Source organism: Bosea vaviloviae (assembly GCF_001741865.1).
GTDB lineage: Bacteria > Pseudomonadota > Alphaproteobacteria > Rhizobiales > Beijerinckiaceae > Allobosea > Allobosea vaviloviae.
Genome location: NZ_CP017147.1, coordinates 5,328,990 through 5,386,528, shown reverse-complemented (window position 1 = coordinate 5,386,528; position 57,539 = coordinate 5,328,990). Strand labels below are relative to the sequence as shown.

Genomic DNA, 57,539 nt, shown 5'->3' with positions numbered 1-57,539 from the left:
CTCTCGTCGACAAGACCAAGAACTGATCCAGTTTTCCGCTGCGACGGCCCGACTCACGCCTGGCCTTTGGAATCAAGGCCAAGGCCCTGGTCGACAAGACCAAGAACTGATCCTCTTCTTCCGCGACGGCCCGGCTCGCGCCGGGCCTTTGGGATCAAGGCGAAGGCTCGCGTCGACAGGGCCAAGACCTGATCTGGCGCCTGCCAGTGGCTGAGATGCTGATTCAACTGCTTGTCGGCTTGATTCCGCTTCTCGGTGCAAGGTTTTGGTAAGGTTAAGATAATCCTGATTTTCAAAAGAGGCGGGCGCAGCGATGCGCCCGCCTTTCTCGTTCCAGAGCACGGTTCGCCATATTGGGCGGAACCGAGGCGCGCTTAGTGCGTTTCCATGGCTAGCAGGATCAACCGGGGCACGGGCATGGCACGGGAACGGGATTCCAGCGAACGGGCCGTCCACGAGCGCGACCGGTCGGCGCACGAGACCGAGGCCGATCCTGGCGATGTCCTTCAGCAGGAGGGCGGCCCGAATTGGCCGTTGCTGATCGCGCTTCTGGGCGGCCTCGTGGTGGCGCTGCTCGCCAACACCTTTGTCGGCCTGCTGCCCGATTGATCCGTCCGCGACAATTGCGGCTGGGGAAGGAGGCTCAGATGACGACCCAGACAGAGGAACGCGCCAAGGCGCAATCCGAAGGGCTGCAGCATGGCGACCGAATTCCGCCGATGCGGGCCGACGACCATTCCGATGCCGATCCCGCAATCGAGACGCCCGTCGAGGCGCGTCAGGGTTTCCTCGGCAAGCCTGTCCTGTTGGTGCTCGCCGTTGCGCTGATCCTGACCGCCATAGCGGGCATTCTCGTCGGAGCGTTTCCGAGTTGAGCCACAAGGCTCACGGCCTTCGCGAGGCCAAGAATTTCGACATGCAGGATTTCGACATGCAGGATTTTCGACATCACGGAGGAGGGTGACATGACGGTTCTGAAGCTGCTCGACTCGCAGACCCTCACGCGCATCGTGCTGGGGCTGTGCTTCGGCCTGATGGCGGCGGTCATCGCCGGCTTGATCCGGAGCTGACCGCCTAGCCGGACGCGCGAGCGTTTTTCGGCGAAGTGGATTACCCGTTCGCGTGAAGAAAACGCGTTTAACAAACAGCCAGCTGCTGTTGAAGGATTCTGTTGGATCGGAAATCGCTCTAAAACGGCCCGGCGGTGGTCCGCCGGGCCTCGCTGCGTCTCGCCGTCGAACCGGCGCGGAGGCCGGTTCAGCAGATGACGTTCAGAAGGTGATCTTGTCCTTGATGTCGGCTTCGACATTGGCGGGCAGCACGTTGCGCTTCACCAGATCGGCGAAGTCCTTGAACTTCGTCTTCGCGCGCTCCTCGATGATCTTCTTGGAGCGGGCCTCGCCGATGCCTTTCAGCGTGTCGAGTTCGGTGGCGGTCGCCGTGTTGATGTTGATCTTCTTGGTCTGGGCGGGCTGCGTCGCTATCGGCTTGGCGGGCTGAGCCGCGGGAGCCGCCGGGGTGGTGACCGGAGCGGTCGGCTTTGCAGGCGTCGCGGGCTGCGTCGCTGTCTGCGCGAAACCCTGGCCGGCGGTCAAAGCGAGCGCGGCGAGGGGGATCAGGAAACGGGAGATCGTCATGTCATGGACCTCAGTGTTCGGCCCGGATTGTCGCATCTGACGGAGGCCGGGCCCTTCGCCAGACGACGCTGCCGGCTTGAGGCCGGTCCAGCGTGTCACGGCAGCGTCGAACCGCTTGGTGACGGGCGCCGACGTGACGCCGCCATATCGCGCCGGGCGGCGTGAACCCGCGCTGAATGGCGCATTCAGCCAATTGCAGTGTTTCGGCGGCGGGTTTCCGATCGAGGGAAACCGGCGCCTGCGCTAATGCGTCATCAATTCGGCGAGGCGCCCGGCGCCGTAAAGCAGCGCGAAACCCCAGACGGTCGAGGCGATCCAGTTGGCGATCTGGAAAGGCCAGAAGGGCATCTGCACGATGCCGGCGACGATCGCGATCACGGCGCGCAGCGGCCCGAAGAAATGGCCGATCAGGATGCTGGCGACGCCCCATTTTTCGAAGAAGGCATGGCCGCGCTCGAGCAATTGCGGGTTCTTGTTGAGCGGCCAGTAGTCGCCGACGCGGGGGCCCAGCACGAGGCCCGCCCAATACGAGACCCAGAAGCCGCAGCCCGCTCCGGCCGAGGCGGCGGCGGCGAGCGGGATCAGGTTCAGGCCCGACGCACCGGCCGCGGCTCCAAAGGCGGTGAAGAACACGGTTGCCGGCACGAGCCAGGACAAAACCGCGACGCATTCACAGAAAGCGACCAGGAAGACGATAGGGATCGCCCATTCCTGATGGGCCCGCATGAACTCGACGAGCGCTTGCATCCAGAGTTCGAGTTGGGCCATGGCGAGCGCGATCTTTCCGGCGGGAGGCGCCGGCTTATCGCGTCTACCGCAGGGTTATGCAACCGCTGGCCTTGAGCGAAGGGCAGCCTCCTTCGCCGAAGGACGACTTTGCCTTCGGCGGGGGATCGCATAGTCTTAGCAGCAAAGGTCAAGGTCTTGGCCGCAAAGATCAAGGCATGAGCGGCGAGCGCGGATCGGTGCGCCCGGCCGACGGGGAAACGGATTTCATGGAGTCGCACCACCCCCCGCAGCGCGATGCGGGAGCAGGCGAGATGTCGCCTGCGGTCGCCCTCAGCGGGCTCGACATCACCTTCCACATCGATGGCGGCAAGCGCTACAAGGCGGTCACCGGGATCAACCTCTCGGTTGCGGCCGGCGAGTTCGTCTCGGTCGTCGGGCCGACCGGCTGCGGCAAGTCGACCCTGCTCAACGCGGCGGCGGGCCTGCTCGTGCCTTCGGCCGGCACGGTCGGCATCTTCGGCAAGCCGCTCTCCGGCCTGAACCGCCGGGCCGGCTATCTCTTCCAGGCCGACGCGCTGATGCCGTGGAAGACGGCACTCGAGAACGTCAAGGTCGCGCTGGAGCCGATGGGCGTTTCCGATGCGCAGGCCGACGCCCGGGCGCGCGAATGGCTTGGCCGGGTGGGCTTGCGCGCCTTCGTCGATCGCTATCCGCATATGCTTTCAGGCGGCCAGCGCAAGCGCGTCAGCCTCGCGCAGATGTTGATCCGCGATCCGGAAATCCTGCTGATGGACGAGCCTTTCGGCCCGCTCGACGCGCAGACCCGGCAGATCATGGGCAATCTCCTGCTCGATCTCTGGTCGAAGGACCGCAAGGCGCTGATCTTCGTGACGCATGATCTGGAGGAGGCGATCTCGCTCTCCGACCGCGTCGTTGTGATGTCGGCGGGGCCTGCCGCCGGCATTGTCGCCGATTACCGCGTGCCGCTGCCGCGCCCGCGCGACATCGCCGAGATCCGGCTGGAAAAAGCCTTCCACGAGATCCATCGCGACATCTGGGCCTCGCTCAGGGTCGAGGTTCAGAAGGCCTATGCGATGGGCGATGGCCGGGAACTGGTCGAGGACAAAGAGCTGGTCGAAGGAGCCTCGCCATGAACCGTGCCAAGTTGCTTGGCCTGCAGGCGCTGGTGATGGTCGTCTTCCTGCTGATCTGGCACGTCGTCACCGCCTATCCGCTCTTCGGCGAGGTCAAGACGATCCAGTTCTTCTTCTCGACGCCGGCCGCCGTGCTGGGGCGGACCTTCAACCAGTTGATCGGACCCGACATCTACTGGCATCTCGGCATCACGCTGACCGAGACCGTGCTCGCCTTCGTCATCGGCTCGGCCGCGGGCATTGTCTTCGGCTTCACCTTCGCCCGGCAGGAATTGCTGGCTGCGGTCTTCGACCCCTATATCAAGGCGGCGAACGCCTTGCCGCGTGTCGTGCTGGCGCCGATCTTCGCACTCTGGTTCGGGCTCGGCATCTGGTCGAAGGTGGCGCTCGGCTTCACGCTGGTCTTCTTCATCGTCTTCTTCAACGTCTACCAGGGCGTGCGCGAGGTTTCGCCGACCGTGCTGGCGAACGCCCGCATGCTCGGCATGAACGAGCGTCAGCTCTTTCGCCATGTCTATTGGCCCTCGGCGCTGACCTGGATGTTCTCCTCGCTGCACACGTCGGTGGGCTTTGCGCTGGTGGGAGCGGTGGTCGGCGAATATCTCGGCTCCTCGGCCGGGCTCGGCTACAAGATCCATGAAGCCGAGAGCGTCTTCGACGTCACCGGGGTGTTCTCCGGCATGCTGATCCTGGCGATCTTCGTGATCGCGATCGACGCAGTTGTCACCATGGTGGAGAAGCGCTTGCTGGTCTGGCGGCCGGGGCAGAACTCGACCACGACGACGTAGCGTCATCTCCGCTTGATCGCCGGCGATCGCAGGCTCATGCTCGTCTCCGCGAAGGCGGAGATAGGGCATGGAACTCGACGTCAACGGCTGCATCACCGAGGCGCCGACACCGGCCGACATCGTCGCAGCCATCGAGGTCGCCGGCAGCGACCCCGAAAGCTGCATTACCCTTCTGGACGATGACGGCTATGTCGAAGCCCTCCGGCAGGATGACGGCTCGTTTCGGCTGACCCGCCATGATGGGATCACCAAATTCGACGCGGCCGCTCTGGTCGATGCCCAGGCCCTGAAGACGCTCCTGCTCGCCTGTCTGAGCGGTGACAAGCATTGGCGCGGAAACCATGACTGGGTGCGTGCGCCGTCGCCCTCGAAGACCGCCGAGGCTTCCGGACAGCCGCCGGCCTGGGCGATTGCCGCTGTCGTGGCGTCTGTCGTCCTCGCCGTGGCGGTGTCCAACCTGCCGCGCGACTGGCTGCCCTTTCTCGACACCACGGCTGGCGTCGTCGCGCTGTTCTCGTTGCCCGTGGTCGCCATGGTCGGCGCCATGGTCGCCAATGTCGCGATCAAGATGCATCGGGCTAAAGCCTGGCTGCAGGTACAGGGCCGGATCACGCGGTCGAGCTTGAGCGTGCGGCGACCGCCCGAGGGCAACGAGATCGGGACGGCGGTCAACGTGCCGGACGTGGCCTATGCGTTCTCCGTCGCGGGGCAGAGCTATCAGGGCAACCGGGTCAGCCTCGGCGACATCAGCGGCCGGTTCGCTGAGGAGGCGGTGAGGCGCTACCCGGTCGGGTCCACGGTGACGGTGCATTACGACCCCAACGACCCGACGGACTGCGTGCTGGAGCGTGGCCTCGTGGTCGGTGCGCCGGCGGCGCCCGGCTCCGATCCGGCGCCCCCGGTCGCGTCGGCGCCGACGCCCGCGGCGCAGAAGGCTGCGCTCGCCGGCTGTGCGCCCGGGCTTGCCGTGCTCGCCGTGCTCGGCGCGGGCGGCTACTGGCTGGCGACGGGAGGCGTACAGGAGCTGCAGACCAGCATGCCCCGCGCCGAGGTTCCGGTGATGCTGTGCGCGATCGGCTTCGGCCTCGTGACGCTGCTGTTCTTCGTCGGCTATCGCCGCTATCTGATGCGCGCCAATGCTTGGCCGGTCGTGCCGGGGCGGGTCACGGTGAGCCGCGTCGAGCAGCGCGCGGCCAGCGGCGACGGCCCGAACCGCAGGAGCTATGCCGCGGTCGTCGAGTTCCGCTACGAGGTCGGCGGTCTCCACTTTAGCTCCCGTCAGATCGCGCTCGGCCTGACTACTTCCGGCTCGCGCAGCGCCGCCGACAAGGTCGCCGCGCGCTATCCTGTCGGGGCGACGGTCGAGGTGCATTACGACCCCGCCAACCCGTCGCAGGCTGCGCTGGAAAACCCGACCGGGACGAGCTGGCTGCTGTTTGGTGCGGCGATCGCCTGCTTTGGCGTCGCGCTCTATGCCAGCCATGTCTTCCGCTGAGATCGATTGAGGGCGCGCTGGCTCGCCCTTTGACTCAAGGCGGGGTTGGCGCGAGGCCTGCGACTAATCTAGAACTGCTTCCCAACAAGGCTTTCAAAGCAAAGCATCCTCAGGGAAGGAAACCCGATGAACCGCAGAGATCTGATCATGGCGGCCGGCGTCGCGCTGGCGGCCTGGAGCGTTCCGGGCTTTACCCCGGCCGCACTGGCCCAGAACGCCGAAAAACCCAAGCTGACGCTCGGCGTCGGCGGCAAGCAATTGCTCTATTACCTCCCGCTGACGGTCGCCGAGAAGAAGGGCTTCTTCAAGGAGCAGGGACTCGAGGTCGAGATCAATGATTTCGGCGGCGGTGCGAAATCGCTGCAGGCCTTGGTCGGCGGTTCCGTCGATGTCGTCACCGGCGCCTATGAGCACACCATCCGGATGCAGGCCAAGGGCCAGGATGTGCGCGCCGTGGTCGAGCTCGGGCGCTTCCCGGCGATCACCATCGCCGTGCGCAAGGAGCTCGCCGGCAAGGTAAAATCGGCGGCCGACTTCAAGGGGTTGAAGATCGGCGTCACCGCACCGGGCTCCTCGACGGCGCTGACCGCGCAATACGCCATGGTCAAGGCCGGGCTGAAGGCGACGGATGCGCCGATCATCGGTATCGGTGCTGGCGCGAGCGCGGTCGCCGCGATCAAGCAGGGCCAGGTCGACATCATCTCGCATCTCGATCCCGTGACCTCGAAGCTCGAAGCCGATGGCGACATCGTCACGCTGATCGACACCCGCACCGAGGCCGGCACACGGGCGCTCTTCGGCGGCTCGAATCCAGCGGCCGTGCTCTATCTCAAGGGCGAATTCGCCGAGAAGAACCCGGTGACGACGCAAAAACTCGTCAACGCCTTCGTCAAGGCGCTGAAATGGCTGGAGACGGCCAAGCCCGAGGATGTCGCCGATCTCGTGCCGCCGGAATATCTGCTCGGCGACAAGCCGCTCTATCTGCGCGCGGTCAAGAATTCGCAGGAGAGCTATTCCCGCACCGGCATCTCGCCGCCCGAAGGCCAGCAGAGCGTCTATGACGCGCTGAAGCTGCTCGACCCGGAACTGGCGTCGTCGAATGTCGATTTGAAGAAGACCTTCATCGATAGCTTCGCGAAGAAGGCGGCTTCCGGCTCCTGATCGGTTCCCTAACCACTTTCAATTGGTCTCCTGGAGGGCGCCCGGCCTAGGCTGCGGCGCCCTTTCTCATGCGCGAGGCTGCCATGCTAAAAGCTCATAATCCTCCTGCGATGTTTGCTCCGGTCGGTCCCTATTGTCATGGCCTGGAGGTCGTCCAGCCGACGCGTTTCCTATTCAGCAGCGGCACCATGGGGCTCGACCGGGAGGGCCATGCGCCTGATGGGATCGAGGCACAGCTCGAAACCGCCTGGGATAACCTCAAGGCGATCCTCGCCGAAGCCGGAATGACCGTGGGCAATATCGTCAAGGTGACGACCTTCCTCGCCGACCGTTCCTTGCGCGGACCCGCGACTGCCTATCGACAAGCAGTGCTCGGCGACCATAAACCTGCCGTGACGACGATGGTCGCCGGGCTCCTGCAGGACGACTGGCTCGTCGAGATCGAGATCGTGGCCGCAGCGTGAGATCCGTATGAACATCCTCTCGATCCAGTCGCATGTCGCCTATGGCCATGTCGGCAATGCCTCCGCCGTGTTCCCGATGCAGCGCCTGGGCGTCGAGGTCTGGCCGATCCACACCGTCCAGTTCTCCAATCACACCGGTTATGGCGCCTGGAAGGGCCGCGTCTTCGACGGCGGCATGATCGACGAGGTGATGGAAGGCATTGCCGAGCGTGGCGTGCTGCCGTCCTGCGACGGTGTGCTCTCCGGCTATATGGGCTCGGCCGATGTTGGGCATGCCATCCTCTCTGCAGTGGAGCGCGTGCGCGCGGCCAACCCCAAGGCGCTCTATTGCTGCGACCCCGTTAGCGGCGATGTCGGGCGCGGGATCTTCGTACGGCCGGGCATCCCCGAATTCATGCGCGAGCAGGCGGTGCCGGCGGCCGATATCGTGACGCCCAACCAATTCGAGCTGGAATTGCTGACCGATATCGAGGTCAAGACCATTGCCGATGCGCATCGCGCGATCGAGGCGTTGCGCGACACCGGGCCGAAGGTCGTAATGGTGACGTCGCTCTCAACCAACGAAACCCCCGACGACGCCATCGACATGATGGCCTCCGACGCCAAGGGGGCCTGGCGCGTGCGCACACCGAAGCTCGATGTCAGCCTCAATGGCGCCGGCGACGCCATCGCGGCACTGTTCTTCACCCATTATCTGCGCGAGGGATCGGCAGCGGCGGCGCTCGCCAAGGCCTCGGCCTCGGTCTACGGCCTGCTGAAGCGGACCAAGGAGGCGGGTTCGCGCGAGATCCTGATGGTTGCCGCGCAGGACGAGTTCGTGACGCCGTCGCACCAGTTCGTACCGGAGGCGATCTGAACCGGCATGAAGCTGCGCATCGGCACCTTCAATGTCGAGAACCTGCTGACGCGGCATCGCTTCGGGCCGAGCGGGCGGTTCGAGACCGATGCGGCGATGTCGCTGTTCCATTTTCCGCGCGCGGACGAACGCGACGCGGTCGAGCGCTCGCTGGCGGTCGCGCTGGAGGACGACAAGCGCCAGATGACTGCGCTCGCCATCGCCGAGGCGCAGGCCGATCTGTGGATGCTGCAGGAGGTCGATTCACTCGCCAGCCTGCAAGCCTTCTTCGCCAATTACGTTCATCGCAGCTCCGACCATCGCTATGGCCATTTCGCGCTGATCGACGGCAATGACCGGCGCGATATCGACATCGGTTTCGCGGCGCGACGCAACCTGCTGGCGCCGCAGGCGGTCACGGTGCGCTCCCATAAGGAGCTGACCTTCGCGCAGGCTGGCGTGCATGATCGCGATCTTGCAGCCCTTGGCATCGACCCCGATGGCAAGGTCTTTGCCCGCGATTGCCTGGAGGTCGCGCTGGATTTCGGTGGTCGCAAGCTCAGCCTGTTCGGCTGCCATCTGAAGTCGATGAACAATGGCCGCGACGACGGCCGCCAGGCGACGCTGCCGGTACGCCGCGCCGAGGCGAGGGCGGTCAAGCATCTGGTCAAGACGCGCTTCGGCGGCGGCTGGCGCGAAGCGAACTGGATCGTGCTCGGGGATCTCAACGCCTATCGCTATGGGCTCGGCCCCTTGGCCGAGATCGTCGACGAGGGTGAGAGCGGCATCGAGCCGCTGCTGGAGGATTTTGCCGTCGATCCGATGGAGGCGCTGCCTGCGCATGAGCGCTGGACGCATTTTCGACGCTTCTGGTCGGAAAGCCAGGAGAGGCTGATCGACAGCCACATGCCGCTCGACCATATCCTGCTCTCGCCGGCTGTGGCGGCGGCGAATCCCAAACCCGCGATGCAGATGATCCGGCGGGGGCTGCCTTATCGCGTGCCGCTCGATCCGCGCGCGCCCGACCGCTCGATGGCGAGGCTCGCGACCTGCGCCGACCGTTATCCGCGTGTCGGCTGGGACCGGCCGAAGGCCTCCGATCACTGCCCGCTGACCGTCGATCTCGTCATTCCCGAAGGACCGTCTTCATGAAGCGCCGCTTCGTCACGCTCGACGTCTTCACCACCCGGGCGCATGCCGGCAACCCGCTGGCCGTGGTGCTGGATTCCGACGGGCTCGACACAGAGGCGATGCAGGCAATCACGCGCGAATTCAACCTGTCGGAGACGGTGTTCGTGGCGCCGCCGGCCGAAGCCAGCCATCGCGCCGCGATCCGCATCTTCACGCCCGGCCGGGAGCTGCCCTTCGCGGGACATCCGACCGTCGGCACCGCAGTGCTGCTGGCCTTGCGCGATGCGGCCGAGGGCAAGGGCTCCGATCTCCTGGTGTTGGAGGAGAAGGTCGGGCTCGTCCCTTGTGCGGTCTCGGTCGACGGGCCTCGGTCCGGCCGTGCGGTCTTCACCATGCCGCGCCTGCCGCAGGAGATCGAGGCGGCGTCCTCCAACGCTGCGGTCGCTGCTGTGCTGGGGCTCCAGGAGAGCGAAATCGGGTTCGAGGGGCATCGTGCCGCTGTGTTCTCGGCCGGTGTACCCTTTACCTTCGTGCCGGTGGCCGGCCTCGATGCGATCGGCAGGGTCAAGCTCGACCTGTCCCGCTGGGATGCGGTGATGAAGCCCGCTGAGCATCCCAACGCCTTCGTCTACTGCCGGCAGACCACGGAGACGGGGCATCACTACCACGCGCGCATGTTCTGGCCCGGCGCTGGGATTGCCGAAGATCCCGCGACCGGTGGGGCTGCTGCCGCCTTCGCCGGCGTGGTCATGGCCTTCGACAGACCGGCTGATGGCGAGCATCGCTGCGTCATCGAGCAGGGCTATGAGATGGGCCGGCCCTCGCAGATTACGCTCGAACTGACGGTCGAGAACGGGGCGCTGGTTTCGGCGCGCATCGGCGGCTCGGCGGTACTGGTCAGCGAGGGGGTGCTGCTGTGACGTCGCTCGGACAGCATGGCATCGTCGATGGCGCGATTGTCGAGCTTGCCGGTCTGGAGGCGCTGATCGAGCCCTATGACTGGGTTTTTGCGCGGGAGCGTGCCGACGAGGTCGCGGCGCATTGGGGCCGTATCAGCGCCGGCAAGCCGGCGATGTTCAACGGCAAGGTGATGCTGCAGCACCGCGCGGCGATCGTCGACGGCGTCTTCCGGGCCGGCTATTTCGAGACCGATTATGCCGCTTTCATCAGCTGGCGCGATTTCGGTCATCCGGGTCCGGTGGTGCGCAACGGCTTTGCCATGGCGGCCCTGCGCGCCGCGGATGGCGCGTTCCTGTGCGGTGTGATGGGGCGGCACACCGCCAATCCCGGCAAGGTCTATTTCGCCGCCGGCACGCCCGACCGCGAGGATGCGCGGCCCGACGGCACGCTCGACCTCGCCGGCAGCGTGACGCGCGAGCTCTGCGAAGAGACCGGGCTGACGCTTGACGAGATCACGGTGGAGGAGAGCTGGACGGCGGTGATCCAGCCCGGGCGCATCGCCTTCATGCGGCCCGTTTCGGTCGCCATGCCGGCCGAGGCGGCGCGCGCAATGATGCTCGCGCGCATGGCGACGCAGGACGAGCCGGAGCTTGCCGACATCGCTATCGTCCGCGGCCCCGAGGATGCCGAGTGCCTCGACATGCCACACTTCATGCGGCCTTATCTCGCCCATATCTGGCGGCAAGACTGATCCTTCGAGTCCTGTGCGCCCGAGTTTCGCGCCCTCAATTCAACCGGATGCCCCGATGACGCTTGCCCCCGAAGCCACTCTTTCCCCCGAAGCCTTGCCGCTGCCCGCCAACAATCCGTTTTCGCGTCCCTGGGACACGCCCTTCGGCCTGCCGCCTTTCGCCGCGATCACGCCCGAGCATATCCGCCCGGCTTTTGAAGCGGCGCTCGCCAAGCACAGATTCGAGATCGACGCGCTGACCACTGAGGCCGCCGCGCCGGACTTCGCCAACACCATCGAGGCGCTGGAGCGCGCGGGCAGGGCGCTCAGCCGCGTCGGCGGCGTGTTCTACAATCTCACCGGGGCCGACACCAACGAGGCGCTGCAGGCGATCGAGCGCGAGATGTCGCCGCTCACCTCGCGGCACTGGTCGGCGATCATGATGGATCCCGCGCTGTTTGCCCGCGTCGCTGCGGTGTTCGCCCGGCGCGAGACGCTCGGCCTCGACGCCGAGCAGGCACGGCTCCTGGAGCGGACGCATCGCGGCTTCATCCGTTCGGGCGCGCAGCTCGGCCCGGAGGAGAAGACGCGGCTCGCCGCGATCAACGAACGCCTTGCGGGGCTCGGCACGCAGTTCAGCCAGAACGTGCTGAAGGACGAATCGAGCTATGCGCTGATCATCGAGGACGAGGCGGGGCTCGCCGGCCTGCCGGCCTTCCTGATCGCCGCGATGGCGCGGGCCGCCACTGACCGCGGTCATGACGGCAAGCATGCGGTGACGTTGTCGCGCTCGATCATCGAGCCCTTCCTGACCTTCTCGACGCGGCGCGATCTGCGCGAGGAGGCCTTCATCGCCTGGAGCAAGCGCGGCGAGAATGGCGGCGAAACCGACAACCGCGCCATCGTCGCCGAGATGGTGAAGCTTCGGGCCGAGAAGGCGAAGCTGCTCGGCTTTCCGACCTTCGCGCATTTCAAGCTCGACGATTCCATGGCGAAGACGCCCAGCCATGTCCGCGATCTGCTCGAACTGGTCTGGAAACCGGCCAAGGCGCGCGCCGCGCAGGAGGCCGCCGATCTCGCCGCGCTGGCGCAGAGCGAGGGCGAGAACGGACCGATCCGCCCCTGGGACTGGCGCCATTATGCCGAGAAGGTGCGCCAGCAGACCTATGCGCTCGATGAGGCGGTGCTGAAGCCCTATCTCCAGCTCGACCGAATTATCGCTGCTGCCTTCGATGTCGCCGGCAAGCTGTTCGGGCTTGCCTTCGAGGCGAAGCCCGAGCTCAAGGGCTATCACCGGGATGTGCGGATCTGGGAGGTCAAGGAGGCGGCGAGCGGTCGGCATATCGGCCTGTTCCTCGGCGATTATTTCGCCCGCGCCTCGAAGCGCTCCGGCGCCTGGATGAGCGCCTATCGCGGCCAACGCAATTTCGACGGCGAGGTCCGGCCGATCATCGTCAATGTCTGCAACTTCGCCAAACCCGCGGAGGGCAAGCCGGCGCTGCTCTCGATCGACGATGCGCGCACGCTGTTCCACGAATTCGGCCATGCCTTGCATGGTTTGCTGTCGGATGTGCGCTACGGCTCGCTCGCCGGCACTTCGGTCTCGCGCGATTTCGTCGAACTGCCCTCGCAGCTCTATGAGCACTGGTTCCTGACATCAGAGGTGATGCAGGCCTATTGCCTGCATGCCGAGACCGGCGAACCGATCCCCAAGGCGCTGATCGACAAGATCAAGACGGCGCAGACCTTCAATCAGGGCTTCTCCTCGGTGGAGTATACCTCCTCGGCGCTGGTCGATCTCGCCTTCCATTCGCTGGAGGGCACGGCTGAGATCGATCCGCTTGCTTTCGAGGCGGCGGAGCTTGCGCGGATCGGCATGCCGGCTGAGATCATCATGCGCCATCGCACGCCGCATTTCACCCATGTCTTCTCCGGCGACGGCTATTCGGCCGGCTATTACAGCTATCTCTGGTCCGAGGTGATGGATGCCGACGCCTTCAACGCCTTCATCGAGGCGGGCGACGTCTTCGCGCCCGAGGTCGCGGCCAAGCTGAAGCGCTACATCTATTCGGCCGGCGACACGCGCGACCCGGCCGAAGCCTATACGCTGTTCAGGGGCCGCCTGCCGACGCCGGACGCGCTGCTGGAGAAGCGTGGGCTGGCGGCTTAGGTCTTGTCCTTCTCCCACCCATCTCGGGCTTGCCCGAGATGGGCAACCCAAAGTGTCAAAGTCGGCAATAGCCGACTTTGATGGGGGAGAAGGTGCCTGCGCAGCAGGCGGCTGAGGGAAGGGGCGCGCAAGCGGCCCTTTCTTGTTCTAGGTTGAGGCTCTTCCCTCATCCGTCAGCGCTTCGCGCTGCCACCTTCTCCCCCGAGGGGAGAAGGGCTGGCCCTCACGGATAGCCAAACCTCGTCTTGGTCGCGTGGAGCTGCCCCATCGCCCCGCCTTCATTGCCCGCAGCGCAGCTCGAGCGGGCGGTTGCGATCTCGGCGCTGACGCGGGCGTGGACGCCCTTGGTGGTGTGGCCGGTGGCGAGGTCGTTATCCATCACGGCCTGGAAGCGCTCGACCTCGCCGGAGCAGCCTGAACCGCCCGGCATATGGAAGGTGCTCGGCGTCACGCCGGGATAGGCCCGCTCTGGCGGCGGCGCGGGCGGGGCGACGGGCCGGGTCTGACAGCCGGCGAGGGCGATGCCGAGGGTGGCGAGGAGAGCAAAAGCGCGCATGGCGGCATGTCCGATCGGCGAAAGACTTGCGACGACGCAAGACTTGCGACGACGAAAGACTTGCGACCATGACCGATTCCGGGGCGGCCGCCAACATACGCGGCTGCGTGGCGAGACACACTCTCGACATGGTCGCGCCGGAGGTTGCTGGCGCTGTTGTAAGAGGAGCGCCCATGACGACGGAGGCCACGATCGAACTCGCGATCTTCGCCGATTATTTCCAGTTCTACATCCAGGACGAGACGGCCAATGACGATTTCGGCTCGCTCTGGACGGAGGAGGCCGTCGAGCGGCTGTTTGCGGCCTCAGCGCAATCCATCGGCGTCGGCACGGCGCGCAACATGACCGTGCCGGTCGTCGTCTCGCTTCATGCGCAGGAGCCGCCCGCCGATTTCGGCGAGTGGGACATGGTCAATGAAGGCTCCTTCACAGTTCGCTCCGGCTGCGTCGCGATTGCCGGCTGCACGGATTATCTGCCCGATGCGCCGCGCCTCAGCGTGCCGCCGGGAGGCTATCGGGTTCGCGTCTCCTATGCCGGCCTCGACACGGTAAGCGAGGACGGGCTCGAGGGTGACGATTTCTATCGTGTCCAGCTCTGGCCCGCACCCACGGCCCCGCTCGCCGTGGTCAAGGCTCGCAGCAGCGCAGCGGTGTGAGTGACGGTTAGGGCGAGAAGGGCGCGGCGAGATGGAAAACCCTGCCTTGCCTTGTCCCCCTGCTATCGGTTATGCAGTTTCGGTCGATACGAGGAACGCCTGTGGTCGCATCCGCCACCCATGCCCTGAGCCAGAACCGCGCCGTTGCGCGGGCTGCCGGCATGCGCGCTCCGCTCGGTCTTGGACTGCTTCTTCTCCTTAGCCGCCCCTGAGGGCCGGCCGGGCATGCATGCCTGGGCGCTCAGGGGAGTGACGAGAACCGCCTTCCAGACATTTCGCGCCTGCCTTCAACCATAGCGGCGCGACCCTCTACAGGATCACGACCATGACCGATGCGACCCGGAACGCCTCCTCCTCCAAGGACCGCGTGCTGATCTTCGACACCACCTTGCGCGACGGCGAGCAATGCCCCGGCGCCACCATGACCTTCGAGGAGAAGCTCGAGGTCGCCGATGTGCTCGACGCGATGGGCGTCGACATCATCGAGGCCGGCTTCCCGATCGCCTCCGACGGCGATTTCGAAGCGGTCTCCGCTATCGCCAGGCGGATCAAGCGTGCGACCGTCGCGGGCCTCGCCCGGGCGATCAGCGCTGACATCGCACGCGCCGGCGAGGCGGTGCGCCATGCCGCCAAGCCGCGCATCCACACCTTCGTCTCGACCTCGCCGATCCATCTGGAGCACCAGATGCGCAAGAGCGAAGACGAGGTTCTGGAGATCATCACGAAGACGGTGGCCCAGGCCCGCAACCTGGTCGAGGATGTCGAATGGTCGGCGATGGACGCGACCCGCACCCCGATCGACTATCTCTGCCGCACGGTCGAGGCCGCCATCAAGGCCGGCGCGACCACGATCAACCTGCCCGATACGGTCGGCTATGCGGTGCCCGACGAGTATCGCGCGATGTTCCGCCAGATCCGCGAGCGCGTGCCCAATGCCGACAAGGCGATCTTCTCGGTGCATTGCCACAATGATCTCGGGCTGGCGGTGGCCAATTCGCTGGCCGGCATCGAGGGCGGGGCGCGGCAGATCGAATGCACCATCAACGGCATCGGTGAGCGTGCCGGCAATGCCGCTCTGGAAGAGGTGGTGATGGCGCTGCGCGTGCGCGGCGATGTCCTGCCCTACGACACCGGCATCGACGCGTCGCTGCTGACGCGCGCCTCGAAGGCCGTTTCGACCGCCTGCTCCTTCCCGGTGCAGTACAACAAGGCGATCGTCGGCCGGAACGCCTTCGCCCATGAGAGCGGCATCCACCAGGACGGCATGCTGAAGAACCAGACGACCTACGAGATCATGACGCCGGAATCGGTCGGCGTCTCCAAGACCTCCCTGGTGATGGGCAAGCATTCCGGCCGCGCCGCCTTCCGCTCCAAGCTGAAGGAGATGGGCTACGATCTGGGCGACAACCAGCTCGAGGACGCCTTCACGCGCTTCAAGGCCTTGGCCGACCGCAAGAAGCATGTCTATGACGAGGATATCGAGGCGCTGGTCGACGAGAATCTGGCCTCGGCGCATGACCGCGTCAGGCTGGTTTCGCTGACCGTGATCGCGGGCACGCGCGGGCCGCAGCGCGCCACGATGAAGCTCGATGTCGATGGCCGCTTCGTCACCGAGGAGGCCGAGGGCAACGGGCCGATCGATGCCGTGTTCAACGCCATCAAGGCGATCGTGCCGCATGAGGCGGTGCTGGAGCTCTACGACGTGCACGCCGTGACCGAAGGCACCGACGCGCAGGCCGAGGTGACGGTCAGGCTCTCGCATGAGGGCTCGTCGGTGACCGGGCGCGGCGCTGACCCCGATACGCTGGTCTCCTCGGCCAAGGCTTATCTGGTGGCGCTCAACAAGCTCGTCGCCAAGGGCGTGCGCCTGCACGCGCAGGCCGCGGCGGAGTAAAGGGGGGCTGAGAGCGTCTTTCTCGGGCCGCGCTTTGCGCGGACCCGAGAACCTCGCCGAAGAGATGCTCGGGTCAAGCCCGAGCATGACGCCCTTCACACCGGCCAGCTCTTGTTCGGCTTGATCGTTGCCAGGACGAAGGAGGAGCGCATCTCGGCGATGCCGGGCAGCGTGCTGCCGCGCGACTGCGTGCTGCAGCGCGGTGACGGCACCATTCACCTTGCGAAGATCACCTGATGAGGGCGCTGCAGGCTTGGTTTTCCCCTGAAATCGCACGCGTCCCGCCAGGGCGGGCTTGGCGTGGACAGGATCTTTGCCTGTAGTTCGGTCTCGGCGCGGCCGGAAAGAGCGCGCGCCCGCTGGGGAGCGCGCCATGTCTTATTTTCCGAACTGGACCTTAAAGACCTCCGGCGCGGTGATGCCGGACGAGCGTCTGTCGACCGTCCAGACCTTCATCGCAGGTCTGCAGCATGTCGTCGCCATGTTCGGCGCGACCGCACTGGCGCCGATCCTGATGGGGTTCGACCCCAATGTGGCGATCTTCTTCTCCGGCATCGCGACGCTGCTGTTCTTCGTGATCACGCGCGGGCAATTGCCGAGCTATCTCGGCTCATCCTTCGCCTTCATCGGGGTGGTGATTGCGGCGAGTGGCTATGCCGGTTCGGGACCTAACGCGAACATCGCCGTGGCGCTCGGCGGCATCATCGCCTGCGGCGCGCTTTATGCCGCCATCGGCCTGCTGGTCCAGGGCGTCGGCACGGCCTGGATCGAGAAGCTGCTGCCGCCGGTCGTCACCGGTGCGGTCATCGGCGCGATCGGGCTCAATCTGACGGCAGTCGCCATGGGCATGATCTCGGCGAGCCCCTACACCAAATGGATCGCGCTGTTCACGGTCGTCGCGGTCGCGCTGGTGGCGGTTTATGGCAGAGGCCTCGCACAGCGCCTGCCGGTGCTGATCGGCGGCGCCGGCGCCTATATCCTCTACGCGGCGACGGCGCCGAGCTTCGGCGCCCCGGCGGTCGATTTCGGGCGGATCGGCGCCGCCGCCTGGCTCGGGATGCCGAACTTCGTCGCGCCGGCGTTCGATTTCAAGGCGATGGCGCTGATCGCTCCGGTCGCGCTCATCCTGGTTGCGGAGAATCTCGGGCACATCAAGGGCATTGCCGTGATGACCGGTCGCAATCTCGACCCGCTGATCGGGCGCGGCTTCATGGCCGACGGGCTCGCCACCATGATCGCGGGCTCCGGCGGCGGCACGGGGGTTACGACCTATGCCGAGAACATGGGCGTGATGGCGGTGACGCGGGTCTATTCGACGCTGGTCTTCGTCGCGGCGGGCATCATCGCGCTGGTGCTCGGCTTCTCCCCCAAATTCGGTGCGGTCATCGGCACGATTCCGGTCGCGGTGCTCGGCGGGTTGGCGATCGTCGTCTTCGGCCTGATCGCCGCCACGGCGGGGCGAATCTGGGTCGAGAACCAGGTCGACTTCTCGAACCCGAAGAATCTGCTCACCGTCGCGACCGCACTGATCCTGGGCGCGGGTGATCTGAAGCTGCCGCTCTTCGGCTTCGAGCTCGGCGGTATCGGTACCGCGACCTTCGGGGCTATCGCGCTCTACCACCTGCTGAATCGCCGGTCGGCATGAGGCCGCCGCGCCTAGAGCCGGATGATTTCAGATCGGGTCACGAAGTGATCCGATCTGAAATCATCCGGCTCTCATCAAAGAGTTAGAGCAGGATCGGCGCGAAAAACCGGTTCCCACTTTTTCGCATCCTGCGAGAGCCGGATGATATCAGATGGAATCACTTTGTGATCCCATCTGATATCTGAATCCGTCTCTCATCTAAAAGTGAGAGCAGGATGCGAAAAACCGGTTCCCACTTTTTCGCATCCTGCTCTTGCGCCGAATTCATTTCGGCGGCTTGGCATATTTCTGTCGCAGATGGGTGGACAGGGCGGGGGGCGTTTGCTACATCGCCGGCCTGCCTGACGCGGCCTTGGCCGCAGCGACGGCGACGCTTCGTGGCGTATGGGTGATTAGCTCAGTTGGTAGAGCAGCTGACTCTTAATCAGCGGGTCGTAGGTTCGAGCCCTACATCACCCACCACGGAAACTTCTGCGAAATCGAAAGCATAGGCAGATCGGCCGGCGACACAAAGCCGGAACGGTCTGTGCGTTTTGCATTTTATTTTGCAACTTCCGCACGTCGAACGCCGAAACCGCTTGATCGCTCCGGCGATCCTGCCGATGGCCGCTTCTACCGTTGCGATGACGTCATTCATCCGGGGCGCTGGAGAAGTATAGACGTGGCGCTGGAGCGCTCATGGCGCCCGGGCCGCAGTGCGGCGAGGCTTGAACGCGGCGCAACCTTCCCGGTAAGTTGAATGGAACGATTCGAGGCTCTTCGCATTGTTGTTTGCCCGCCTGACGGGGCACGAGAGGATTCAATATGAATAGGAAGTCTATCTTGGCCGGCTTCGTCGGTGCCATTGCTCTCGCGAGTGCTGCGATTTCTGCCTCGACGGCAGTCAACGCAGCCGAGACATTGCCCGCCACCGTGGCTCATCAACTCGACGGGCAGGCTGTAGAGTTCACCATGACTGCGGCCAAGCAGCGCCGTCTCATGATCATCGAAGAAACACAGCGCCAGCAGCGCTACGGGCGTAGAGGTTACGAACGCGGGCCTGGCTACGGGCGCGAGCTTGGCTACGGATATGGGCCGCGACGCGGCTATGATGGCCCGCCCCCCGGCTATCGCCGCTACGACAGGTACTGATCGGACGAGGGCCCCTGACAACGGGGCCTTCTTTCGCTGAACCATTTGCGATTGGGAGCGCGTTGAGCGCTCCCTTTTTGTTTGAGACTGGAGCCGAGCCGCATTCATCGAAGAGTGAGGCTGCTCACGGCGCAGGGTCGGTACATATGCCGCTTGGCGTTGCCGGCCTTGCGGCGCGCCCGTTCGAATCACGCTTCGCGATGATCAGGCACCGAATGTGGCGAGAGGCGCGCGCCGCGCAGCGCGCCGGGGTTCGCCGCCTTGCGGAACCTTGACCCTGCAGGATGCCCGCGCAGCAACGATGTCGGAGGCGCGAATACTACCGGGCGCGCTTCGGTCAGATGTTTGCGCGCCGGCAACATTGAGAAACCCACGTAAATCGAGAGATTCACGCCGATTTTCTTTACGTCCGTCGACACGCGGCAGGCGACGCGCGTGATGACGAGCGAAGTAAGATGTTGCTGTGGGTGGGCAAATCGCCGTTTAGCCGGCATCTGCGTGGTATTTCTGTAACGCGTCCGCAAAAACAGCCGCTGTGATCTTGCCCGATTTCGCAAGTGCGTTGTCGGTTCTTGAGGAAATTGCGGCAACATTTTGATTTAAAATGAATAAGCCAAATATCGCACTTGCGTCATGTGCGCGCAAAGCTGGCGACGTCGGCCTCTGACTGTCGGGCATGGTGTTGACTTAAGGGGATCAAACAGGGGATGGATTCAGGTGAAATCTTGTCGATTTGGCGGCCGAGTTGTTTCCATCTCGCTTCTCTCGGGCGCCAGGCGGACGTCACGGACACGCTGCAAATACGATCTTGAGGTCCTAGATGCTGAAGACGGCCGACGTTCTGGACGCTCGCAGACTGAGCGCGCCCATGCCGATCGGGAGCGCCAGCGAAGGTTTGCGGCGACTCGTGGCGACAACCGCCCTGGCGACGGGCGTGATCGTCGGGATGATGCTGTTCCAGCCGGGCGAGGCGCAGGCGCAGCAGGTCTGGACTGGACCCGGTACCGACTGGAACACGGCCGCGAACTGGGCTGGCCCCGCCAATGTCCCCGATACGGCCGGCGAGACTGCGGTTTTCCCGGGCGCGATCGCGCCCGCGGCGCTCGCGATCTCCGCCTCCACCACGGTCGGTGGTATCACTTATGACGCTGGTGCGCAGGGCTATACGATCACCCTCGACAATACCTTGGCCCTAACGGGCGCTGGCGTCGTCAACAACTCCGGCGTGACGCAGAATTTCGTGATCAACGCCGGCCAGGGGGTGATCTTCGGTGGTGCTGCAGATGCCGGATCCAATGTGGTTTACACCACCGCTGGAAATGGTGGCGTCTCGTTCCAGGGAACCGGCGCGGCTGCCGCAGCCAGCTTCGTGCTCGGCGGGGCCGGGAATATCTTCATCCAGACGGCCAGTGCGGTTTCGCTCGGCGAAATGAGTGGTGGGGGCGGCTCCCGCGTGCTTGCCTCGTCGGCCGGCGCAGCTTTGACCATCGGTGCTCTCAATACCTCCACGGTCTTCGCTGGCCGCATCGAGGAGGGTGCCGGTGTCGGCCTCACCGTGACCAAGACCGGCACCGGAACGCTGACACTCAGCGATGCCGGCGGAGCCTCCAACTATACCGGCCTGACGACGATCTCCCAGGGCGTGCTGAACATCCAGGCCGCGACCGCACTCGGCACGACGGCCGCTGGCACCGTGGTCGCGAACGGCGCCGCGCTGGAGCTGCAGGGCGGCATCGCGGTTGGAGCCGAGGCGCTGACGCTGAACGGCACTGGCGTCGCCGGTGGGGGCGCGCTGCGCAATGTCAGCGGCGGTAACGTCTATAGCGGTCCGATCACGCTCGCCGGAAACGCCTCGATCGTTGTAGCGTCGAGCATCCTCACGCTGAGTGGCGGCGTCACGCTGGGGGCGAATACGCTGACGCTCGGCGCCGGCCAACTTGTCGTCAACACGATCGGCATCATTGGAGCGGGCTCCGTCGCCCTGCCCACTGGCACGGCTGCCGTGTTCGACGTCGCCAGCACCTATCTGGGCGGGACGACGATCGCCACTGGCGCGATAGGCGCGACCTCGGTCGCGGGAGGCTTCGGCACGGGCACCATAACCCTCGCAGGCGGCACGCTGAGATCCAGTGGGGCGGCCGTCACCGTGGCCAATGCGATCAGCCTGACAGCCAACAGCGCGGTCACCGCGCCGGCGACGCAGCCGCTGAATCTGACCGGCGGCATCACGCTGGGCGCCAACACGCTCGTTTTCAACGGCGCGGGGCAGACCACCGTCAGCACGACAGCGATCACCGGTGCCGGCGGGCTGACCAATTCGAATACCGGCACGCTTATCCTGACCGGCGCCAACACCTATGGCGGCGCAACCGCGATCAATGCCGGCGTCGTCAACATCCAGAACGCCACGGCGCTCGGCACGACGGCGGGTGGGACCACGGTCGCGGCTGGCGCGGCGCTGGAAATGCAGGGCGGCATCTTTGTCGGGGCCGAGGCGCTGACGCTGAGCGGCACTGGCGTCGCCGGGGGTGGCGCGCTGAGAAATATTTCCGGCAACAACAGCTATGGCGGCGCGATCACGTTGCTTTCAGCGACGCGCATCAACTCGGACTCAGGAATCGTGCAGACGGATGGCGCGATCACCGGCGCCGGCCAGACGCTTACGGTCGGCGCCAGTGGAGGCGCTGGCGTCATCATCAACGCCGGACTCAATACCGGGAACGGCGCGCTCATCAAGGATGGCAACGGCCTTCTTGCGCTGAACAGCGTGAATACCTTCACCGGCTCTGTCACGGTCAATGCAGGCACGTTGCAAGTAAGTTTCGGGGCTGGGCCGGTCAACTCCGCGATCGGCGACGCCAGCGCCGTCATCCTGAACGGCGGCCAGATCGACGTCGTTCAAAATGAAACGATCGGCTCGCTGACCGGCGCCACTGGAACCAGCGTCAATCTGGGCGCCGGCATCACATTAACGACAGGCGGCGACAACAGTTCGACGACGTATTCCGGCGCCATTAACGGCGGCGGCGGAGGCCTCGTCAAGCAAGGCACCGGCACGTTCACGCTGAGCGGCGCCAACACCTATACTGGCGCGACGGCGATCAATGGCGGCGAGTTGCGGGTCGACGGCTCGCTCGGCGCGACGGCGGTGGCGGTCAACAACACCGGCACCTTGTCGGGCATTGGCACGCTCGGCGGCGCGGTCACGGTCAATGCCGGCGGCACGCTCTCGGCCGGGCAGAGCCCGGGCACGCTGACCGTGGGCTCGCTGAGCTTGAACGCCGGCTCCAATTCGGTGTTCGAGCTCAACAATCCGGGCACGGTCGGCGGCGTCACCAATGACCTCGTGATCTCCAACGGGCCGGTCCAGCTCGGCGGCACGCTGACCGCGACTGCGGCGTCCGCGGGCTTCTACAGACTGATCAGCGTCGTCGGCGGCGGGGCGATCACCGGGAACTACGCCACGGTCAATGTCGCGGGCTTCACCGGGCAGGTTTATACCAACGCTCCGGGCGCAGCGGAGCAGGTCAATCTCGCCGTGCTCGGCGCCGGCCAGATCATGCAGTTCTGGGACGGGGCCGACACGCTTGGCAACGGCACTGTCGATGGCGGCGCGGGCACCTGGGACGCGACCAGCACGAGCTGGACCGGCCTGCCGGGGCAGGCCGGGGTGAACGCTCCCTGGCAGAGCTCCGTCGCCGTGTTCCAGGGCACGCCCGGCGTCGTCACCGTCGGGGGGACGCAGGCTTTCGACACGCTGCAGTTCAATACCGACGGCTATGTCCTGAATGGCGGCCAGCTCGGCATCGGCGTCGCCGGTGGGGGCACGATCAATGTCAACGGTCTTGGCCTGACGGCAACCATCAATTCGGCGATCGTCGATGGCATTGGGACGAGCCTGACCAAGGTCGGCGCCGGCACGCTCAATCTCAGCGGCGTCAACACCTATACCGGCGGCACGACGGTCTCCGACGGCACGCTCGGCCTGCTCGCTGGCGGCGTGCTGGCCTCGAATGTGACGGTGGCCACGGTCGGCACGTTCAACAATGCCGGCACGGTCAACGCCTCGGTGATCAATAGCGGCACGACGAACAACAGCGGCCTGATCGCCGGGAGCGTGACCAATACGGGCACGCTGACGACGACCGGCACGATCCAGAGCGGCGTCACCAATAGCGGCACGGTCAATGCGGCCGGCACGATCAATGGCGCCATCGCCAACAATGCCGGGACCTTCACGGTGTCCGGCGTGCTCGCCGGCAATGGCGCCTTCAGCAATGCCGGTGGCGCCATCCTTGCCGTGAATGGCGGCAACTTCACCGGGCTTGCCAGCCTCGTCAACGCCGGCTCGATCACGATCGGCGCCGGCCGGACGCTGTCGGCCGGTACGATCACCAACAATGCCGGCACCATCAGCCTTGATGTCGGCGCGATCCTGCAAGGCACCGCCAACACGCTGAACAACGCCGCGACGATCAATGTCGCCACGAACGGCGCGATCCTCGATGCAGGCGCGATCAACAACCTCGCCGGCGGCGTGATCAACTTCAACGGACCCGGCGGGACGGCGACGCTGAGCAGCGGCCTGCAGGTCAACAATGCCGGCGCGATCAACCTCATCGGCGGCAATCTCAACGTCGTCGGCCCGCTCAGCAATACCGGCCAGGTGGCGATCGCGGCCAATCTCGCGGCCAATCTCGCCTCGCTCTCGAATGCGGGCAGCGTCAGCCTCGGCCAGGGCGCGAGGCTGACGACCTCCGGCAATCTCGCCAACACCGGCATGATCGAGCTGCGCAACGGCGCCACCAACAACCTCGTCACGGTCGGCGGCGGCTGGTCCGGCAATGGCCGGGTCGGGCTCGACCTCGACATCGTCAACGCGGCGGCCGACCGGATCAGCGTCGGCGGGGCGTCCTCGGGCCTGACCACGGTCGATTTCGCACAGCTGACCGTGACATCCGCGGTGATCAGTCGCGACGTCCTGGTGGTCAACGGCGCGGCCGGCGCCCAGTTCGTCGCCGCCAATGCGCTGACCCCGACCGGGCCGAGCCCGTTCCCGAATGGCGCTGGCCAGCTCATCACCAATAACGGCCTGGTGCAGTACTGGTTCGGCGAGGCCACGCCCGGCTCGGGCACTTATGTCGTGCGGCCGGATCTCAACGTTACCGCGGCCACGGGCTTCGTCGCCTCCGTGTCGAGCGCCCTGGCCTCGATCAACGCCTTCAGCGAGCCGGCCTCGGCCTTCATCAACGGCCCGGCCGACCCGCAGCCGAACACTCTCTCGTTCGGCACCTGGGGGCGTGCGCGCGGCGGGCATTTCGACATCACCTCGAACAGCACGGTCGGCAGCCTCGGCGGGGTGTCGCGCTCGTTCCGAAGCGTCAACGAGGCCGGTTTCAACGGCTTCCAGCTCGGCGTCGATGCCGGCCTCTACAACATCAACGGCACCGGCTGGACCGCCAATCTCGGTATCCATGGCGGCAAGGTCGACGCCAAGGTCACGACCCCCGAGACGCGCCTCGAGGTCGAGCAGCCCTTCTACGGCGTTTATGGCGCGGTTCGGAGCGGCTCGGGCTTCGCCTTCGACGTGCTGGTGCGGCGGGATAATTTCGACCTGAAGCTGAACTCCCCCTCGGCCGGCCTCACCAATGCGAAGTTCAAGGCGGATGGCTGGAGCGGCCTGGCCTCGATGAGCCAGCGCTTCAACATCACCGACAGCATCTATATCGACCCCTCCGTCGCAGTGCTCTATTCGCGCGCCGAGGTCGACCCGCTGCGGACGCTGCAGGCCAATGTCAGCTGGCAGCCGATCGAGAGCGTCACCGGGCGCTTCGGCGTGCAGCTCGGCACCTTCATCCAGCCGACCGAGACGATCGTGCTCGCGCCCTATATCGCGGCCAGCGTCTGGCGCGAATTCGCCGGCAAGAGCAAGGCGTCGGGCGAATTCGGCGGCCTGAGCTTCCCCACGACCACGGACCGGGTCGGGACCTATGGGCAGTTCAGCGCGGGTGTCGCCGTCTCCTCGACGACGCCCGGCCTGTCGGGCTTCGTGCGCGCCGATCTGCGCTTCGGCGAGAAGATCGAGGGCTACGCCTTCAATGGCGGGCTGCGCTACCAGTTCTGAGCCGCTCCAGATCCGCCTCAAGATCACGGCCGCGCTCCAGCGCGGCCGTTCGCTTTCCGCCCAAGAATTTGCTTTTCGTCCAAGAGCAATTTTCCGATCCAGTTGGATCGCTCAATTGCCCTAACTCTTTGTTTTAACGCATTTTAATCACGCGAGCCGGTGTCCGCTTCGCTTGAAAACGCTCTCGTTGCGAACCTTCGGCCGGATCAGGCGTTTCCTTCGCTGGAGGAGAGTGCGCATGATCGATTTGCTCCGACACCAGGCCGCCGACCCTGGCGGCACGCCGGCAGCGCCGAAGCCGCCACCCGAGGCGCCGCCACTGATCCCAACCGAGATTCCGCCGGCGCCTCCGGTCGAATCGCCGCCGGATGAGGAGCCGGCCGGCATTCCGACCGAGCCGCCGCCGGAGTTGCCGCCGAACGCACCGCCTGAAGGGCCGCCAGCGACGCCGATCGACCTGCCGCCCGGCCGCAATCCGCGCCAGCCGCAGGAATAGCGGCCCGAGCCGTCAGACCGGAGGGGCCGCGCCGTCGCCGATATCCCAGTAGAGCCCGGCCATCAGCGTCAGGCCTTCGCGGGCGATCGCGACGGGAAGATGCTCGTCGGGTGCATGCTGCGAGCAGCCGGGATAGGAATGCGGCACCCAGATCGTGCGCAGGCCCAGCACATCCGCGAAGATGTCGTTGGGCAGAGAGCCGCCGAGATTGGGCAGGAGCGCCGGCTTCTTGTTGGTGCTCCTGGCGATCGAAGCGAGGGCGAAGTCGACCCAAGGGTCTTCCGGATCGAGTCGGGTCGCGCCGAAGATCGCCTCGCGCGACAGCGAAACCTCGACCATCGGGAAGCCGTTGCGCTGCAGGTGGCGGCGCAGGGCCGGCACGATGTCGTTCTGATCGATGCCGACGACGAAGCGCAGCTGGCAGCGCGCCCAGGCGCTTGGCGGCACGGCATTGACCGGCGTCTCCGGCACGCCGGACTTCATCGCCAGCACGTCGAAAGAGCACCAGCCGAAGACCTGCTCGGCTGGGGTCAGGCCGGGCTCGCCCCAGTCGGGGTCGATCGCCGGGCCATCCGGGCCACCATCGATCTCGCAGCCGACCAGCGCCTTGCGCACGGCGGCCGGCAGCTCCTTGGGCACCCATTCATGGATGCGGATCTGGCCGCTGGGGGAGGTGATCGAAGCGATGGCGTGAGCGAGCTGGATCGCCGGGTCGGAGAGGATTCCGCCCCAATTGCCGGAATGATGGCCGCCCTCGCGGGCGACGATCGAGAGATCGAAGGTGACGCCGCCGCGCGCGCCGAGAAAAACCGTCGGCCGCTCCGCATTGAGGCGCGGCCCGTCGGAGGCGATCAGCACATCGGCCTTGAACAGCTCCTTCTGCTCGGTGCAGAGCTCGCGCAGGCCGGGAGAGCCCGATTCCTCGCCCATCTCGATCAGATATTTGACGTTGAAGCCGAGCTTGCCGCGGGTTTCGAGGACGGCGCGCAGGGCGTTGATGTTGATGACATGCTGGCCCTTGTTGTCGACGACGCCACGGCCGTACCAGCGCCCGTCCTTCTCGACGAGCCGCCAGGGCGAGAGGCCTTCGCTCCATTGTGCGTCGAGCCCACGGATGACGTCGCCATGACCATAGCCGAGGATCGTCGGCAGGGCCGGGTCCTCGATGCGGGTGGCGAGCAGGAAAGGTCCGCGCGACAGCGGGTGGGTCAGCGTCTGGCAGGTGAAGCCAAGGCCTTCCAGGAGCGGGCGCATCTCGGTTTCGAGATAGTCCGCGAGCATCGGCGCGCGTTCCGGATTCTGGCTCTCGGTCGGCATGGCGACGAGGCGGGCGAGGTCGCTCTTGAAGCTGCCGGTATCGAAATAGTCTTGCGCATGCGCGATGGCCTGGGCGCGGGTCATGGGGCAGTCTCCGTTCAGCGGCAGAAAGGGTCGATGGAATCAAACATTGCGGGGTGGCGAAAGTGCATCGCGCAGGCCGTCTCCAGCGAGGTTGATCGCGAAGATCAGCAACGCCAGCGCCGAGCCCGGCAGGGCGATGAGCCAGAAGCCGAAGAACATGTAGGCCTTCGCTTCGGAGATCATCAGGCCCCAGGAGGGCAGTGGCGGCTGCACACCGAGGCCGAGGAAGGAAAGAGCGGCCTCCAGCAGGATCGCGCTCGCGGCCTCCAGGGTCGCGACGACGATGAGATGCGGCATGACGTTGGGCAGCACCTCCTTCAGGATGATGCGGAGCGTCGAGGCGCCCGAGGCTTGGGCCGCCGCGATATAGTCGAGCGAGCGCACCTGCTGGGTCGCGCTGCGCATCACCACGGCGAAACGGTCCCATTTCAGCAGGCCGAGCACGAGGATCACGACCCAGAGCGAAGAGCCGATGATGGCGACGACCGCGAGCGCGACCAGGATCACCGGCATGGCGAGCCGCGTCGTCACCATGAAGGTGACGGCAAGGTCGGTGCGGCCGCCGAAATAGCCGGCGAGCAGGCCCATGGTCGCGCCGATCAACCCCGACAGGATCACCACGCTGATGCCGATCAGCAGCGAGATGCGGGCGCCATAGAGCAGGCGCGAGAGATAGTCGCGGCCGAGCGGGTCGGTGCCGAGCGGATGGGCCCAGTTGCCCTTGTCGTACCAGAAGGGCGGGATGTTGCGGGCCGTCAGGTTCTGGACATAGGGGTCGTGCGGGGCGAGCAAGGGCGCAAGCACGGCGATGGCGATGAAGCAGGCCAGCAGGCTAAGCCCGATCATCAGCGTCGTCTGCGAGAGCATGCGCCGCAGCAGGGTCTTGCCCTGGGGCAGGGCGGTGGGCCGCGGCAAAGCGAGGGGAGCGTCGCTCATCGTGGAATATCCTGCATCTCAGGACACCCTGATGCGCGGATCGAGCCAGGCATTGGCGATGTCGGCTGCGAGCGTCAGCAGGACATAGACAGCCGAAAGCAGCATCACGACCATCTGCATGACCGGGAAATCCTTATAGGTGATGCTCTGATAGGCGAGATAACCCAGCCCATCGAGCGCGAAGATCGTCTCGATCACCACCGAGCCGCCGAGCAGGAAGCCGAGCTGCACGGCAGTCAGCGCCACGACCGGCACGAGCGCGTTGCGCAGCGCATGGGTGAAGACGACCTTGCGCGGCGCGACGCCCTTGGCGCGGGCGGTGCGGATATAGTCGGCCGAGAGCACCTCGATCATGCCGGCGCGGATCAACCGCATGAAGGCCGGCGCGGCGTAGTAGCCGAGCGCGATCGTCGGCATGACGTAATGCTGCCAGCTCTGCGAGCCGGAGACGGGGAGCCAGCGCAGCGTGATCGAGAACAGCATCACAAGGCACAAAGCGAAGAAGAAATTCGGCAGGGCCTGGCCGACGACGGCAATGGCGAGCGCCAGCCGGTCGATCCAGCTATTGGCGTAGACAGCCGCCAGCACGCCGAGCGGGATCGAGATCGCGAGCGCGAAGACAAGTGAGCTCAGGCCGAGGATCAGCGTGGCCGGGAGCTTGGAGAAGACGAGAGCCGCGACATCGGTCTTGAAATAGATCGAGGTGCCGAAATCGCCCTGCAGCGTCCGCCAGAGCCAGTCGAGATATTGGATGATGATGGGGCGGTTGAGGCTGTAGGTCTCGCGGATCAGGTCGATATCGGCCTGCTGCGCGCCTTCGCCAGCGATCGCGACCGCGACATCGCCGGAGAGGCGCAGCAGGATGAAGGCCAGCGCCGACACCGTCAGCGCGACGAGAACCGCGAGGCCGAGGCGTTTGAGGATGAAGCCTAGCAAGGGGTAGGTCCCTGCGCTTTGAGAATCGTCGGCATGCAAACTCCTTCCGACGCGAGATCGTCATTGCGAGAAGCGCAGCGACGAAGCAATCCAGGGGCCGTCGTGCGCGACTTTCTGGATTGCTTCGCTGAGCCTGTACTCGGGCTTGCCGAAGGCAAGACCCGGGCGCTCGCGATGACGGCGAGAGGTTGGGGGCTGGGCCGAGCTTACTTCCAGCCCATCTCCCAGAAGCGCACCATCTCATCGGGATAGGCCTTGAAGCCGAGGTCCTTGCTGGCGACGTAGTAGACCGGCAGCGAATAGAGCGGCACCGCATAGGCCTTGTCGGCGATGATCTTCAGCGCCTCCTGATAGGCCGCCTTGCGGATATCGGGCGCGACCGAGTTGTTGCCCTTGTTGAGCAGGTCGCGGACGGTTGCGTCCTTGGTGATATCCTCGGTGCGGAAGGCGAAGTAGTTCGGCGTGTTGGCCGAGACGTCGTTGACCGAGAAGGAACCCCAGGTCTGGTGCGTCAGGTTGGCCTTGTTGCTGCTGATGACCTCGCGCATCGCGGCATATTGCAGGAAGCGCAGATTGGTCTTGATGCCGACCTGCTGGAGATAGCCGATCAGGGCTTCGGTCTGGTTGCGCTCGCGATAGGCGACGATGTCGAGCGTCAGATCCTTGACGCCGGCCTCGGCGAGCAGGGCCTTGGCCTTGGCGGGATCATAGGGATAGCGCGCCGCGCCCTCGTCGGTGCAGCCGAACTGCGAGGGGAAGCAGATCGTGTTGAGGACGCGCGAGCCCTCGCCGACGATATTCTTGACCATGGCCTCACGGTCGATGGCGTGGTTGATCGCCTTGCGGACGCGCTCATCCTTCAGTGCCGGCGCGGGCGTGTTCTCCAATGAGTTGATCTGCATGAAGACGATGCGCATCGTCTCGCCCGAGACGACCTGCAACGTCGGCACGGCCTTGAGCTGGTCGGCCTGGTCCTTGGGGACATGCATGATCAGGTCGACGCCACCCGACAGCGCCTCGGCCATCTGGGTCTGGCGATCGGGGATGAAGCGAATCTCGATCTTGCCGATCTTGCCCGGCTTCTTCGGCGAATCCTTGAAATAGTCCTTGTTGGCCTCGAGCGTGATCGACTTGCCCGGGACGTAATTGGTGACCTTGTAGGGGCCCGAGCCGACCGGCTTCTCGTTCTGGCCCTTGGGGCCGACCTTCTCGTAATATGCGTTGGGATGGATCACGACCGGGCCGGCGAGATATTCGATCGCGGCCGGGAAGACCTCCTTGGTGGTGACGCGGACCTTGTATTTGTCGAGCTTCTCGGCCTTCTCGACCCAGTTGACGTTGCCCTGGGTGACAACCTTGTTCTCGGGCTTGGCGATGAAGTTCAGCGTGTAGACGACGTCGTCGGCGTCGAACTCCTCGCCATTGTGGAACTTGACGCCCTCGCGCAGATCGAACTCGATCGTCTTGTCGTCGATCTGCTTCCAGCTCTTGGCGAGTTGGCCCTTGTATTCGTTGGTTTCGGGGTCGCGGTAGATCAGCGTGTCCCAGACATTGGCGCCGATGATCACGCCGATGCGGACATTGTTGAAGAACGGATCGACGTTCTCGGGCGCCTGATCATAGGCGAAGCGGACGGTGTTGGCGGCCTTCTGGGCGAGCGCCGGGCTGGACGCCGTCGCCACCAGCGCGGTCGAAGCCAGCATCAGCGCGCAAGCCTTCATCAGCGCGCAAGCCTTGGCTATCAATGTCATTCTTCGGTCCCCTCGAAGCGGTTTGCGGTGTCGCGGCTTTGCCGTCTCTGCCGTTCCTTTGTGCGGAAACAAATCTGCCCAAGGATTGCGCTTGCCGCCATAAGAATGAATCGAACGGATTGTTGCCGTTTGGGCAAGGGAGGGCTACAGGCGTTCCCATGCAGACATCGGCCCTGCGATATTTCCTCGAGGTGGCGCGGACCGGTTCGGTCAGCGCGGCGGCCCAGCGCCTGCGTGTGGCCGCGTCGGCGGTCAGCCGGCAAGTCTCCAATCTCGAGAAGGAACTCGACGCGCTGCTGTTCGAGCGGCGCGCGCGCGGCATGATCCTGACCCAGGCCGGAGAGACGCTGGCCGCCTATGCGCAGCGCCTGGCGCTGGAGAGCGAGCAGGTCGTCAGCGAAATCCGCGAACTCAACAGCGCCGATAAGGGCTTGATCCGGCTGGGCGTCACCGAGGGCCTGGCGATCAGCTTCATTCCCGAGATGATCCACGCCTTCCGCAAGCGGCACGCGGAGGTCGCCTTCGACATCAAGGTGATGTCGCCGCTGGTGGTGACGGAGCAGGTGCGGCTCGGCTCGGTCGATATCGGCGCGACCTTCGTGTTGACCTCCGAGCGTGGCGTCACGACCCATTGGCAGCGCGCCGTCCCGACCTATGCCTATGTCGCCTCGAACCATCCGCTGCTGGCGCGGGCGCCGGTCAGCATGGCGAGATCTTCGCCTATCCGATCGCGATGCTCGATGGCGAGGCGACGGTGCGCAAGGTCATGGACATCCATTGCGCGGCACGGGGACTGACGCTGGACCCGGTGCTGACCTCGACCAATGTCACCAGCGTGCTGCATTTCTGCCGGCTCGGTGGGGCGGTGACCTTCGCCAGCAGCATCGCCTTCGGGGCCTCGGAACGCGACGGCTCGCTCGTCGCATTGCCGTTGAAGGACGCCGAGATGCCCGCGCGCAGCCTGCAATTGCAAACCATGTCGGGCCGTGTCCTGCCGAAGCTGGTGACGAATTTCCTGGCGCTCCTCATGCAGGAGCTGGAGAGCGTCGACAGGCTCGCGCCGGCGGTGGCGCGGAGCACCGGGCTTGCGGCGCAAGCCGTGGACATGGCAACGCAGACGGCATGACTTCGATCTCCGGAACGCAAGCCGACGGCGCCGCCCTGATGGTGCCGCATGCCCATCAGCTCGTGGCGCGCGACGCGATTCTCGCGGCGCGCGCCAAGGCTGCGCCGGGCTTCCTGCTCGGCGACCTGACCGGGCTCGGCAAGACGCTCTCGGCCTGGCTCGCGCTCTCGGCGATGCCGGAGGATGAGGTGCTGGTGATCTGTCCGAAGGGGGCGATCCCGCAATGGCGGCGGACGATGGCGCTCTCGGGCCTGCCGGCCAAGCGCGTCACGCTGATGAATTTCGAGCGGACGAAGTCGCTGCTGGCGGCCCCGGCCGACAGCAAGAAGCGCTCGGTCCGGGCGAAGAACAACGAGCTCGCCAAGCATGGTGCGCCCAAGCGCGTCTGGCCGCTCGTCGTGATCGACGAGGCGCATCGCATCCGCAACCCGAATTCGCAGCAGGGGCTGGTCTGCCGCCAGATGGCCGCAGCCGCGCGCTTCACGATCTATATGAGCGCCACCGCCGGCCAGTCGCCGCATGAACTCTCCTATCTCGGGCCGCTGCTGGCGCGGGCGGCGGGCATGCCGAGCGCCGATCTCGACGGGTTTCGCGTGCTGATGAAGCAGCTGAGGATCGGCCGGGCGAAAGGGCGCTGGAAGAACTGGAGCTGGGAGCCCAACGAGGCCGATCGCAAGGTGATGGCCGGGCTGCTCTATCGTGGCGAGCGCGCCATCGGTTTGCGCCGCCGGCCCGAAGAGATCGCGGGCTGGCCGGAGGTGCAGCGCGAGCTTGCGCCGGTGGCGTTGGATAGCGCGGCGCGCAAGCTCTATGATGCGACCTGGCGCGAGTTCCGGCGCGAATTGGGCCTGGCTGGGGGCTCGACACGCAAGCCGCAGGGCTGGGCCGCCGATCTGCGCTTCCGCCAGAAGGCGAGCCTGCTGCGGATTCCGGGAACGGTCGATTTCTGCGACGATCTGCTGGGGAATGACGAGCAGGTCGCGGTCTCGGTCGCCTTCCTCGAAACCAGCGCCATGCTGGCCGAGGCCCTGCGCGGGCGCGGCTGGACAGTCGGCGAGATCAATGGCGAGCGCTCCGGCGCGGTCAATGAGGAGACGCGCATCGCCTTCCAGACCGGCCGCCTCGACGCCGTGATCTTCACCGTGACGGAATCGATCTCATTGCATCGCGGCGAGATGCCGGGCGGCGAGCGCGAGCGCTCGCTGGTGATCCACGACATGCGCCACTCCGCGATCCAGCTCCAGCAGATCGAGGGCCGCTGCCACCGCGACGGCCAGCACGCGACGATCTTCTATGCCTATGCTGAGGATACGGTCGAGGAGGCGGTCGCCGGCACCGTGATCGCGCGCATGGCGGCGATGGAGGGGCTGGCCGGCGACGACACCCGCATGCTGGAGGCGATAGCGGGCATCGTCGAGGCGCGGGCGGCGGCTTGAGTGCGGCTACCGAGCGCCTCACCGTCATTGCGAGGAGCGCAGCGACGAAGCAATCCAGGGGGCTGTGCGAGACCTCCTGGATTGCTTCGCTTACGCTCGCAATGACGGGTGGTGCGTCACGGTTGCTCGCGCGGCGGGCCGAGATGACGCAACCTTGCCTGCACCTTCGGATCATCCAGCAGAGCGCCCGCCTCGCCGTCGAGCCGATGCCGCCAGTTTGGCTTCTCCGTCGTCGTGCCCGGTACATTGGGCTGCGTTCTGATGCCGAGCGCGTCCTCGATCGGCAGTAGTTTCAGGGTGCAGGGCGTCCGGGCGATGTAGCGGATCGCAGCATTGACCACGGGATCGGTGTCGTCGGGCGCCGGGCGCTCGCCCTCGACCAGCCCGGCATTCTGGAAGGCGCCCCAGAGCACGCCGCGATCCCAGGCGCGCACGCTGTCCTGGTCGCTGCCGTCATCGCGCGGGTCGATGTCGGCTCCGGCCCACCAGCCTGCGGTCGGCGGCAGGTCGTGGGTCGTGGTCAGGGCGACCGCACCGGCATCCCATTGTTCCGGCGGCACATAGCTGTGCTGCGTCTTCTCGAAGCGCAGCACGCGCAGGCCGGCGACGCCCTGGGCGCGCAGATCATCGCGAAAGCCGTTCGGCAGCGTGCCGAGATCCTCGCCGATGACGATCGCCCTGTGCCGCCAGGATTCAAGCGCAATCAGGCGAAACAGCGGCTCAGTAGGGAAGGAGACATAGGCGCCGTCGAGCGCGCCCGCGCCTTCCGGAATCAGCCAGAGCCGGCTCATGCCCATGACATGGTCGATACGGATGCCGCCGACATGGCGCAGGCTCGCGCGCAGCGTCTCGATGAAGGGTGCGTAGCCCGAGGCTTCGAGGCCGCGCGGCGAGAAGGTGGTCAAGGCCCAGTTCTGGCCTTCCGCGGCGTAGTAATCGGGCGGTGCACCGATGCTGAGGCCGCCCAGCACCTCATGCTGACGGCTCCAGGCATGGCTGCCGGCGCCGTCCATGCCGATCGCGAGATCGGCGATGAGCCCGACCTTCATGCCGCCTTCGCGGCAGGCGCGCTGAGCCTCGCCATAGGAGCGGCCGGTCAGCCATTGCAGGAAGATCTGGTAGGTGACCTCGTCCTGATGTTCGGCGGCGAAGGCCGAGACCTCGGGGCTGTTGGGATCGCGATAAGCCGGCCGCCAGTCGCGCCAGCTTTTGATGGTCGGATCGCGGCGCAATTCGGCCCCATGCAGAACCTCGAAGACGGCATGGGCCCTGAGCAGCGGCGAGGCGTCGGCCAAATGGCGCTCGAAATCGGCGCGTGGAGCGTCCAGGGAGCGGGCAGGGTCGCGAAGGGCACCGAACAGTGCCCGCAGCAAGGCCCAATGCGGCGGCGTCGCGGCAAGCCAATCGATCTGGGGCAGGGCGGAGAGCCTCGCCATCTCCTCGCCGAGGCTGAGCTGCGCGACTACGTCCCGGATCAGTTCAATGGGAAAGGTGGTTGCTGGGTCGGCATGGAGGGGATTGCAGAACAGGCGCGTCGAGGGCGAATAGGGGCTGAACAGCTCGGGTCTGGCGCCATAGAGCGCATGGACGGGGCTGATCGCGAGCGCGTCGGCTCCCTGTTTAGCGGCACTGCGGCCGAGCGCCGCGACGCCGGCGAAATTGCCGATACCGCCATCGCCCTCGCTTCTGAGCGAATAGATCTGTGCCGCCAGCCCCCAACCGGGCGCGCCGGCGTTCAGATCGGCGAAGGTGACGCAGCGCGTTGGCGCGGCGGCGATGGTGACGTCGCCATCGGGCAGATGTGCGATGTGGTAGCCCGGCTCGCTGAAGGCCGGCAGGGTGAGCGTGCCGTCAGGGCCGGCTTCGGCGCTGACAACGCAACGCGTGCCGCCGTCCAGCGTGATTTCGATTGTCGTTCCGCCTGATGCGGCAGGCAAGCTGACCGGCTGGCCGATGCGCGCCGTGGTGAAGCGCGAGGCTGAAGCCTGGCCGCCGCTGTCCAGCAGAACGAGCGAGTGGTGCAGGGCCTGGTCGCTGTCGGCGGGCAGGCCGAGGGCTGCGAGGATGGCGCGCAGGCTGTCGGGAGAGACGGCGCGCTCCGCGCCGGTCTGGTCGGTCCAATCGGGCGCGACGCCGGCCTTGGCCGCAAGCTGGCGCAGGGTTTCGTCGCTCATCGGGGGCTCCGGCGGGGAAAGGTCATGGGGCTCTGGGGCAAGACAGCATGATCTAGCGGCCGGCGCTGTCATGCTCGAGGAGGAGCAGGCCGAGCGGTGGCAGTGTCAGCGACAGGCTCTGGCGCTGGCCATGCCGAGCGACAGAACTGGTTCGGCAGTGCCCGCCATTGCCGATATCGGCGCCGCCATAGACGCCCGCATCGCTGTTGAGCCGTTCGCGCCAGAGCCCGCTCCTGGGCACGCCGATGCGATAATCGTGGCGCGGCACCGGCGTCATGTTGGCGACGACGAGGATGTCGGGCGTGTCCGCGCCGCCAGAGCGGCGGAAGGCGAAGACCGAGTTGGCGCGGTCGTCGGCGATCACCCAGGCGAAGCCCTCGGGCGTATGGTCGAGGCGGTGGAGGGCGGGCGTCGAACGGTAGAGCGCGTTGAGATCGCGTACGAGTTGCATCGCGCCGCGGCGTCGCGCGTCATCGGGGTGCGGCCAGGGGAAGGGCACGTCGACGTTCCACTCGTCCTCCGCGCCGAACTCGCAGCCCATGAAGAGCAGCTTCTTGCCGGGATGGCTCCACATCAGCGCCAGGCAGAGGCGCAGGTTCGCGAAGCGCTGCCAGTCGTCGCCCGGCATGCGCGAGAGCAGCGAGCCTTTACCGTGCACGACCTCGTCATGCGAGATCGGCAGCACGAAATTCTCGGAGAAGGCGTAGAGCAGCCCGAAGGTGACGTCGTCGCCATGGTGGCCGCGATGAACGGAATCACGCGCGAAATAGCGCAGCGTGTCGTGCATCCAGCCCATGTTCCATTTGAAATGGAAGCCGAGCCCGCCATGGTGGACCGGCGAGGTGACGCCGGCCCAGGCGGTCGATTCCTCGGCGATGGTGACCGCGCCGCGCCCACGCGCGCCGATCAGCGTGTTGAGCTCCTGGAAGAAGCTGACGGCCTCCAGGTTCTCGCGGCCGCCATATTGGTTGGGCACCCATTCGCCCGGCAGGCGGCTGTAGTCGCGGTAGAGCATCGAAGCGACCGCATCGACGCGCAGGCCATCGAGATGGAAGGTCTCGACCCACCACAGCGCTGAGGCGATCAGGAAGCCGCGCACCTCGCGCCGGCCGACATTGTAGATCAGCGTGTTCCAGTCGCGGTGGAAGCCCTCGCGCGGGTCTTCATGCTCGTAGAGCGCGCTGCCGTCGAAGCGGGCGAGGCCGTGTTCGTCGGAGGGGAAATGCGCCGGCACCCAGTCGAGGATCACGCCGATGCCGGCGGCATGGCAGTGGTCGACGAAGCGGGCGAAGGCCTCGGGCGGGCCGAGCCGTGCGGTCGGGGCATACATCCCCAGCGGCTGGTAGCCCCAGGAGCCGCCGAACGGATGCTCGGTGATCGGCATCAATTCGACATGGCTGAAGCCCATATGCTGGAGATAGGGGATCAGCCGGTCGACCGCCTCGTCCCAGGAGCCCATCTGGCCCCATTGCGTGCGCAGCCAGGAGCCGACATGGACCTCGTAGCAGGCCATGGGCTCTGCCATCGGGTGGGCGCGCTCGCGATGTGCGAGCCAGGCTTCGTCGCTCCAGCTGAACTCGGCGGGAGCGGCGACGACGGAGCCGGTACGCGGCGGCGCCTCGGTGCGGCGGGCCAGCGGGTCGGCCTTCCAGGGCAAGTGTTCGCCCGACGCCGCGATGATCGCGTATTTATAGGCCGCGCCGGCCTCGACGCCGGGGATGAACAGCTCCCAGACGCCTGGGCCGAGCCTGCGGCGCATTGGATGGCGGCGACCGTCCCAGCTGTTGAAGTCGCCGACGACCGCGACATGGGAGGCGTTGGGAGCCCAGACGGCAAAGAGCGTGCCCTCGACGCCGTCGATCATGCGCAGATTGGCGCCGAGCCGCGTCGCGAGGTCGAAATGCCGGCCCTCGGCGAAGAGATAGATGTCGTCCTCCGAGAGCAGCAGGCCAAAGCTGTAGGGATCGGCGCTTTCGGTGATGCCGCCCGGCCAGGCCGCGCGCAATCGGTATGGTCCCTCAGCAGGGGCGGGCGCCTCGAACAGGCCGGTGCCCTGGCCGATCATGGCAATGGCGTCGCGGCCTTCGCCGAGGATCAGCTCGACATAATTCGCGCCGGGCAGAAAGGCGCGCACCACGGTGACGTCGCCCGCGGCATGGCGGCCCAGCACGGCGAAAGCATCGGGGTGGCGACCCTCTTCCAGAAGGGCGAGATCGCGCGCCGGCAGGCTGGGGAGGCGGAGCGGACTCTGGCGCGTCATCTATCCTGGTCCCATCATGAACCGAACGCCGTCGTGGGAGCGGAATCGGCGATGATGCAACGCAACAGAGTCACGTTGCGTTCCGCGCTGGGGAGATCGTGTTCGGTGCCGCGCTGGACATGGAACCAAGCTTTGCAATTGCGGTTGTCACACGGCGTGGGCGGCGTGTGAAAGAGAGAAATGCGATGAGCCGAGAACAGATCGTTCGTGACACGGCCTATGCGATCTGGGAGGCGGAGGGAAAGCCCGAGGGCCGCGATCTGACGCATTGGCAGCAGGCCGAAGCGCGTGTCGCCGCGAGCGCGACTGTGAGCGCCAAACCCGTGGCCAAGGGCAACATGACCAAGGGTAATGTGCCCGCCTCCCTCGCGAAGGCCTCGGCCAAAGCCGCCCCGCCCGCCAAGACGGCTGCAACCAAGACGTCCGCAACCGGGCCCGCGCCCGCAAGGAAGAGCTGAGCGAGAACGCGCGATAGGCCAGTGTCCGGCGAGCAGAAGACCGGGCGAACTCAAGCCGCGAGCGCCCTGGCATAGACATCGGCATAACGATGGGTCGGGCGCGCCCAGTCGAAGCGCTTGGCCATGGCGTGCTCGCGCATCTGCTTGAAGGCCCGCTTCGTCTTGAACGCCTGCAAAGCGCGCGTCACGGCCGAGGTCAGCCCGGCGCCGGTCGGCGAGGAGAACAGGAAGCCGGAGAGCCCGTCCTCGATGGTGTCGACCAATCCTCCGGTGCGATAGGCGATCGGCAGCGTGCCGAAGCGCTGAGCGTACATCTGGCTCAGCCCGCAAGGCTCGAAGCGCGATGGCATCAGCAGGAAATCGCTGGCGGCGAAGATGCGCCGCGCCTCGGCATCGTCGAAGCCGATGCGCGCGGCGATGGCATGTGGATTCTGCCGGGCGAGCCGCTCGATCGCATCCTCCAACCGCGGCTCGCCGCGCCCGGTGACGATGAGCTGGCCGCCATTGGCGATAATGGTCTCGGCGGCCTCGATCGAAAGATCGATGCCTTTCTGGTGGACGAGGCGGGAGATGATCGAAAACAGCGGACCGCGCGATTGCGGCAGGTCGAAGGTCTGGCGGATATCGGTCGCGTTCTTCTGCTTCCACTGACGGATCAAACGCGTAGGCGCCTTTTCCCCGGCGATCGGCGAGGTCCAGCTATCGTCGATGCCGTTGACGATGCCGGTCAGGCGGCCTTCGTCCATCCGTGTCTTGAGCAGGCCCTCGAGCCCGCAGCCATGCTCGGCGGTGGTGATCTCGCGGGCATAGGTCTCGCTCACCGTGGTGACATGCGAGCCGTAATAGATGCCGGTCTTCAGGAACGAGATCTTGCCATGGAATTCGGCGCCGTTGACCGAGAAGGCGAGGTCGGGGATGCCCAGCGCGCTCATGCGAGCCGGCTGGTAGAGCCCCTGATAGGCGAGGTTATGGATGGTCAGGATCGAGGGGGTGCTGAGCCCCTTCCAGCGCAGATAGCCTGGCGCCAAGGCTGAGGGCCAGTCGTTGACGTGGATGATGTCGGGCTTCCAGTTCGGATCGGCCTCACCGGCCGCGATCTCGGCTGCGGCCAATGAGAGCCTGGCGAAGCGAATGTCGTTGTCGCTGAAGTCGCCGCCCGCGAAGGGGCCATAGGGAGAGCCTTCGCGGTCATAAAGCTCGTCGCAGAGCACGGCATAGATGGTGAGCCCGTCTGGCGTGTTGAAGCGGCCGAGCGACCAGGGCGGCAGGCTCGCCGTGCGCGGCAATTGCGCGACGATGTCCATGGCCGGCTTGGCCGCGCGCACCTTCCTGAAGCCGGGGATGAGTACGCGGACATCGCAGAGCGCGCGCAATTGGCGTGGCAGGGCCGAGGAGACTTCACCCAGGCCGCCGGCCTTGATGAAGTCGCCCATCTCTGAGGTCACGAAGAGAAGTCTGGTGGCCGAGGGCAGAGCGGAACGAGGATCAGGAGCTCCGTCCTTGACTGCCGCGGCGTAGGTCAAAGCGTGGCCGGAGGTTGCGGAACTGGTGTCGATTACGGCCTGCATAGGCACTTCGGACATCGTCGCGATTCCCGCCTGAACGCTGTTTTGAGAACACTTCGGAAAGGTTAAAGTTCCATGTTGCGATGCAACCTATCGATGCAAATCCTGGGCCGCCTGGCAAGTCTTGTTTGAAGGGCGGCGGCGTTGCCGCTCTTGCCGCGGATGTAGCGACATGACGTTGCGGAGAGGGGGCGGCCGTCGCCTCAGCCTCCGTCCATGCCCGGCGCGTCAAAGGTGCAGGCATGGTCGAGAATGATGCCGCGCGCTTTGATGTCGAGGCCGGGGAAAGGTGATCAGGGCGGTGGTGTCGGCAGGGCGGCTTCCGCGAAGAGAGATACGCTGCGAGAGGGCAATTCGGTTTCCGCTTGAGCTGGCGAACTGCAGAAGATCCGGCGCCAGGCCTGGCTCGCCGAAGCGCCAGGCAGCGTGAAGGCTGCCGCCTCATGCCGGCGGTTGATCGCGATCAGCACAGCCTCGCCGGTTCTCGCTAACCGCAGCCCGAAGACATCGAGTCCACGCCAGTCGGCGTCAGCGAGAGGCGTTCCGTCTGCGCGCAGCCAGGTCGCGTCGGGGCGCTTCGAGCCGTTGGAAGGCTGCCCCGTCAGAAAGTGCTCGCCACGGATCAGGGGATGGTCCCTGCGCAGGGCGGATAATTGGGCGGCGAGCGCGATCAGCTCCTGATCCGCCTCCGCCCAATCCAGCCAGAACCTGTCATTGTCCTGGGCATAGGCGTTGTTGTTGCCGAACTGAGTCCGGCCGAATTCGTCGCCGGCCGCCAGCATCGGAATGCCGCGCGAGAGAAACAGAGTCGCCAGCAGCGCGCGGATATCGCTATCGCGTGCGGCCTTCACAGCTACGTCGTCGCTGGCGCCTTCGATGCCGTTGTTCCAGCTGTGGCTGTCATTGTCGCCGTCGCGGTTGCCCTCGCCATTGGCCTCGTTGTGCTTGCCGGCGTAGGCGACGAGGTCGGCAAGCGTGAAGCCGTCATGGGCGGCGATGAAATTGATGCCGGCATTGGGCCCGCGATGCCGGCTGGCGAAGAGGTCGGCCGAGCCGGACAATCGCGTTGCCAGCGCGCCTGCCGCGCCTGCGTCGCCGCGCCAGAAGCGGCGGACATCGTCGCGATAGCGGCCGTTCCATTCGGCGAAGGGAGCGGGGAATTCGCCGAGCCGATAGCCGCCGGGGCCGATGTCCCAGGGCTCGGCGATCAAGAGCGCGTTGGCGAGGTCGGGGTCCTGCAGGAGCGCGGCGAAAAGCGGGGCTTCGGCTGAGAAGCCGGTATCGGAGCGGCCCATCACCGTGCCGAGATCGAAGCGGAAGCCTGCGACGCCGCAGGCCCGCCAATGCCGGAGCGCATCCGTCGCCATACGCAGGACCGGCGCGCGGTCGAGCGCCAGCGTATGGCCGCAGCCGGTGTCGTTGATCAATCGGCCGGGATCGTCCGTGGCGTGGCGGTAATAGACCGCGTTGTCCAGGCCGCGCAGGCAGATCGTCGCGCCATGCTCGTCGCTCTCGGCCGTGTGGTTGAGGACGATGTCGAGGATGATGCCGATACCGGCTTGGGCGTAGGCAGCACAGAGCTTGCGCAGATCGGCCTCGCCGCCGGGGGCGAGGCGCGGATCGAGCGCGAAGAAATTGACTGGGTTGTAGCCCCAGGCATTGCTCAGCCCGAGCGGTGGCAGATGGCGCTCATCCATCCAGGCTGCGACCGGCATCAATTCGACATGGCTGACGCCGAGCCGTTGCAGATGGGCGAGGACCGGTTCGGCGGTGAGCGCCGCCAGCGTTCCGCGCAGAGGCCGCGGGATGGCGGGTTGGCGCATCGTGAAGGATTTGACGCCGAGTTCGTAGATGAAGGCGGGCGCCTGCTCTCGGCCCGGCCTGACCTGGGCTGGTTCGGTTCCCACGACGACGCAGCGCGGCACGAGCGCGGCTGTGTCTATTCCGGTCGAGGGCGGAGCCGCCAAGGCGGGATCCCAGCGAAAGGGCCGGTCGATCAGCGTCGCATAGGGATCGACCAGCAGCTTGGTCGCATCGAAGCGGTAGCCGCGTTCGGGCTGCCAGGGCCCTTCGACACGCAGGCCGTAGCGCAGGCCAGGTTTCGCGCCCGGCAGCAGGCCATGATGGATGTCGCCGCTGCGGCAGGGCAAGGGCAGGCGGGCGATCTCGTGCTCGCCGTCATCGTCGAACAGGCAAAGCTGGACGCTGTCGCCATTGCGCGAGAACACCGCGAACGCGACGCCGTCCGGCGTGATGTTCGCGCCCATCCGCTCTGGCAGGGCGGAGGGCGCGATCCGCCAGGGCGCGCCCAAGTCGGTTAGCCCTTCGCGGCGAAGCCGGCGGGCACCCGCCAGATGCGCTGCGCATATTCACGGATGGCGCGGTCGGCACTGAACCAGCCGCAATGGGCGGTGTTGGCGATCGACATGCGCCACCATTCCGGCTGATTGGCCCAGAGCCCGTCGATGCGGCGTTGCGCCAGCCGATAACTCTCGAAATCGTTCAGGACCATGAACCAGTCATTCGCCCTGAGGCCGTCGACCAGCCCGGCATAGCGATTGCGGTCGCCCGGTGAATAGGCGCCGCCAGCGACCGCGTCGAGCACGCCTTCGAGATGCGGCGTCGTGGCGATGACCTCGCCGGTCGGGCGCGGATTGCGCTTGGCTGCCTCGACCTCGGCCGCCGACATGCCGAAGATGACGATGTTGTCGAGGCCAACGCGTTCGCTGATCTCGATATTGGCGCCGTCCATCGTGCCGATGGTCAGCGCGCCGTTGAGCGCGAACTTCATGTTGCCGGTGCCCGAGGCCTCGAGGCCGGCGGTCGAGATCTGCTCGGAGACGTCGGCTGCTGGGATGATGATCTCGGCAGCGCTGACATTGTAGTTGGGGATGAACACCACTTTCAGCCGGTCGCGGGTGGTGATGTCGTTGTTCACAACTGTCGCGACGTCGTTGATCAGATTGATGATCGCTTTCGCCGTGCCGTAATTCGAGGCGGCCTTGCCGGCGAAGATCTTCACGCGCGGGGCCCAGTCGCGATAGGGCTCGGAGCGGATCGCGTCATAGAGCGCGATCGTCTCCAGGATGTTGAGCAGCTGGCGCTTATATTCGTGGATGCGCTTGATCTGGACGTCGAACAGCGCCGCAGGGTCGACCACGACGCCGGTCTCCTGCCGGATCACCTTGGCGAGCTTGAGCTTGTTGTCGCGCCGGATCGCGATCAATCGTTCCTGCATGCCGGGGTCATCGGCATGGGCGGCCAGCCTGTCGATCTGCTCGATATCGTCGGTGAGGCCGTTGCCGCAGACCTCCGTCAGCAGCTTGGTCAGGCCGTGATTGGCGCTGAACAGCCAGCGCCGCGGCGTGATGCCGTTGGTGACGTTGGTGATGCGGTCGGGGAAAACCGCATGAAGCGGGGCGAACACCGTCTCCTGCATCAACCGCGAATGCAGCGCCGAGACGCCGTTGACCGTATGCGAGCCGACGAAGGCGAGGTGCGCCATGCGCACTCGCCGGCCATGGGATTCGTCGATCAGCGAGATCGAGGCGAGATCGACGCCCTCTCCGCCGGCCGAGCGGCGCACGCCGTCGAGGAAGCGGGCATTGATGCCGAAGATGATCTGCATGTGGCGCGGCAAGAGCCGTTCCATCAGCGCGACTGGCCAGGTCTCCAGCGCCTCGGGCAGGAGGGTGTGGTTGGTGTAGGAGATGGTGCCGCTGGTGATCGTCCAGGCGTCCTCCCAGGAGAGGCCGCGCTCGTCTATCAGGAGCCGCATCATCTCGGCGACGGCAAGCGCCGGATGGGTGTCGTTGAGCTGGATCGCGACCTTGTCGGGCAGATTGTCGAATTTGCCGAACTGGCGGTAATGCCGGCGCACAAGGTCCTGCAGCGAGGCCGAGGTGAAGAAGAACTCCTGGCGCAGCCGCAATTCCTGGCCGGCTGGAGTGGAATCGTTGGGGTAGAGGACCTTCGAGATCGCCTCGGCGCGGTTGCGCTCGGCGACGGCGCCGACGAGGTCGCCCTGGTTGAAGGCGTCAAGCGAGAGCGGGTGCATGGCTCGCGCCCGCCAGAGCCGCAATGTCGTCGCGTCGCGGCCGCGCCAGCCGACGATCGGCGTATCATAGGCGACAGCGAAGACCGCTTCCTCCGGATTCCACGTGACCTCGCCGGGCTTCTCCGTGGCGACGACCGAGCCGCCGAAGCCGATCTGATAAGCGCTTTCGCGGCGCTCGAACTCCCAGGGGTTGCGAAAGGAGAGCCAGTCCTCGGGCACCTCGACCTGGCGGCCGCCATCGATGCGTTGCTTGAACAGGCCATGGTCGTAACGGATGCCGTAGCCGAGCGCGGGAACGCCGGTTGAGGCCATGGCCTCCAGATAGCAGGCGGCAAGACGCCCCAGGCCGCCATTGCCCAGCGCCGCATCGGGCTCGATCGTCTCGATCGCGCCGAGATCGACGCCGAGATCGGCCATGGCTTGCGCCACCGGGCCGGTGAGGCCGAGATTGTTCAGCGCGTCGGCGAGCGAACGGCCGATCAGGAATTCGAGCGAGAGATAATAAACCCGCTTGCGCCCGGTCTGGTAGCTCTCATGGGTCGAGCGCTGCCAGACATCGACGACATGGTCGCGCACGGCGAGGATGACGGCGGTCACCCAATCATGCGGCTGCGCGACGGAGGGGTTCTTGCCGAGCGAATAGGTCAGCTTCCTGACGATCTCGGCCTTCAGCGTTTCGACCAGATCTTTCGATTCAGCGGCGGATGTCGGCCTTGCTTCGGAGGCTGTCTCGGTCAAGCGTGGAACCCCGGCTGTTTCGCTGCCGCGAGTGTCGAGGCAACGTCCGATCAAGTCCAGCCGAAACCACCGCACTGCAGCATCTTTTGCGGCGGGCTCGGCCGGGCGGATAAAAGCCGGCAACCATCCGGCTGCCGGCTTTCGCGGATGCGCCCTGCTCAGTTGGTCTGGCTGCGGGGTTCCTCGCGCGTTGTCCCGCTCATGTTCTTGGCGTTGGTCACCGCTGAATCGGCGAGGCCGACGATGCTGGTCCAGGCGCTACGCGTATAGGCGCCCTGATGCACCACCGCGTCATAGCCGATCGCGAGCACCGCGATGATCAAAAGAAGACGGAACATCTATCCCTCCCATGTCCACCCAGTGCGATCAACGCGCCGCGGCTGGGACAGTTCCTTTCCGGGGAGGCGGGAGGGCTGTTGACCCGCCCGGCGTCGCAGTGTCCCCTCGCTGCGGGGATGAAACAGGAAACCGGCATGTTCGAGGATCTGAGGGGCAAGCGCGTGCTGGTGACGGGCGCGTCGTCGGGCTTGGGCGCGCATTTCGTCGCGCTGCTGGCGGGGCAGGGCGCCGAGGTCGTCGCGGCAGCACGACGGCTCGACCGGTTGAGCGCGCTGGCGAGGGCCTGCGAAGGCCTTCCCGGCACGGTGAGCCCGCTCGCCTTGGATGTCGCTTCCGTCGCTGCGATCGAGGCCGGGCTTGCCGAGGCGAGTGCGGCGATGGGCGGGCTCGACGTGCTGATCAACAATGCCGGCGTCGCCGAGCCCGAGCGCGCGCTCGATCTGAGCGAGGCGCAATGGGACGCGCATCTCGACGTCAATCTGAAGGGCTGCTTTTTTGCCGCGCAGGCCGCGGCGCGGATCATGGCCAAGCAGGATGGCGGCGGCGCGATCGTCAATATCGCCTCGATCCTGGGCGAGCGGGTCGCGATCTCGGTCGCGCCCTATGCGGCGGCGAAGGCCGGCCTGATCCAGCTTACCAAGGCGTTGGCGCTGGAATGGGCGCGCCACAAGGTCCGGGTGAATGCGCTGGCGCCGGGCTATGTCATCACCGATCTCAACCGCGATTTCTTCGAGACCGAGCCGGGGCAGGCGCTGATCAAGCGCATCCCGATGCGCCGCGCCGCCGATCTCGGCGATCTCGACGGAGCGCTGTTGCTGCTCTGCGCCGATGCCTCGCGCTTCATGACCGGGTCGGTCATTGCTGTCGATGGCGGGCATCTGGTTAGCGGGCTGTAGCGCTCCGTCTTTCCGGGGCGATCCGAAGGATCGAGCCCGGAACCCAGAACCGATGCGCTCGATCAGTGAAGCTCACCATGCGAGTGCATTATGGAGAACCGGTATCGGCTCTGGGTTCCAGGTTCTTCGCTGCGCGAAGCCCCGGAATGACGGCGTGGCTCCTCGACTAAGCCGGCAGCAACTCCCTCAGCCGCAGCAGCGCGATCGTCTCGACTTGCCCGAGCGCTGTTTCGAATTCCTGTTCAGGCGAACTTTTCAGGCGCGCTTCGAAAGCCGCGACGATCTCGTCCTTGTCCATCCCCTTCACGGCGATGATGAAGGGGATGCCGAAGCGGGCCTTGTAGGCCTCGTTCAATGCGGTGAAGCGGACGCGCTCGTCGCTGGTCAATCGATCGAGCCCGGCGGAGGCCTGTTCCTGGCTCGATTCCGGCGTCAATTCGCCTGCAGCAGTGAGCTTGCCGGCAAGGTCGGGATGGGCGAGCAGGAGCGCCTTCTGCAGATCGCGCGAGCCGGCGCGCATCGCTTTCGCCATCGCCGTATGCAGGCCGGCGGCGCTGTCCTGGCTCGCGGCCAGGCCGGCGTCATGGGTGGCTGCCGCGACCCAGGGCGAGTGCTCCCAGACCCGGCCAAAGACCTCGACGAAGAGCGCCTTGGGCAGTTTCGAAGGCACATAATCGCCGGCAGGCGGGTGATGCCTGATCCAGTGCCGAGCGATCTCAAGCCGGGTTGCGACCCAGACGCGATCATGGCTCTGAACATAGTCGAGGAAGCGCGCCAGCGCCGCGGCGCGTCCGGGCCGGCCGACGAGCCGGCAATGCAAACCGACCGACATCATCTTGGGCGCCGTCTCGCCCTCGGCATAGAGCGTGTCGAACGAGTCCCTGAGATAGGCGAAGAACTGGTCGCCGGCATTGAAGCCCTGCGGCGTGGCGAAGCGCATGTCGTTGGCGTCGAGCGTATAGGGCACGGCGAGCTGCGGGCCGCTCGGGCCGGCGAGCCAATAGGGCAATTCGTCGGCATAGATATCGGCCGTGTAGAGGAAGCCGCCTTCCGCCATGGTGAGCGGAATTGTGTTCTGCGAGGTGCGGCCCTGATAGCAGCCGAGCGGGCGTTCGCCGGTGAGTTCGGTCTGGATGCGGATGGCTTCGAGAATGTCGGCGCGTTCGCGCTCGGCGGGCACATCGCGATAGTCGATCCATTTCAGGCCATGGGTTGCGATCTCCCAATGGGCTTCCTGCATCGAGGCGACGATCTCAGGATAGCGCGCAAGCGCGCTCGCCACCGCGAAGACGGTGACCGGCAGCTTCCGTTCGGTGAACATGCGCCAGAGCCGCCAATAGCCGGCGCGCGAGCCGTATTCGTAGATCGACTCCATGTTCATGTGGCGCTGGCCGGGCCATGGCGCCGCGCCGACGATCTCGGACAGGAAAGCCTCCGAGGCCGCGTCGCCGTGCAGGATGTTGTTCTCGCCGCCTTCCTCGTAATTGATCACGAACTGGACGGCGATGCGGGCCTGGCCCGGCCAATGCGGATTGGGGGCGTCGCGGCCATAGCCCTTCAGGTCGCGCGGATAGGCGGTGTCGGTCATGAGGGTCAGCTGCCGCGATAGGTTGAATAGCTCCAGGGCGAGGCCAGGAGCGGGACGTGATAATGGCCTTGCGCATCGGCGATGCCGAAGCGCAGCGGCACGATGTCGAGGAAGGCGGGCTCGGGCAGGGGTGTGCCCAGCGCGCGAAAATAGGCGCCGATCGCGAAGCTCAGCTCATAGGTGCCGGTGGTCAGCCCGTCTCCGCTCAGGAGAGGAGCATCGGTGCGGCCATCGGCGTTGGTTAGGGTCTCGACGAGGCGGCGGCGCGAACCATCCGACAGCAGGCGGTCGAGCGTGATCGCCACGCCCGGCGCCGCCCTGCCGTTGACCGTGTCCAGCACATGGGTGGAGAGGCGTCCCATTCGTCGTGATACCCTTTGCGGCTGCGCGGCTCGGAACGAAGCTTGCCTTCGTGAAAAGGCCACCCCGAGAGCCGGCTGATTTCAGCTGGGATCATAAAGTGATCCCAGCTGAAATCAGCCGGCTCTCGTCTAAAAGTGAGAGCAGGATCGATGCGAAAAACCGGTGCCCACTTTTTCGCATCCTGCTCTAGTCTGGACGCATCATGAGAATTCCACCCCGGATTCGGCCCTGTCAATTGCCGGTGCGCGCAACACGAGGCCTGCCGGGCGATGCTTGACGCCTATCTCATGGAATGGGGCGGCATGCTGCTGCGCTGGCTGCATGTGATCACGGCGATCGCCTGGATCGGCTCGTCCTTCTTCTTCATCCATCTCGATGCCAGCTTGCGGCCTGCGGCGGACATCCCTTCTGGAGAGGGCGGGCGCGCTTGGCAGGTCCATGGCGGCGGCTTCTACGAGATGCGCAAATACCTGGTTGCTCCCGCCGTGATGCCGGCCGAGTTGACCTGGCATAAATGGCAGAGCTACTGGACCTGGATCTCGGGCTTCTTTCTGCTGGTCTGGGTCTATTATGCGCAGTCGGAGCTCTATCTGATCGATCCGGCGGTGATGGCGCTGTCGCCGCTCGCGGCGGGCGCGATCGGCATCGCGGCGCTGGCCCTGGGCTGGCTGTTCTACGACTTCCTATGCAAATCGCCTTTGGGCAAGAACGATGTGCTGCTCGGGCTCTTCGGCTTCGGCTATGTCGTCGCCGCGAGCTGGGCCTTCGCCAGCGTCTTTTCCGGGCGCGGCGCATTGATCCATACCGGCGCGCTGATGGCGACGATCATGACCGCCAATGTCTTCTTCAACATCATGCCGGGTCAGCGCAAAGTGATCGCGGCGCTGACGGCGGGCGAAAAGCCCGATCCGAAATACGGCAAGGCGGCCAAGCAACGCTCGACGCACAACAACTACATCACCCTGCCGGTGCTGTTCCTGATGCTGTCGAACCATTATCCGGTGACTTACGCCAATTCGGCGGTGATCCCGGCGCTGGTGGCGCTGATCATCGTCGCGGGCGCGCTGATCCGGCATTTCTACAATCTCCGCCACGCCGACCATGCGAAGTCGCCCTGGTGGTGCTGGGGCGTCGCGATCCTGGCGATCTGGCTCGCCTTCTGGCTCGCGATGGCGTCCTCACCAGGCGGGCGCGAGCGGCTGGGGCTTTCGCCGCTCGCTGCAGCCAAACCCGTCTTGCTGGCGGGAATGGCGTTGCCGCCGGTCGAGATCAGCACCATCGTCAGCGGGCGCTGCGCCATGTGCCATGCGCCGGAGCCGTCCTGGCCCGGCATCCAGATCGCGCCCAAGGGGGTGCTGCTGCACGAGCCGGAACTCATCGCCGCCCATGCCCGTGCCATCAGGGTGCAAGCGGTGATGACGCATGCGATGCCGCCCAATAATCTCTCCGGCATGACCCCGGATGAACGCCGGGTGCTGGCCGCCTGGCTCGGGAATATCCGCTGAAACGGAGGATGGCGCTCACCAAGCCTTGACCTTGTGGTGTGGAAGCTGAACGCCTCGCCGATTTCATTCAGTTTCGGTTCACATCGACCACTGCATTTTCTCCCGCACTGACAGAATGGAGGCTGGTTCCGACTCCGGGATCGTCCAGTACTGAGGGGACCGGGGGGTCCGCTTGAACACTTTTCTGAAGAAGGGCGTCAGCTATCGGCTGGCGGCCGCGGGTTTTGTTTGTGTCTGGGTGATCCTGTGCTGGCCATGGCTTTCAGGTTCCGTCACGATTCCGTTCGACGCCAAGGCGCATTTCCAGGCGCAGATCCAGTTCCTGGCGCAGGCGCTGCACAGCGGCCAGTCGCCGTTCTGGACGCATAACGTCTTCGGTGGCTCCCCCCAGGTCGCCGATCCGCAATCGCTGATCTTTTCGCCCGCGATCCTGCTCGCTTTGCTGACGCCGTCGCCGAGCTTCCGCGAGGTCGATGCCTATGTGCTGGCGCATCTGCTTGCGGGTGGCCTTGCCCTGCTGATGTTCTTCCGCGACCGCAAATGGCACCCCGCCGGCGGCCTGCTCGCGGCGATCGTATTCGCTTTCGGCGCCTCGTCCGCGTGGCGCGTGCAGCATGTCGGGCAGATTGCGAGCCTTGCCTTCTTCGCCATCGCCTTCTGGCTGACGGCGCGCATGCTGCAACGCTCCTCGCTGCTCTCCGGCGCGCTCGCTGGCCTCGCCGGCGGCATGATGGTGCTGGAGCCGGACCAGGTCGCGATGCTCGGCGCCTATGTGCTGATCGGCATGGTTTTGGCGCATTGGCTCTCGGGTGGCTGGGCGGCTGTCCGCGCCAGCCTCGCACCGATCACGGTGGCGAGCCTGGCCGGCATCCTGACCATCGCCATGCCGCTGCTCTGGACCTGGCTCTTCGCCGAGGCGACGACGCGGCCGGAGATCGATTTCGTCGAGGCAGGCCGCGGCTCGCTGCACCCGGCCTCGCTGCTGACCGCCTTCGTCGCGGATTTGTTCGGCGCGCGTGATCCGGCTGTCGATTTCTGGGGCCCTTACAGCCCCGCCTGGAATGCCAAGGAGCTGTTCCTGTCGCAGAACATGGGACAGGTCTATATCGGCGCGCTGCCGCTGCTCCTGCTGATCGCGCCCGGCCTGACGCGAGGCTGGCTCTGGGACAAGGCCATCCGGCCGTTCAGCCTGCTCTTCCTCTTCATGGTGCTGTTCGCGCTCGGCCGCTACACGCCGGCCTTCCAGCTGTTCTACGAGTATCTGCCGGGCGTGAAGGCCTTCCGCAGGCCGGCGGACTCGACCTTCCTGATTGGTGGGCTCGGCGCCATCCTCGCGGGTTATGTGCTGCATCGCCTGCTGTCGGAGGAGAATCTGGGCTCGCTGAAGCGCGATTTCGCGATCGGAGCCGGGGTCGTCGCGGCGGTGATCGTGCTGGCGCTCGTGGTCTCGGCCGATGAGCGGCATCTGCGCGACGCGTGGTGGCCCGCAGCCTCCGCTGTGGCGTGGTTCGGCGCGTCGCTGCTGGTGGTGGGCGTCCTGATGCGCTGGCGCAATGGCATCGGCCCGCTTGCCGCGGCCGTCCTGGTGACGGGCGTCATCGGCGCCGATCTTGGCCGCAACAACGGCCCCAATGAATCGACCGCGCTCTCGCCTGATCTGTATGACGTGCTGCGTCCCGAGACGCAAAACGAGACCGTCCGGGCGTTGAAGCGGCTCGTCGCCCAGCCCACGGGCTCGCCGCGCCGCGACCGGGTCGAACTGCTCGGCATGGGCTTCGAATGGCCCAATGTCGGCATGGTGCACGGCTTCGACCATACGCTGGGCTACAATCCCCTGCGACTGGCCGATTTCTCCGACGCCGTCGGTACGCGCGATTCGATCGGCGACCCGAAAGAGCGCAAGTTCACGCCGCTATTCCCGTCCTATCGCTGCCGCCTCGCCGATCTGCTCGGCCTGCGCTACATCGCGACGCCGGTGCCGATCGGCCAGGTCGACTACAAGCTCCATGACGGAGATCTCAAGCTCGTCGCGCGCACCAAGGAGGGGTATATCTACGAGAACCCTCGCGCGTTGCCGCGCGTGCTGTTTGTCGGTGGCTGGCAGATGGCCGATTTCGACGGCATGAAGGCTGGCGGGCGCTGGCCGGATGTCGATCCGCATCAGGTCGTGCTGCTCGATTCCGAGCCGCCCGAGGCTATACCGGAAGGGCCGAGCACGGCCCAGGCCGAGGTCAAGCTCGGTCGCTACGAGAACACCGAGATCGAGATCGAGGTCACGGCGACGCAGGCCGGCTTCGTCGTGCTGAACGACATCTGGCACCCTTGGTGGCGGGCGCAGGTCGACGGTGTCGATACCGAGATCCTGAAGGCGAATGTGCTGTTCCGCGCCGTGCAGGTGCCGGCCGGGACGCATAAGGTCCGCTTCAGCTTCCATCCGATCGAAGGCGCGCTGGCCGAGTTCCGGGATCGCGTCGATCCGCCGCGCGATATCGAGGACGATCTGCCGGTGCCCGGGCCGATGCAGCCGCAGATCGCGTCCGGAGATGCCGCCGGCCGCTTCCAGCCTGCGCTGGCTACACCGTCACGCGCGACGCTGGAGACGCTGCGTCTCGGTTCGGTGCCGCAGCCTCAGATTGGCGAGCGTTCGCACATGTCCTCGACGCGGGAGTACTGAACGCTGGCTCGGTTTACATACCCAGTCACGGTGCTGTCCATTTTGGCTGAACCGTCATTGCGAGGAGCGTAAGCGACGAAGCAATCCAGCAAGGCTCGCTCTACGCCCCTGGATTGCTTCGCTGCGCTCGCAATGACGGAGTTTGCAAGCGCCTAGGCGGAGTGCTGTGACTCCACCCATCGCTCGCTCACGCGACTCCGAGCTTTTTCTGGAGGGATGTCGAGGAGGTCGTGTACTGGAAGGTCAGTCGCTTGTCGGGATAGACGTAGCGATGGACCTTCTGGGCTGCGAGCGCGGCCTCGTGGAAGCCCGACAGGATGAGCTTGAGCTTGCCGGGATAGGTGTTGATGTCGCCGATGGCGAAGATGCCCGGTGTGCTCGTCTCGAACTTCTCGGTATCGGCCGGGATCAGGTTCTCGTTGAGGTTCAAGCCCCAATCGGCGATCGGCCCGAGCTTCATGGTCAGGCCGAAGAAGGGCAGGAGCGTATTGCAGGCGATCTCGAAGGTCTGGCCGTCACTGTCACGGCAGATCGCGGCCTGGAGCGCCGAGCCCTCGCCCTTGAGGCCGGTGACCTGGCCGAGCTTCATGTCCATCTGGCCGGAAGCGACGAGCGCGCGCATCTGCTCGACCGAATGCGGCGCGGCGCGGAAATCGTCGCGGCGATGCATCAGCGTGACGCGCCTGGCGATCGGCTGCAGGTTGAGCGTCCAGTCGAGAGCGGAATCGCCGCCGCCGACGATCAGGATGTCGCGGCCGCGGAAGGCCTCCATCTTGCGCACGGCATAGAACACCGAGTTGCCCTCATAGGCCTCGATGCCGGGGATCGGCGGCTTCTTGGGCTGGAACGAGCCGCCGCCGGCAGCGACGATGACGGTCTTGGTCTCGAACACCGTGCCGGCATCGGTGGTGACGCGGAAACGCGGGGCGTCCGCCGTGCCGATCGGCTCCAGCGCCTCGATCATCTGGTTCAAGTGGAAGGTCGGGCCGAAGGGCCGGATCTGCTCGACGAGGTTGTCGACCAGGCCCTGGCCGGTGACGATCGGGAAGCCCGGAATGTCGTAGATCGGCTTCTCCGGATAGAGCTCGGCGCATTGCCCGCCGACCTTGGGCAGGATGTCGACCAGATGCGCCTTGATGTCGAGCAAACCCAGCTCGAACACCGCAAACAATCCGCACGGACCTGCGCCAACTATCACGACATCCGTGGTGATAACCTCACCGGGAACGGCCACGTCGCTCATCTCATTTCCTTTGAAACGTTCAAAAATTCTGCAAACCGAACAGCGCCGCGCGTGACATGATGCCTCGCGCGGCGTCTGGCAAGTGTTTTCGGGTTCGCGCGTGTTTTCGGGAGAGACGAGAGACGGGTCCGATCAGGTCGGATCGACCTGATCGGCGCGTGCTCTAGGCGCCGGTATCGGCTCTGAGGCCGGCCGCTGTGATTCCAGCTACGGCGGCCGCTTCGTCATTGTCCGAGGTGTCGCCGGAGACGCCGATCGCGCCGAGCAGTATGTTGTTGGTGTCGCGGATCAGCACGCCGCCGGGCACCGGCACGAGCGAGCCGCCGACGGCATGCGTTGCCGCCTCGATGAAATAGGGCCGCTCCTGCGCCATCTTGTGGAGCGCACGCGAGCCGAGGCCCATTGCGACTGAGCCATGGGCCTTGCCGAGCGCGATCTCGCCGCGCTTCAGGCTGGTGCCGTCCTGCGCCGCGAAGACCTTCTCCGCGCCGCGCGCATCGAGAACAGCGATGGCAAGCGGCTTGAACCCGCCCTTTTCGGCATAGGAGAGGGCCGTTGCGAGAATGGTCTGGGCCTGGGCGAGCGTCAGCATCGGGGAACTCCGTTGGGGCTTTGGGGCTGTTGTCCTGGGGCGCTTGTGCCAGCCCGTCATTGCGGGGGGAAGAGGTCGCCGCGTCAGAGCAGTTGTGCCGAAAAAGGCCTGTCAGGTGACGCAAGGAAGAGTTGTATTCGCGCAAAAATGCAACGTCTGTCTTGAACTTATCATGCTGAGGGGGCTTGATGTGCCCCCCAACAGATGGAGAAGCCTCATGGGTCTGTTCAGTTTCATCAAGGATGCGGGCGCGAAGATTTTCGGCTCGAGCCCAGCCAAGGCCGCCACGGCGGACGAGTTGCAGAAAGAGCTGGCCGGTCATGGCTTGCCGTCCGATGTCGCGATCTCGATCGATGGCGACAAGGTCAAGGTCTCGGGCAAGGCGGTCTCGACCGAGCAGGCCGAGAAGATCATCCTGGCGCTGGGGAACACGACCGGGGTCGCCTCGGTCGAATCCGATCTCGCAGTGACCAAGGAAGCCGCCGCCGCCGTGTTCTACACGGTCAAGAAGGGCGACACGCTCTGGAAGATCGCCGAAGAGCATTACGGCAAGGGCCAGGGCGCCAAATACACCGAGATCGTCAAGGCCAATACGCCGCCGGTGAAGAATCCCGACCTGATCCAGCCGGGCTGGGTGCTGCGGATTCCGGCGCAGGCCTGAGCGAGGCCCCGCTGGATCCGGCGACGGATCCCGAGACTGGCTGCGTCCCTCCGGGCGCAGCCGCAAGACCAGCCCCGAGCGGCCACGGGCGCCCTGTTTGCGACTTACTCTCCACCATCTTCTGCATGGGGATATGCGCGGATCGTAGCGGCTGCGCATTTGAGCGGTGATAGCCAAGCTCCGCTTGCACCAGATCGATGCGCGCCAAGCTGCTCGATGAAGATGCCTGTTCGATGAGGATACCTGCCGCAAGCGAATTGATCCGAGGCGTGATCCGGCTTGGCATCGTGGTGGCAATTCCGGCGCTCACGCTCTATCTGGTAAATCTGCTGGATTGAGCTGGAGATGCGCCTTGATCGTGAAGGATCTCGATATCGACGCCGTCAGGGCCGGACTTGCGGATGGGTCGATCCTGGTGGTCGATGTGCGCGAGCCGCATGAATTCGCCGCCGGCCATATTCCGGGCTCGACCTTACTGCCGCTCTCGCAATTCGACCCAGCCGCCATTCCCGACGCGCCCGGCAAGCGCATCGTCTTCTCCTGCGCCGCCGGCGTGCGCTCGCTGCGCGCGCTCGAATTCGCGCAATCGGCGGGGCTCGACATCGACAGCCATTATTTCGGCGGCTTCAAGGATTGGGCGATGCGGGGCGGGCCGGTCGAGCGCTGAGGGTTTGACCGGGCCTGCGACCTTCAAGCCCCGACGGATGACAAGGATTCAGACATGCCGGTTTCCATGTTTCTGCGCAGCGCGGCCTTTGCCTTCGCGCTCCTGGCGCTGACACCTGCCGGCGCCCTGGCTCAGGGAGCGGCGACACCTGCCGCGCCAACCGCCGACGAGGCCGGCCTGCAGACGGCAATCGCCAAGTCCAACGCCTACACCGCCCTGATGAACCGGACGCTGCGCGCAATCCAGTCCTGGGAGCGCTATGCGAGCTGGGTCGACATGAAGAAGGGGCCGACCGGTAAGGAGCGCTACATCGATTACGGGCTCTACAGCCTTTATGACGTTACCGGCGAGATCAAACGCGCCGAGGAGGCCGTCACCCGTGCGCCGGCGCTGCCGGAGATCGACCAGACGATCAGGCGCTACATCAGGGCTTATCAGGAGTTCGCTCCGCTGATCACGAGGGCGGAGCGCTATTACGAGCGCAAGGATTACCGCGACGACAACGCCACTGAGGGGCGCAACCTGCACATGCTGATGGTGCCGGCCGCAAAAACCTTCCTCGATGAGCGAGCGACGCTCGATGCCCAGATGCGCGTCTACAAGAAAGGGCTCGATCAGCGCGAGCTCGCCGCCGTCGAGCAGCGGGAAGGTCGCTCAGTGCGCTGGCAGGTTCGCAACGTCATGATCAACGCCCGGGTGGTGATGGATCTGATGCCGAGCAATGAGAAGCCGATCGTCGACCTCAAGGCATTCGACGCGGCCGTGGCTGATTATGCCGGTGCGGTGCGCGAGATGGACCGCTTCAAGGAGACCGAGCCCAAAGGCGTGCCCTTCATCGAAAGCCAGGCGAGCTCCTGGCTCGGCAGGCTGAGGGATTTCCGCGACAAGCTCGGCCGCGGCAAGGGCGACGTTCGGCGCGGGGCGGCCAACGACGCGAACTGGCTCGTCAGCTCCTACAACACCATGGTCTCGCTGTCGGAGACCGCGATCCGCACCCTCCGCTGAGCGGGGAGCGATGCGCTGCATGCATCCCGGCGTGTCGCGCGCCGGGGTGACTGAACCCCGTTTCTAGGCCAGTCTTTCATTCGTCTTATCTGAGGATATCGGCTCATGCGTCCCATGAAATTCGGATTCGGCCAGCCCGTGCGGCGCGTCGAGGATCACCGCCTGACCACGGGCGCAGGTCGTTACACGGATGATACGGCCGTCGAGGGCGCGCTGCATGCCTTCGTGCTGCGCTCGCAATATGCGCATGCCAAATTCACGATCCGGGACAAGAGCGCGGCCCGCAAGATGAAGGGCGTGAAGCTGATCCTGACGGGCGAGGACGTCGCTCATCTCGGCGGCATTCCCTGCAAGGGTCTGATCAAGACGATCTCGGGCGAGCCGGTCGTGCCGTTGCCGGTGCCGGTGCTGCCCACCGATACCGTGCGCCATGTCGGTGAGGCGGTCGCCTTCATCGTCGCCGAGACGCTCGACCAGGCGCGCGACGCAGCCGAGGCCATCGATATCTCCTGGGAGACGCTGCCCTCGATCACCGGCATCGCCGCTGCGCTGGAGCCCAAGGCACCGCAGGTCTGGCCGGACCGAGCCGGCAATGTCGCCTTCGAGGCCGAGCAGGGCGACAAGGCCAAGACCGAGGCGGCTTTCGCCAAGGCCGACAGCACCGTCTCCGTCACCATCGTCAACAACCGGCTTGCCTCCAACTATATGGAGACGCGCGCCTGCATCGCCGAATACGACAAGGAGACCAAGCGCTGGACGCTGACGCTCGGCAGCCAGGGCAGCCATGGCACGCGCGACATCCTGGCGAGCTATATCCTGAAGGTCGACCCCAAGCGCATCCGCGTGGTCACGCCCGATGTCGGCGGCGGCTTCGGCACCAAGATCTTCATGTATCGCGAATACCCGCTGACCATGGTCGCAGCCGAGATGCTGAAGCGCCCGGTGCGCTGGGTCTCCGACCGCACCGAGCATTTCCTCGCCGACACCCATGGCCGCGCCAACCTCGCGACGGCGACGGTCGCGCTCGACAAAAAGGGCAAATTCATCGCCCTCAAGGTCGATCTCGCTGCCGAGATGGGGGCCTATCTCTCCCAATATGGACCCTTCATCCCCTGGGTCGGAACCACGATGACGCCGGGCTGCTACAGCATTCCCGCCGTCCATGTGCGCTTTAGGGGCGTGCTGACGAATACGACGCCGGTCGATGCCTATCGCGGCGCGGGCCGCCCCGAGGCCGCCTATCTGATCGAGCGGCTGGTCGATGCGGTCGCGCGCGAGACCGGCAAGACGCCCGACGCCGTGCGCGCGCTCAACTTCGTCAAGCCGGGCGAGATGCCGCACAAGACCCAGACCGGGCCGGTCTATGATTCCGGCGAGTTCGAGGGGCATATGCGCCGCGCCATGGAAGTCGCGGACTGGAAGGGCTTCAAGAGCCGCCTCAAGGCCTCGACCAAGGCCGGCAAGATCCGCGG

At 65.8% G+C, this 57,539-nt stretch carries 50 protein-coding genes and 1 tRNA gene (2 of these 51 cut by a window edge); 33 read left to right on the top strand and 18 right to left on the bottom strand.

Features of this window, described 5'->3' with window-relative positions:
• The 3 genes from ilvC to BHK69_RS24790 all read left to right on the top strand — a co-directional run.
• A protein-coding gene (gene ilvC / locus BHK69_RS24800; RefSeq protein WP_069692437.1) for a ketol-acid reductoisomerase crosses the window boundary here: on the top strand, positions 1-26 show its end. 994 nt of this gene lie to the left of the window's left edge; the window shows 26 of its 1,020 coding nt (coding positions 995-1,020); its start codon lies off the left edge, out of view; the stop codon is at positions 24-26.
• Positions 27-417: 391 nt separating this feature from the next.
• The gene (locus tag BHK69_RS24795; protein ID WP_069692436.1) at positions 418-609 is read left to right on the top strand and encodes a hypothetical protein; all 192 of its coding nucleotides are present in this window, start codon (positions 418-420) and stop codon (positions 607-609) included.
• A gap of 38 nt (positions 610-647) precedes the next feature.
• Complete coding sequence (locus BHK69_RS24790) at positions 648-875, top strand: hypothetical protein (protein WP_069692435.1); 228 nt, start codon at positions 648-650, stop codon at positions 873-875.
• A gap of 396 nt (positions 876-1,271) precedes the next feature.
• Here the strand turns inward: BHK69_RS24790 and BHK69_RS24785 are convergent, their stop codons facing one another.
• Together BHK69_RS24785 and BHK69_RS24780 are read right to left on the bottom strand one after the other, a co-directional pair.
• Entirely contained in the window at positions 1,272-1,637 is a 366-nt protein-coding gene (locus tag BHK69_RS24785) for a ComEA family DNA-binding protein (RefSeq protein ID WP_069692434.1), read from the bottom strand.
• A gap of 243 nt (positions 1,638-1,880) precedes the next feature.
• Positions 1,881-2,405, bottom strand: a complete 525-nt coding sequence (locus BHK69_RS24780) for a DedA family protein (RefSeq protein WP_069692433.1) — start codon at positions 2,403-2,405, stop codon at positions 1,881-1,883.
• A gap of 272 nt (positions 2,406-2,677) precedes the next feature.
• Between BHK69_RS24780 and BHK69_RS24775 the strand changes: the two genes are divergently transcribed.
• From BHK69_RS24775 to BHK69_RS24730, 10 genes are all read left to right on the top strand, one after another.
• Positions 2,678-3,520: an ABC transporter ATP-binding protein gene (locus tag BHK69_RS24775; RefSeq protein WP_083269899.1), complete on the top strand. Its 843-nt coding sequence runs from the start codon at positions 2,678-2,680 to the stop codon at positions 3,518-3,520.
• Positions 3,517-4,308: an ABC transporter permease gene (locus BHK69_RS24770; RefSeq protein WP_069692432.1), complete on the top strand. Its 792-nt coding sequence runs from the start codon at positions 3,517-3,519 to the stop codon at positions 4,306-4,308. Before BHK69_RS24775 ends, BHK69_RS24770 begins: the two co-directional genes overlap by 4 nt.
• 67 nt (positions 4,309-4,375) lie before the next feature.
• Positions 4,376-5,803: a DUF3592 domain-containing protein gene (locus BHK69_RS24765; protein WP_069692431.1), complete on the top strand. Its 1,428-nt coding sequence runs from the start codon at positions 4,376-4,378 to the stop codon at positions 5,801-5,803.
• 126 nt (positions 5,804-5,929) lie between these two features.
• Positions 5,930-6,964: an ABC transporter substrate-binding protein gene (locus tag BHK69_RS24760; RefSeq protein ID WP_069692430.1), complete on the top strand. Its 1,035-nt coding sequence runs from the start codon at positions 5,930-5,932 to the stop codon at positions 6,962-6,964.
• Positions 6,965-7,047: 83 nt separating this feature from the next.
• Positions 7,048-7,428: a RidA family protein gene (locus BHK69_RS24755; protein ID WP_148663579.1), complete on the top strand. Its 381-nt coding sequence runs from the start codon at positions 7,048-7,050 to the stop codon at positions 7,426-7,428.
• Between the two features lie 7 nt (positions 7,429-7,435).
• A complete protein-coding gene (gene pdxY / locus BHK69_RS24750) occupies positions 7,436-8,284 on the top strand; it encodes a pyridoxal kinase PdxY (RefSeq protein WP_069692428.1) in 849 nt (282 codons plus the stop codon).
• 6 nt (positions 8,285-8,290) lie between these two features.
• Positions 8,291-9,415 (top strand): endonuclease/exonuclease/phosphatase family protein, encoded by a 1,125-nt coding sequence (locus tag BHK69_RS24745; RefSeq protein WP_069692427.1) that lies wholly within the window; start codon positions 8,291-8,293, stop codon positions 9,413-9,415.
• Positions 9,412-10,314, top strand: a complete 903-nt coding sequence (locus BHK69_RS24740) for a PhzF family phenazine biosynthesis protein (RefSeq protein ID WP_069692426.1) — start codon at positions 9,412-9,414, stop codon at positions 10,312-10,314. Before BHK69_RS24745 ends, BHK69_RS24740 begins: the two co-directional genes overlap by 4 nt.
• A complete protein-coding gene (locus BHK69_RS24735; RefSeq protein WP_083269657.1) occupies positions 10,311-11,045 on the top strand; it encodes a hypothetical protein in 735 nt (244 codons plus the stop codon). The genes BHK69_RS24740 and BHK69_RS24735 overlap by 4 nt, the downstream gene beginning before the upstream one ends.
• Before the next feature lie 55 nt (positions 11,046-11,100).
• Positions 11,101-13,194 (top strand): M3 family metallopeptidase, encoded by a 2,094-nt coding sequence (locus BHK69_RS24730; RefSeq protein WP_069692425.1) that lies wholly within the window; start codon positions 11,101-11,103, stop codon positions 13,192-13,194.
• A gap of 223 nt (positions 13,195-13,417) precedes the next feature.
• Here BHK69_RS24730 and BHK69_RS24725 read toward each other — a convergent pair whose 3' ends face one another.
• Complete coding sequence (locus BHK69_RS24725; RefSeq protein WP_069692424.1) at positions 13,418-13,750, bottom strand: hypothetical protein; 333 nt, start codon at positions 13,748-13,750, stop codon at positions 13,418-13,420.
• Between the two features lie 173 nt (positions 13,751-13,923).
• On the opposite strand from BHK69_RS24725, the gene BHK69_RS24720 reads away from it, so the two are divergent.
• From BHK69_RS24720 to BHK69_RS24700, 6 genes are all read left to right on the top strand, one after another.
• Positions 13,924-14,406: a hypothetical protein gene (locus tag BHK69_RS24720; RefSeq protein ID WP_069692423.1), complete on the top strand. Its 483-nt coding sequence runs from the start codon at positions 13,924-13,926 to the stop codon at positions 14,404-14,406.
• A 325-nt stretch (positions 14,407-14,731) separates the two neighbouring features.
• Positions 14,732-16,300, top strand: coding sequence for a 2-isopropylmalate synthase (locus tag BHK69_RS24715; protein WP_069692422.1), 1,569 nt, complete (start codon positions 14,732-14,734; stop codon positions 16,298-16,300).
• A gap of 111 nt (positions 16,301-16,411) precedes the next feature.
• Entirely contained in the window at positions 16,412-16,537 is a 126-nt protein-coding gene (locus tag BHK69_RS33450) for a hypothetical protein (RefSeq protein WP_280142020.1), read from the top strand.
• 136 nt (positions 16,538-16,673) lie between these two features.
• On the top strand, positions 16,674-17,945 hold the full coding sequence (locus BHK69_RS24710) for a solute carrier family 23 protein (protein ID WP_069692421.1): 1,272 nt from the start codon (positions 16,674-16,676) through the stop codon (positions 17,943-17,945).
• 386 nt (positions 17,946-18,331) lie between these two features.
• Positions 18,332-18,407, top strand: a tRNA-Lys gene (locus tag BHK69_RS24705).
• 360 nt (positions 18,408-18,767) lie between these two features.
• A complete protein-coding gene (locus BHK69_RS24700) occupies positions 18,768-19,076 on the top strand; it encodes a hypothetical protein (RefSeq protein WP_148663578.1) in 309 nt (102 codons plus the stop codon).
• Between the two features lie 188 nt (positions 19,077-19,264).
• On the opposite strand, the gene BHK69_RS32345 is transcribed toward BHK69_RS24700, so the two are convergent.
• On the bottom strand, positions 19,265-19,570 hold the full coding sequence (locus BHK69_RS32345; protein ID WP_148663577.1) for a hypothetical protein: 306 nt from the start codon (positions 19,568-19,570) through the stop codon (positions 19,265-19,267).
• A 413-nt stretch (positions 19,571-19,983) separates the two neighbouring features.
• On the opposite strand from BHK69_RS32345, the gene BHK69_RS24695 reads away from it, so the two are divergent.
• Both BHK69_RS24695 and BHK69_RS24690 read left to right on the top strand, forming a co-directional pair.
• Positions 19,984-25,200, top strand: a complete 5,217-nt coding sequence (locus BHK69_RS24695; protein ID WP_158516269.1) for an autotransporter-associated beta strand repeat-containing protein — start codon at positions 19,984-19,986, stop codon at positions 25,198-25,200.
• 238 nt (positions 25,201-25,438) lie between these two features.
• Positions 25,439-25,696, top strand: a complete 258-nt coding sequence (locus BHK69_RS24690) for a hypothetical protein (RefSeq protein WP_069692418.1) — start codon at positions 25,439-25,441, stop codon at positions 25,694-25,696.
• Positions 25,697-25,708: 12 nt separating this feature from the next.
• Here the strand turns inward: BHK69_RS24690 and BHK69_RS24685 are convergent, their stop codons facing one another.
• The 4 genes from BHK69_RS24685 to BHK69_RS24670 all read right to left on the bottom strand — a co-directional run bounded on the left by BHK69_RS24685 (position 25,709) and on the right by BHK69_RS24670 (position 30,720).
• Complete coding sequence (locus tag BHK69_RS24685; RefSeq protein ID WP_069692417.1) at positions 25,709-27,097, bottom strand: M20 family metallopeptidase; 1,389 nt, start codon at positions 27,095-27,097, stop codon at positions 25,709-25,711.
• Positions 27,098-27,136: 39 nt separating this feature from the next.
• Entirely contained in the window at positions 27,137-28,033 is an 897-nt protein-coding gene (locus BHK69_RS24680; protein WP_069692416.1) for an ABC transporter permease, read from the bottom strand.
• Positions 28,034-28,051: 18 nt separating this feature from the next.
• Positions 28,052-28,969: an ABC transporter permease gene (locus tag BHK69_RS24675; protein WP_069692415.1), complete on the bottom strand. Its 918-nt coding sequence runs from the start codon at positions 28,967-28,969 to the stop codon at positions 28,052-28,054.
• Positions 28,970-29,175: 206 nt separating this feature from the next.
• A complete protein-coding gene (locus BHK69_RS24670; protein ID WP_244548311.1) occupies positions 29,176-30,720 on the bottom strand; it encodes an ABC transporter substrate-binding protein in 1,545 nt (514 codons plus the stop codon).
• 158 nt (positions 30,721-30,878) lie between these two features.
• On the opposite strand from BHK69_RS24670, the gene BHK69_RS33695 reads away from it, so the two are divergent.
• The 3 genes from BHK69_RS33695 to BHK69_RS24655 are packed head-to-tail and all read left to right on the top strand — an operon-like array spanning position 30,879 to position 33,282.
• Entirely contained in the window at positions 30,879-31,517 is a 639-nt protein-coding gene (locus tag BHK69_RS33695) for a LysR family transcriptional regulator (RefSeq protein ID WP_069692413.1), read from the top strand.
• The gene (locus tag BHK69_RS33690; protein WP_199579324.1) at positions 31,475-31,846 is read left to right on the top strand and encodes a LysR substrate-binding domain-containing protein; all 372 of its coding nucleotides are present in this window, start codon (positions 31,475-31,477) and stop codon (positions 31,844-31,846) included. Before BHK69_RS33695 ends, BHK69_RS33690 begins: the two co-directional genes overlap by 43 nt.
• A complete protein-coding gene (locus BHK69_RS24655) occupies positions 31,843-33,282 on the top strand; it encodes an SNF2-related protein (RefSeq protein WP_069692411.1) in 1,440 nt (479 codons plus the stop codon). The genes BHK69_RS33690 and BHK69_RS24655 overlap by 4 nt, the downstream gene beginning before the upstream one ends.
• Positions 33,283-33,398: 116 nt before the next feature.
• On the opposite strand, the gene malQ is transcribed toward BHK69_RS24655, so the two are convergent.
• The gene (gene malQ / locus BHK69_RS24650; protein WP_069692410.1) at positions 33,399-35,456 is read right to left on the bottom strand and encodes a 4-alpha-glucanotransferase; all 2,058 of its coding nucleotides are present in this window, start codon (positions 35,454-35,456) and stop codon (positions 33,399-33,401) included.
• Positions 35,457-35,508: 52 nt separating this feature from the next.
• Complete coding sequence (gene glgB / locus BHK69_RS24645; protein WP_069692409.1) at positions 35,509-37,716, bottom strand: 1,4-alpha-glucan branching protein GlgB; 2,208 nt, start codon at positions 37,714-37,716, stop codon at positions 35,509-35,511.
• A gap of 185 nt (positions 37,717-37,901) precedes the next feature.
• On the opposite strand from glgB, the gene BHK69_RS24640 reads away from it, so the two are divergent.
• Positions 37,902-38,174 (top strand): DUF2934 domain-containing protein, encoded by a 273-nt coding sequence (locus BHK69_RS24640; RefSeq protein WP_069692408.1) that lies wholly within the window; start codon positions 37,902-37,904, stop codon positions 38,172-38,174.
• A 50-nt stretch (positions 38,175-38,224) separates the two neighbouring features.
• On the opposite strand, the gene glgA is transcribed toward BHK69_RS24640, so the two are convergent.
• The 4 genes from glgA to BHK69_RS24620 form a co-directional block, all read right to left on the bottom strand.
• The gene (gene glgA, locus BHK69_RS24635; RefSeq protein WP_244548310.1) at positions 38,225-39,619 is read right to left on the bottom strand and encodes a glycogen synthase GlgA; all 1,395 of its coding nucleotides are present in this window, start codon (positions 39,617-39,619) and stop codon (positions 38,225-38,227) included.
• Between the two features lie 413 nt (positions 39,620-40,032).
• Positions 40,033-42,051 carry a glycogen debranching protein GlgX gene (gene glgX, locus BHK69_RS24630; protein ID WP_199578980.1) on the bottom strand — a complete coding sequence of 673 codons (2,019 nt, stop codon included), beginning with the start codon at positions 42,049-42,051 and terminating at the stop codon, positions 40,033-40,035.
• A 5-nt stretch (positions 42,052-42,056) separates the two neighbouring features.
• Positions 42,057-44,534, bottom strand: coding sequence for a glycogen/starch/alpha-glucan phosphorylase (locus BHK69_RS24625; RefSeq protein WP_069692405.1), 2,478 nt, complete (start codon positions 44,532-44,534; stop codon positions 42,057-42,059).
• A gap of 158 nt (positions 44,535-44,692) precedes the next feature.
• Complete coding sequence (locus BHK69_RS24620; RefSeq protein WP_069692404.1) at positions 44,693-44,872, bottom strand: hypothetical protein; 180 nt, start codon at positions 44,870-44,872, stop codon at positions 44,693-44,695.
• Between the two features lie 135 nt (positions 44,873-45,007).
• On the opposite strand from BHK69_RS24620, the gene BHK69_RS24615 reads away from it, so the two are divergent.
• Positions 45,008-45,769, top strand: a complete 762-nt coding sequence (locus BHK69_RS24615; RefSeq protein WP_069692403.1) for an SDR family NAD(P)-dependent oxidoreductase — start codon at positions 45,008-45,010, stop codon at positions 45,767-45,769.
• Positions 45,770-45,935: 166 nt separating this feature from the next.
• On the opposite strand, the gene puuE is transcribed toward BHK69_RS24615, so the two are convergent.
• Both puuE and uraH read right to left on the bottom strand, forming a co-directional pair.
• Positions 45,936-47,357 carry an allantoinase PuuE gene (puuE, locus tag BHK69_RS24610; protein WP_069692402.1) on the bottom strand — a complete coding sequence of 474 codons (1,422 nt, stop codon included), beginning with the start codon at positions 47,355-47,357 and terminating at the stop codon, positions 45,936-45,938.
• 5 nt (positions 47,358-47,362) lie between these two features.
• A complete protein-coding gene (uraH, locus tag BHK69_RS24605; RefSeq protein WP_069692401.1) occupies positions 47,363-47,719 on the bottom strand; it encodes a hydroxyisourate hydrolase in 357 nt (118 codons plus the stop codon).
• Between the two features lie 270 nt (positions 47,720-47,989).
• Here uraH and BHK69_RS24600 point away from each other — a divergent pair, with 270 nt between their 5' ends.
• Entirely contained in the window at positions 47,990-49,225 is a 1,236-nt protein-coding gene (locus tag BHK69_RS24600; protein WP_069692400.1) for a urate hydroxylase PuuD, read from the top strand.
• A gap of 172 nt (positions 49,226-49,397) precedes the next feature.
• Positions 49,398-51,899 carry a hypothetical protein gene (locus tag BHK69_RS24595; RefSeq protein ID WP_069692399.1) on the top strand — a complete coding sequence of 834 codons (2,502 nt, stop codon included), beginning with the start codon at positions 49,398-49,400 and terminating at the stop codon, positions 51,897-51,899.
• A gap of 187 nt (positions 51,900-52,086) precedes the next feature.
• On the opposite strand, the gene BHK69_RS24590 is transcribed toward BHK69_RS24595, so the two are convergent.
• Together BHK69_RS24590 and BHK69_RS24585 are read right to left on the bottom strand one after the other, a co-directional pair.
• Entirely contained in the window at positions 52,087-53,142 is a 1,056-nt protein-coding gene (locus BHK69_RS24590) for an NAD(P)/FAD-dependent oxidoreductase (protein WP_069692398.1), read from the bottom strand.
• A 163-nt stretch (positions 53,143-53,305) separates the two neighbouring features.
• Entirely contained in the window at positions 53,306-53,734 is a 429-nt protein-coding gene (locus tag BHK69_RS24585) for a GlcG/HbpS family heme-binding protein (RefSeq protein ID WP_069692397.1), read from the bottom strand.
• Positions 53,735-53,951: 217 nt separating this feature from the next.
• On the opposite strand from BHK69_RS24585, the gene lysM reads away from it, so the two are divergent.
• The 5 genes from lysM to BHK69_RS24565 all read left to right on the top strand — a co-directional run.
• Positions 53,952-54,395, top strand: coding sequence for a peptidoglycan-binding protein LysM (gene lysM / locus BHK69_RS24580; RefSeq protein WP_069692396.1), 444 nt, complete (start codon positions 53,952-53,954; stop codon positions 54,393-54,395).
• Between the two features lie 197 nt (positions 54,396-54,592).
• Positions 54,593-54,733 (top strand): hypothetical protein, encoded by a 141-nt coding sequence (locus BHK69_RS32745; protein ID WP_158516268.1) that lies wholly within the window; start codon positions 54,593-54,595, stop codon positions 54,731-54,733.
• A 14-nt stretch (positions 54,734-54,747) separates the two neighbouring features.
• Complete coding sequence (locus tag BHK69_RS24575) at positions 54,748-55,062, top strand: rhodanese-like domain-containing protein (protein WP_069692395.1); 315 nt, start codon at positions 54,748-54,750, stop codon at positions 55,060-55,062.
• A gap of 54 nt (positions 55,063-55,116) precedes the next feature.
• A complete protein-coding gene (locus BHK69_RS24570) occupies positions 55,117-56,067 on the top strand; it encodes a YiiG family protein (protein WP_244548309.1) in 951 nt (316 codons plus the stop codon).
• A gap of 105 nt (positions 56,068-56,172) precedes the next feature.
• On the top strand, positions 56,173-57,539 hold the 5' portion of the coding sequence (locus tag BHK69_RS24565; protein WP_069692394.1) for a xanthine dehydrogenase family protein molybdopterin-binding subunit. Its footprint extends 943 nt past the window's final position; 1,367 of the gene's 2,310 nt are visible here — the first part of the coding sequence; the start codon lies at positions 56,173-56,175; the stop codon falls past the right edge of the window.

Excerpts from the sequence above, each read along its gene's own strand:
- BHK69_RS24795 (WP_069692436.1), top strand. The coding sequence starts at position 418 with ATGGCACGGGAACGGGATTCCAGCGAACGGGCCGTCCACGAGCGCGAC.
- BHK69_RS24790 (WP_069692435.1), top strand. The coding sequence starts at position 648 with ATGACGACCCAGACAGAGGAACGCGCCAAGGCGCAATCCGAAGGGCTG.
- BHK69_RS24785 (WP_069692434.1), bottom strand. The coding sequence starts at position 1,637 with ATGACGATCTCCCGTTTCCTGATCCCCCTCGCCGCGCTCGCTTTGACC.
- BHK69_RS24780 (WP_069692433.1), bottom strand. The coding sequence starts at position 2,405 with ATGGCCCAACTCGAACTCTGGATGCAAGCGCTCGTCGAGTTCATGCGG.
- BHK69_RS24775 (WP_083269899.1), top strand. The coding sequence starts at position 2,678 with ATGTCGCCTGCGGTCGCCCTCAGCGGGCTCGACATCACCTTCCACATC.
- BHK69_RS24770 (WP_069692432.1), top strand. The coding sequence starts at position 3,517 with ATGAACCGTGCCAAGTTGCTTGGCCTGCAGGCGCTGGTGATGGTCGTC.
- BHK69_RS24765 (WP_069692431.1), top strand. The coding sequence starts at position 4,376 with ATGGAACTCGACGTCAACGGCTGCATCACCGAGGCGCCGACACCGGCC.
- BHK69_RS24760 (WP_069692430.1), top strand. The coding sequence starts at position 5,930 with ATGAACCGCAGAGATCTGATCATGGCGGCCGGCGTCGCGCTGGCGGCC.
- BHK69_RS24755 (WP_148663579.1), top strand. The coding sequence starts at position 7,048 with ATGCTAAAAGCTCATAATCCTCCTGCGATGTTTGCTCCGGTCGGTCCC.
- pdxY (WP_069692428.1), top strand. The coding sequence starts at position 7,436 with ATGAACATCCTCTCGATCCAGTCGCATGTCGCCTATGGCCATGTCGGC.
- BHK69_RS24745 (WP_069692427.1), top strand. The coding sequence starts at position 8,291 with ATGAAGCTGCGCATCGGCACCTTCAATGTCGAGAACCTGCTGACGCGG.
- BHK69_RS24740 (WP_069692426.1), top strand. The coding sequence starts at position 9,412 with ATGAAGCGCCGCTTCGTCACGCTCGACGTCTTCACCACCCGGGCGCAT.
- BHK69_RS24730 (WP_069692425.1), top strand. The coding sequence starts at position 11,101 with ATGACGCTTGCCCCCGAAGCCACTCTTTCCCCCGAAGCCTTGCCGCTG.
- BHK69_RS24725 (WP_069692424.1), bottom strand. The coding sequence starts at position 13,750 with ATGCGCGCTTTTGCTCTCCTCGCCACCCTCGGCATCGCCCTCGCCGGC.
- BHK69_RS24720 (WP_069692423.1), top strand. The coding sequence starts at position 13,924 with ATGACGACGGAGGCCACGATCGAACTCGCGATCTTCGCCGATTATTTC.
- BHK69_RS24715 (WP_069692422.1), top strand. The coding sequence starts at position 14,732 with ATGACCGATGCGACCCGGAACGCCTCCTCCTCCAAGGACCGCGTGCTG.
- BHK69_RS24710 (WP_069692421.1), top strand. The coding sequence starts at position 16,674 with ATGTCTTATTTTCCGAACTGGACCTTAAAGACCTCCGGCGCGGTGATG.
- BHK69_RS32345 (WP_148663577.1), bottom strand. The coding sequence starts at position 19,570 with ATGCCGGCTAAACGGCGATTTGCCCACCCACAGCAACATCTTACTTCG.
- BHK69_RS24690 (WP_069692418.1), top strand. The coding sequence starts at position 25,439 with ATGATCGATTTGCTCCGACACCAGGCCGCCGACCCTGGCGGCACGCCG.
- BHK69_RS24685 (WP_069692417.1), bottom strand. The coding sequence starts at position 27,097 with ATGACCCGCGCCCAGGCCATCGCGCATGCGCAAGACTATTTCGATACC.
- BHK69_RS24680 (WP_069692416.1), bottom strand. The coding sequence starts at position 28,033 with ATGAGCGACGCTCCCCTCGCTTTGCCGCGGCCCACCGCCCTGCCCCAG.
- BHK69_RS24670 (WP_244548311.1), bottom strand. The coding sequence starts at position 30,720 with ATGACATTGATAGCCAAGGCTTGCGCGCTGATGAAGGCTTGCGCGCTG.
- BHK69_RS33695 (WP_069692413.1), top strand. The coding sequence starts at position 30,879 with ATGCAGACATCGGCCCTGCGATATTTCCTCGAGGTGGCGCGGACCGGT.
- BHK69_RS24655 (WP_069692411.1), top strand. The coding sequence starts at position 31,843 with ATGACTTCGATCTCCGGAACGCAAGCCGACGGCGCCGCCCTGATGGTG.
- malQ (WP_069692410.1), bottom strand. The coding sequence starts at position 35,456 with ATGAGCGACGAAACCCTGCGCCAGCTTGCGGCCAAGGCCGGCGTCGCG.
- glgB (WP_069692409.1), bottom strand. The coding sequence starts at position 37,716 with ATGACGCGCCAGAGTCCGCTCCGCCTCCCCAGCCTGCCGGCGCGCGAT.
- BHK69_RS24640 (WP_069692408.1), top strand. The coding sequence starts at position 37,902 with ATGAGCCGAGAACAGATCGTTCGTGACACGGCCTATGCGATCTGGGAG.
- BHK69_RS24620 (WP_069692404.1), bottom strand. The coding sequence starts at position 44,872 with ATGTTCCGTCTTCTTTTGATCATCGCGGTGCTCGCGATCGGCTATGAC.
- BHK69_RS24615 (WP_069692403.1), top strand. The coding sequence starts at position 45,008 with ATGTTCGAGGATCTGAGGGGCAAGCGCGTGCTGGTGACGGGCGCGTCG.
- puuE (WP_069692402.1), bottom strand. The coding sequence starts at position 47,357 with ATGACCGACACCGCCTATCCGCGCGACCTGAAGGGCTATGGCCGCGAC.
- uraH (WP_069692401.1), bottom strand. The coding sequence starts at position 47,719 with ATGGGACGCCTCTCCACCCATGTGCTGGACACGGTCAACGGCAGGGCG.
- BHK69_RS24600 (WP_069692400.1), top strand. The coding sequence starts at position 47,990 with ATGCTTGACGCCTATCTCATGGAATGGGGCGGCATGCTGCTGCGCTGG.
- BHK69_RS24590 (WP_069692398.1), bottom strand. The coding sequence starts at position 53,142 with ATGAGCGACGTGGCCGTTCCCGGTGAGGTTATCACCACGGATGTCGTG.
- BHK69_RS24585 (WP_069692397.1), bottom strand. The coding sequence starts at position 53,734 with ATGCTGACGCTCGCCCAGGCCCAGACCATTCTCGCAACGGCCCTCTCC.
- lysM (WP_069692396.1), top strand. The coding sequence starts at position 53,952 with ATGGGTCTGTTCAGTTTCATCAAGGATGCGGGCGCGAAGATTTTCGGC.
- BHK69_RS32745 (WP_158516268.1), top strand. The coding sequence starts at position 54,593 with ATGCGCGCCAAGCTGCTCGATGAAGATGCCTGTTCGATGAGGATACCT.
- BHK69_RS24570 (WP_244548309.1), top strand. The coding sequence starts at position 55,117 with ATGCCGGTTTCCATGTTTCTGCGCAGCGCGGCCTTTGCCTTCGCGCTC.